Source organism: Pseudarthrobacter sp. PH31-O2, from assembly GCF_030063265.1.
Classification (GTDB): Bacteria; Actinomycetota; Actinomycetes; order Actinomycetales; family Micrococcaceae; genus Arthrobacter.
In genome coordinates this window covers 172,254-223,948 of record NZ_JASIST010000007.1, presented here as the reverse complement: position 1 = coordinate 223,948, position 51,695 = coordinate 172,254, and the positions used below count along the sequence as shown (strand labels likewise).

Annotated in this window: 48 protein-coding genes, 7 tRNA genes, 1 pseudogene and 1 riboswitch (1 of these 57 only partly in view); of the genes and pseudogenes, 22 read left to right on the top strand and 34 right to left on the bottom strand. The window is 64.7% G+C overall.

From position 1 onward, the window contains the following. A pseudogene (locus QMG72_RS17855) lies at positions 1–108 on the top strand (IS30 family transposase); the annotation flags it as partial. 113 nt (positions 109–221) lie between these two features. On the opposite strand, the gene QMG72_RS12770 reads toward QMG72_RS17855, so the two are convergent. Next, positions 222–683, bottom strand: a complete 462-nt coding sequence (locus QMG72_RS12770) for a hypothetical protein (protein ID WP_283480700.1) — start codon at positions 681–683, stop codon at positions 222–224. Positions 684–1,612: 929 nt separating this feature from the next. Between QMG72_RS12770 and QMG72_RS12765 the strand changes: the two genes are divergently transcribed. The 6 genes from QMG72_RS12765 to QMG72_RS12740 all read left to right on the top strand — a co-directional run bounded on the left by QMG72_RS12765 (position 1,613) and on the right by QMG72_RS12740 (position 8,830). Beyond that, positions 1,613–3,046, top strand: a complete 1,434-nt coding sequence (locus QMG72_RS12765; protein WP_283480699.1) for an MFS transporter — start codon at positions 1,613–1,615, stop codon at positions 3,044–3,046. 17 nt (positions 3,047–3,063) lie between these two features. Continuing rightward, positions 3,064–4,569 carry an FGGY family carbohydrate kinase gene (locus tag QMG72_RS12760; protein WP_283480698.1) on the top strand — a complete coding sequence of 502 codons (1,506 nt, stop codon included), beginning with the start codon at positions 3,064–3,066 and terminating at the stop codon, positions 4,567–4,569. A gap of 93 nt (positions 4,570–4,662) precedes the next feature. After that, positions 4,663–6,324 carry a glycerol-3-phosphate dehydrogenase/oxidase gene (locus QMG72_RS12755; RefSeq protein ID WP_283480697.1) on the top strand — a complete coding sequence of 554 codons (1,662 nt, stop codon included), beginning with the start codon at positions 4,663–4,665 and terminating at the stop codon, positions 6,322–6,324. Positions 6,325–6,326: 2 nt separating this feature from the next. Then, positions 6,327–7,850, top strand: a complete 1,524-nt coding sequence (locus QMG72_RS12750; protein ID WP_283480696.1) for an FAD-binding oxidoreductase — start codon at positions 6,327–6,329, stop codon at positions 7,848–7,850. Between the two features lie 87 nt (positions 7,851–7,937). After that, positions 7,938–8,501 (top strand): glycerol-3-phosphate responsive antiterminator, encoded by a 564-nt coding sequence (locus tag QMG72_RS12745; RefSeq protein WP_283480695.1) that lies wholly within the window; start codon positions 7,938–7,940, stop codon positions 8,499–8,501. Next, positions 8,471–8,830 (top strand): putative quinol monooxygenase, encoded by a 360-nt coding sequence (locus QMG72_RS12740; RefSeq protein ID WP_349359456.1) that lies wholly within the window; start codon positions 8,471–8,473, stop codon positions 8,828–8,830. Before QMG72_RS12745 ends, QMG72_RS12740 begins: the two co-directional genes overlap by 31 nt. A gap of 431 nt (positions 8,831–9,261) precedes the next feature. Here QMG72_RS12740 and QMG72_RS12735 read toward each other — a convergent pair whose 3' ends face one another. The 3 genes from QMG72_RS12735 to QMG72_RS12725 are packed head-to-tail and all read right to left on the bottom strand — an operon-like array spanning position 9,262 to position 12,069. After that, positions 9,262–10,377, bottom strand: a complete 1,116-nt coding sequence (locus QMG72_RS12735) for a C40 family peptidase (protein WP_283480692.1) — start codon at positions 10,375–10,377, stop codon at positions 9,262–9,264. Beyond that, a complete protein-coding gene (locus QMG72_RS12730) occupies positions 10,377–11,102 on the bottom strand; it encodes a hypothetical protein (RefSeq protein ID WP_283480691.1) in 726 nt (241 codons plus the stop codon). Before QMG72_RS12730 ends, QMG72_RS12735 begins: the two co-directional genes overlap by 1 nt. Positions 11,103–11,154: 52 nt before the next feature. Continuing rightward, positions 11,155–12,069 carry an RNA polymerase sigma factor gene (locus QMG72_RS12725; RefSeq protein WP_283480690.1) on the bottom strand — a complete coding sequence of 305 codons (915 nt, stop codon included), beginning with the start codon at positions 12,067–12,069 and terminating at the stop codon, positions 11,155–11,157. 182 nt (positions 12,070–12,251) lie between these two features. Between QMG72_RS12725 and QMG72_RS12720 the strand changes: the two genes are divergently transcribed. Beyond that, positions 12,252–12,575: an ArsR/SmtB family transcription factor gene (locus tag QMG72_RS12720; protein WP_283480689.1), complete on the top strand. Its 324-nt coding sequence runs from the start codon at positions 12,252–12,254 to the stop codon at positions 12,573–12,575. Here QMG72_RS12720 and QMG72_RS12715 read toward each other — a convergent pair. Next, on the bottom strand, positions 12,529–13,026 hold the full coding sequence (locus QMG72_RS12715) for a hypothetical protein (protein WP_283480688.1): 498 nt from the start codon (positions 13,024–13,026) through the stop codon (positions 12,529–12,531). The genes QMG72_RS12720 and QMG72_RS12715 overlap by 47 nt on opposite strands. A 247-nt stretch (positions 13,027–13,273) precedes the next feature. On the opposite strand from QMG72_RS12715, the gene QMG72_RS12710 reads away from it, so the two are divergent. Both QMG72_RS12710 and QMG72_RS12705 read left to right on the top strand, forming a co-directional pair. Further along, the gene (locus QMG72_RS12710; RefSeq protein ID WP_283480687.1) at positions 13,274–13,513 is read left to right on the top strand and encodes a winged helix-turn-helix domain-containing protein; all 240 of its coding nucleotides are present in this window, start codon (positions 13,274–13,276) and stop codon (positions 13,511–13,513) included. Positions 13,514–13,591: 78 nt separating this feature from the next. Then, positions 13,592–13,837: a hypothetical protein gene (locus QMG72_RS12705; RefSeq protein WP_283480685.1), complete on the top strand. Its 246-nt coding sequence runs from the start codon at positions 13,592–13,594 to the stop codon at positions 13,835–13,837. A 21-nt stretch (positions 13,838–13,858) separates the two neighbouring features. Here QMG72_RS12705 and QMG72_RS12700 read toward each other — a convergent pair whose 3' ends face one another. Both QMG72_RS12700 and QMG72_RS12695 read right to left on the bottom strand, forming a co-directional pair. Continuing rightward, positions 13,859–14,989, bottom strand: a complete 1,131-nt coding sequence (locus tag QMG72_RS12700) for a tyrosine-type recombinase/integrase (protein WP_283480684.1) — start codon at positions 14,987–14,989, stop codon at positions 13,859–13,861. 87 nt (positions 14,990–15,076) lie between these two features. Beyond that, positions 15,077–15,158 (bottom strand) — tRNA-Leu (locus QMG72_RS12695). A 204-nt stretch (positions 15,159–15,362) separates the two neighbouring features. Here QMG72_RS12695 and QMG72_RS12690 point away from each other — a divergent pair. Next, positions 15,363–15,968, top strand: a complete 606-nt coding sequence (locus QMG72_RS12690; RefSeq protein ID WP_253033071.1) for an ANTAR domain-containing response regulator — start codon at positions 15,363–15,365, stop codon at positions 15,966–15,968. Between the two features lie 92 nt (positions 15,969–16,060). Here QMG72_RS12690 and pyk read toward each other — a convergent pair whose 3' ends face one another. The 11 genes from pyk to hisI all read right to left on the bottom strand — a co-directional run bounded on the left by pyk (position 16,061) and on the right by hisI (position 31,450). Next, positions 16,061–17,560: a pyruvate kinase gene (gene pyk / locus QMG72_RS12685; protein WP_283480682.1), complete on the bottom strand. Its 1,500-nt coding sequence runs from the start codon at positions 17,558–17,560 to the stop codon at positions 16,061–16,063. Between the two features lie 86 nt (positions 17,561–17,646). Continuing rightward, on the bottom strand, positions 17,647–19,104 hold the full coding sequence (locus QMG72_RS12680; protein ID WP_253033072.1) for a glutamate synthase subunit beta: 1,458 nt from the start codon (positions 19,102–19,104) through the stop codon (positions 17,647–17,649). After that, on the bottom strand, positions 19,097–23,707 hold the full coding sequence (gltB, locus tag QMG72_RS12675; protein ID WP_283480681.1) for a glutamate synthase large subunit: 4,611 nt from the start codon (positions 23,705–23,707) through the stop codon (positions 19,097–19,099). Before gltB ends, QMG72_RS12680 begins: the two co-directional genes overlap by 8 nt. 261 nt (positions 23,708–23,968) lie before the next feature. Continuing rightward, positions 23,969–25,249, bottom strand: coding sequence for a prolipoprotein diacylglyceryl transferase (gene lgt / locus QMG72_RS12670; RefSeq protein WP_283480680.1), 1,281 nt, complete (start codon positions 25,247–25,249; stop codon positions 23,969–23,971). A gap of 4 nt (positions 25,250–25,253) precedes the next feature. Then, positions 25,254–26,081, bottom strand: a complete 828-nt coding sequence (gene trpA, locus QMG72_RS12665; protein ID WP_283480679.1) for a tryptophan synthase subunit alpha — start codon at positions 26,079–26,081, stop codon at positions 25,254–25,256. Further along, entirely contained in the window at positions 26,078–27,403 is a 1,326-nt protein-coding gene (gene trpB, locus QMG72_RS12660; RefSeq protein WP_283480677.1) for a tryptophan synthase subunit beta, read from the bottom strand. Before trpB ends, trpA begins: the two co-directional genes overlap by 4 nt. A gap of 95 nt (positions 27,404–27,498) precedes the next feature. Beyond that, positions 27,499–28,317: an indole-3-glycerol phosphate synthase TrpC gene (gene trpC, locus QMG72_RS12655; protein WP_253033077.1), complete on the bottom strand. Its 819-nt coding sequence runs from the start codon at positions 28,315–28,317 to the stop codon at positions 27,499–27,501. Positions 28,318–28,319: 2 nt separating this feature from the next. Continuing rightward, complete coding sequence (locus QMG72_RS12650) at positions 28,320–28,610, bottom strand: HGxxPAAW family protein (RefSeq protein ID WP_226774835.1); 291 nt, start codon at positions 28,608–28,610, stop codon at positions 28,320–28,322. Between the two features lie 78 nt (positions 28,611–28,688). After that, positions 28,689–29,321 (bottom strand): Trp biosynthesis-associated membrane protein, encoded by a 633-nt coding sequence (locus QMG72_RS12645; RefSeq protein ID WP_226774834.1) that lies wholly within the window; start codon positions 29,319–29,321, stop codon positions 28,689–28,691. Beyond that, on the bottom strand, positions 29,318–30,883 hold the full coding sequence (locus QMG72_RS12640; RefSeq protein WP_283480676.1) for an anthranilate synthase component I: 1,566 nt from the start codon (positions 30,881–30,883) through the stop codon (positions 29,318–29,320). Before QMG72_RS12640 ends, QMG72_RS12645 begins: the two co-directional genes overlap by 4 nt. Positions 30,884–30,991: 108 nt before the next feature. Beyond that, positions 30,992–31,450, bottom strand: coding sequence for a phosphoribosyl-AMP cyclohydrolase (hisI, locus tag QMG72_RS12635; protein WP_226774832.1), 459 nt, complete (start codon positions 31,448–31,450; stop codon positions 30,992–30,994). A 171-nt stretch (positions 31,451–31,621) separates the two neighbouring features. Here hisI and QMG72_RS12630 point away from each other — a divergent pair, with 171 nt between their 5' ends. Continuing rightward, positions 31,622–32,266 carry a TIGR03085 family metal-binding protein gene (locus QMG72_RS12630; RefSeq protein ID WP_283480703.1) on the top strand — a complete coding sequence of 215 codons (645 nt, stop codon included), beginning with the start codon at positions 31,622–31,624 and terminating at the stop codon, positions 32,264–32,266. Between the two features lie 91 nt (positions 32,267–32,357). On the opposite strand, the gene hisF is transcribed toward QMG72_RS12630, so the two are convergent. From hisF to def, 12 genes are all read right to left on the bottom strand, one after another. After that, positions 32,358–33,134: an imidazole glycerol phosphate synthase subunit HisF gene (hisF, locus tag QMG72_RS12625; RefSeq protein WP_253033081.1), complete on the bottom strand. Its 777-nt coding sequence runs from the start codon at positions 33,132–33,134 to the stop codon at positions 32,358–32,360. Positions 33,135–33,177: 43 nt separating this feature from the next. Next, positions 33,178–34,020, bottom strand: coding sequence for an ATP phosphoribosyltransferase (gene hisG, locus QMG72_RS12620; protein ID WP_226773562.1), 843 nt, complete (start codon positions 34,018–34,020; stop codon positions 33,178–33,180). 134 nt (positions 34,021–34,154) lie between these two features. Beyond that, the gene (locus QMG72_RS12615; RefSeq protein WP_024367461.1) at positions 34,155–34,418 is read right to left on the bottom strand and encodes a phosphoribosyl-ATP diphosphatase; all 264 of its coding nucleotides are present in this window, start codon (positions 34,416–34,418) and stop codon (positions 34,155–34,157) included. Between the two features lie 157 nt (positions 34,419–34,575). Continuing rightward, the gene (gene ribH, locus QMG72_RS12610) at positions 34,576–35,061 is read right to left on the bottom strand and encodes a 6,7-dimethyl-8-ribityllumazine synthase (protein WP_226773561.1); all 486 of its coding nucleotides are present in this window, start codon (positions 35,059–35,061) and stop codon (positions 34,576–34,578) included. Positions 35,062–35,140: 79 nt separating this feature from the next. Continuing rightward, entirely contained in the window at positions 35,141–35,839 is a 699-nt protein-coding gene (ribA, locus tag QMG72_RS12605) for a GTP cyclohydrolase II (RefSeq protein ID WP_226773560.1), read from the bottom strand. Between the two features lie 13 nt (positions 35,840–35,852). Further along, positions 35,853–36,542, bottom strand: a complete 690-nt coding sequence (ribB, locus tag QMG72_RS12600) for a 3,4-dihydroxy-2-butanone-4-phosphate synthase (RefSeq protein ID WP_283480702.1) — start codon at positions 36,540–36,542, stop codon at positions 35,853–35,855. A gap of 32 nt (positions 36,543–36,574) precedes the next feature. After that, positions 36,575–37,231, bottom strand: a complete 657-nt coding sequence (locus tag QMG72_RS12595) for a riboflavin synthase (RefSeq protein ID WP_282359827.1) — start codon at positions 37,229–37,231, stop codon at positions 36,575–36,577. Further along, positions 37,231–38,523 carry a bifunctional diaminohydroxyphosphoribosylaminopyrimidine deaminase/5-amino-6-(5-phosphoribosylamino)uracil reductase RibD gene (gene ribD, locus QMG72_RS12590; protein WP_283480674.1) on the bottom strand — a complete coding sequence of 431 codons (1,293 nt, stop codon included), beginning with the start codon at positions 38,521–38,523 and terminating at the stop codon, positions 37,231–37,233. The genes QMG72_RS12595 and ribD overlap by 1 nt, the downstream gene beginning before the upstream one ends. Before the next feature lie 155 nt (positions 38,524–38,678). Then, a riboswitch (FMN riboswitch) is annotated at positions 38,679–38,829 on the bottom strand. A gap of 100 nt (positions 38,830–38,929) precedes the next feature. Next, positions 38,930–39,586: a ribulose-phosphate 3-epimerase gene (gene rpe, locus QMG72_RS12585; protein ID WP_226773557.1), complete on the bottom strand. Its 657-nt coding sequence runs from the start codon at positions 39,584–39,586 to the stop codon at positions 38,930–38,932. 76 nt (positions 39,587–39,662) lie between these two features. Then, positions 39,663–41,288 (bottom strand): RsmB/NOP family class I SAM-dependent RNA methyltransferase, encoded by a 1,626-nt coding sequence (locus QMG72_RS12580; protein ID WP_226773556.1) that lies wholly within the window; start codon positions 41,286–41,288, stop codon positions 39,663–39,665. Next, positions 41,285–42,205: a methionyl-tRNA formyltransferase gene (fmt, locus tag QMG72_RS12575; RefSeq protein WP_283480673.1), complete on the bottom strand. Its 921-nt coding sequence runs from the start codon at positions 42,203–42,205 to the stop codon at positions 41,285–41,287. Before fmt ends, QMG72_RS12580 begins: the two co-directional genes overlap by 4 nt. Then, a complete protein-coding gene (def, locus tag QMG72_RS12570) occupies positions 42,202–42,783 on the bottom strand; it encodes a peptide deformylase (RefSeq protein WP_283480672.1) in 582 nt (193 codons plus the stop codon). Before def ends, fmt begins: the two co-directional genes overlap by 4 nt. 281 nt (positions 42,784–43,064) lie before the next feature. Between def and QMG72_RS12565 the strand changes: the two genes are divergently transcribed. Further along, a complete protein-coding gene (locus tag QMG72_RS12565; RefSeq protein ID WP_226773553.1) occupies positions 43,065–44,822 on the top strand; it encodes an HNH endonuclease signature motif containing protein in 1,758 nt (585 codons plus the stop codon). Positions 44,823–45,409: 587 nt separating this feature from the next. On the opposite strand, the gene QMG72_RS12560 is transcribed toward QMG72_RS12565, so the two are convergent. Together QMG72_RS12560 and QMG72_RS12555 are read right to left on the bottom strand one after the other, a co-directional pair. Then, complete coding sequence (locus QMG72_RS12560) at positions 45,410–46,255, bottom strand: cytochrome (protein WP_226773552.1); 846 nt, start codon at positions 46,253–46,255, stop codon at positions 45,410–45,412. Positions 46,256–46,430: 175 nt separating this feature from the next. Next, positions 46,431–46,502, bottom strand: a tRNA-Val gene (locus QMG72_RS12555). Positions 46,503–46,819: 317 nt separating this feature from the next. On the opposite strand from QMG72_RS12555, the gene QMG72_RS12550 reads away from it, so the two are divergent. The 6 genes from QMG72_RS12550 (at position 46,820) to QMG72_RS12525 (ending at position 47,946) form a co-directional block, all read left to right on the top strand. Continuing rightward, positions 46,820–46,892: transfer RNA gene (locus QMG72_RS12550), tRNA-Gly, on the top strand. Positions 46,893–46,937: 45 nt separating this feature from the next. Next, a tRNA-Cys gene (locus QMG72_RS12545) sits at positions 46,938–47,008 on the top strand. A gap of 39 nt (positions 47,009–47,047) precedes the next feature. After that, a tRNA-Val gene (locus tag QMG72_RS12540) sits at positions 47,048–47,122 on the top strand. Between the two features lie 56 nt (positions 47,123–47,178). Then, positions 47,179–47,251, top strand: a tRNA-Gly gene (locus QMG72_RS12535). 38 nt (positions 47,252–47,289) lie between these two features. Then, positions 47,290–47,364: transfer RNA gene (locus tag QMG72_RS12530), tRNA-Val, on the top strand. Positions 47,365–47,676: 312 nt separating this feature from the next. Next, positions 47,677–47,946, top strand: a complete 270-nt coding sequence (locus QMG72_RS12525; RefSeq protein WP_282359829.1) for an antitoxin — start codon at positions 47,677–47,679, stop codon at positions 47,944–47,946. 204 nt (positions 47,947–48,150) lie between these two features. Here the strand turns inward: QMG72_RS12525 and zapE are convergent, their stop codons facing one another. Next, positions 48,151–49,188 (bottom strand): cell division protein ZapE, encoded by a 1,038-nt coding sequence (gene zapE / locus QMG72_RS12520; RefSeq protein WP_226773564.1) that lies wholly within the window; start codon positions 49,186–49,188, stop codon positions 48,151–48,153. Between the two features lie 229 nt (positions 49,189–49,417). Between zapE and QMG72_RS12515 the strand changes: the two genes are divergently transcribed. The 3 genes from QMG72_RS12515 (at position 49,418) to ybaK (ending at position 51,384) form a co-directional block, all read left to right on the top strand. Then, entirely contained in the window at positions 49,418–50,335 is a 918-nt protein-coding gene (locus tag QMG72_RS12515) for a sulfurtransferase (RefSeq protein ID WP_226773550.1), read from the top strand. A gap of 76 nt (positions 50,336–50,411) precedes the next feature. Next, positions 50,412–50,870, top strand: a complete 459-nt coding sequence (locus tag QMG72_RS12510) for a SufE family protein (protein ID WP_226773549.1) — start codon at positions 50,412–50,414, stop codon at positions 50,868–50,870. Positions 50,871–50,886: 16 nt separating this feature from the next. Beyond that, positions 50,887–51,384: a Cys-tRNA(Pro) deacylase gene (ybaK, locus tag QMG72_RS12505; protein ID WP_226773548.1), complete on the top strand. Its 498-nt coding sequence runs from the start codon at positions 50,887–50,889 to the stop codon at positions 51,382–51,384. A gap of 57 nt (positions 51,385–51,441) precedes the next feature. On the opposite strand, the gene QMG72_RS12500 is transcribed toward ybaK, so the two are convergent. Then, positions 51,442–51,695, bottom strand: the 3' portion of a protein-coding gene (locus tag QMG72_RS12500; RefSeq protein ID WP_226773547.1) for an alpha/beta hydrolase family protein. Its footprint extends 1,078 nt past the window's final position; only the last 254 of its 1,332 coding nucleotides appear in the window; the start codon falls outside the window, past its right edge; it ends in the stop codon at positions 51,442–51,444.

Here is a 51,695-nt window from a genome sequence, read left to right as displayed (position 1 = left end):
AGCCCCGCAGACCTCGACTGGGTTGCCCAGGAACTCAACGACCGACCGCGCAAAAGACTAGAGTTCAAGAAACCGATCGAACTGATCGAAAACCTCCTGTTGCAATGACCGCCTGAATCCGCCGATCCCTCACCGGACATCTCTCACTCGTCCTTCTCAGCTTCAGCATGACTGTGCAATGAGGGGGTCGGCCCGCCCGTCTGCTCCGGCACGTCGAGGGGCTAGGAGGGGACGATCGAGGCCTCTTCCACGGATAGGAGTCGGGCGTAGTTCAAGCACATGCTGAGGCTTTCGTTTGCAGGGACACGGGCACCGTTCAGGGAAACCGACACACCCTCGGACAGAGGCGAACTATCGGGAAGAACCAGCGACTCACCATCGAATTTTGTGCCTTCTGGAAAAACCAATGTGTAGTCATCACCGTCTTCGGCGCGGACGATAAAGCAACCAGCTCCGTCATTGCCGAGGCGTCCGGTGAGCTGTGCTTTTTCTCTCGGAGCGGACGACGGGCCAGAATGAACCACGGCCTTTTTGCCGCCATCACTGAGAAGTAACTCGGTTGGCAACTCCTGCTTCACCGAAGGAGAGACGCTGACAGTGGGAGATTCTTGGGCTGCCGCGGCGCAGGAGGCCAAGGAGAGAGCAATGACGCTCAAAGCGCCGAAGGAAAGTGCGTTCTTCATTTCTGTCCCCAATCAGAATTGTTGTGTTGCCTTAGCCTAAAGCTGTGGCGGAAACCGGGCATCAACTCGACTCTTACTGAAACGAAATTGGTAACAGGTTGTCTGTTGGAACATCTCTTCCGGTGTGATGCTGGGACGAGCAGCCAGTTGGAGCTTGAGGTCAGACGGTCAGCTTCTGCCTAGCGGACGCGAGCCTGGGCAGCGACGACGACCTCTAGCCACAGCCGCCCTGTAGAGGATCCCCTTACGGACATGCAGTGGCTGTGCAGACGGCTTTGGAAATTTTGTGCAGACGACTTCGGAAAATCACAGCGGCAACCGGATCCGCATCAATACGGGAATGCACGTTTACCCCGCACGGTAAGCATGCACGCTGAACGGGGGTCAACTGCAACTACCTGACTCCTACCGCTTGACAAGACATAGAAGCATCTACTTCACCCTCTGGATGGTCGCCCCCTCCGGGGAACTTGCCGGGACCCGCCCCGTCGACCGCCTGAAAGGCGGCCCCGCTCCCCTGCTCCGCGCGCTGGAATCCTTCCGCTGTCATTAGATTTGGCCCTTGGCCTCACCCGTAGGGTGCGTACCGTTGGCCCATGGGACTCATCTACGGCCCCGACCTGGCAGCCCTCACGCTGGCTCGCGGCGGAAGAATCCCAAGGACACGGCGCCCTGGAGGTAAACATGCGCGACTATCTAATCGGCCCGAGACGACGCAACGGCGTCGCATACCTGCAAATGGTGGCCATCACTTGCTCGACCAGCAGCTCATGAGCAATCGCGGTATTGCATTCATCCTCGAATGTGACTAGAGTCACCGGAGTCAGGGTAAGAATTGGAGACCTCCTGTTGGAGGTTCTAATCTGCCCTTTTTTTGTACCCAGAAACGGCCTCTAACATAAGGGTTTCCCGACAGAGAGGTCGGCCAATTGAGTAATTTTGTACTTCGCGGCGTGCAGGACGTTGTTTCCTATATCGATGAACGCCCCAAGATCTCCGGCCGCGCCGGATTGATCTGGTGGCTGGCTCTTGGAGGCTTGTTTCTCGACGCATTTTCCAACTCGGCATTGAGCGCTGGACTTGGACCGATGACAAAGGACCTTCAGTTGAGCGCCACCCAAGTGGCTGTCCTCACATCACTGGCGTCCTGGGTGGCGATTGCGTTCAATCCGATCGGCGGCTGGATGGCAGACAGATGGGGCCGCATCCCACCGCTCATTTTTGCCAAGGTTCTGGCGCTCGTTGGTGCCGGTCTGGCCGCGTTTGCCCCCAGCTTTGAGATGGTACTGGCGGGCCGGTTCTTCGTCGGCGCCGCCTACGGAATCGACTTCGCTATCGCCATGGCTCTGCTGGCCGAATTCACTCCGGCTAAGTTCAGAAGCCGCCTTAACACCTGGCAGGGGATCTGGTACACGGCAGTCTGCTCCAACCTGCTGCTCGCGATCCTCTTCTACAACATGGGCACCGGGGCCTCCATCTGGCGCTACGCAGTAGGTTCCGCGGGAGTCGTGGCCCTAATCATGTTTGTCGCCCAGTTTCGCTACCTAGTGGAAAGCCCCACGTGGGCGGCCCGTAAAGGGCTTCTGGAACGCGCCGCCGCGTCCATGACAAAGATCTACGGCCATCCCTTCACGGCCGCTGCGGAAGAGGACCGCACACCCATCCTGAACCAGGCCACCCGCGGCATAGCGAACGTCGCATTGATCTTCAGAGGCAGCTATCGACAGCGCACCATTCTGGCCGGAACGGTCCAGATGGCCCAATCCATCCAGTACTTCGCAGTCGGCTGGTACCTGCCAATCATCAGCTTGACACTGTTCGGGCAGGATTTCGTCGTGGCAACACTCGGCGCCCTGGTCTTCAACCTCTTCGGCATCGTGGGAGGCTTCCTCTCACCGAAAATCGGGAAATACTTTGGCCTCCGCAAAGCCTCAGCCCTCGGGTTCGGCGCAGTGTTTGTCATGCTGGTGATCATGGGCCTGTTCTATCAGAGCATGCCGATATACCTCGCCTTCCTCGTGCCCTCACTGTTCATCCTGTTCCATTCCGGAGGGCCCGGGGCCAACGGCAAGAGTCTGTCGACGCTCTCCTTCCGCAGCGAGCTGCGTGCTGGCGCCAACGGCGTCATTGGGGCGATTGGAAGCATGGGCGCCGCCCTGGGCCTGTTGGTTTTTCCCCTGTTGAAGGAGGGCTTGGGCCTAGGCCCGACCTTCTTGATTCTCTCTGCCGTTCCGCTGACCGCCTGCATCGTCTGCTCCGTAATTAAGTGGGATCCGACCCGGGCTCTCCTGAGCCCCGACGAAGAGCTGGACGCCCCGCAATTCAAGAGCGACGTCGCCCGCGTCGCGGTCCCCACGCCCTAACCCGAGGGAGCGAGCTCATGACCATTCCGGCCATCCTGGCAATAGATGAAGGAACAACGGGCACACGTGCGGCATGGGTCACGGCCGACGGGGGCGTGCACTCCCTCGAGTACCGCCACCTCACCGTTTCCAGCCCACGGGCAGGTGTTGTGGAGCAGGACGCAAATGAAATCCTGGCGAAGACCCTGGATGCCTGCCGCGCCGTGGTCGCCCGCGCCGAAAAGGCGGGCGTCCAGATCCAGGCTGTAGCCATAGCCACCCAGCGCTCGACGGCGGTGCTGTGGGACAGGCGCAGCGGCCGCGCGCTGGTGCCCGCCATGGTCTGGCAGGACAGCCGCTATGCCGAAGAGCTCGCCGCGCTGGGTAGCCTCTGGAACGAACGGCTCGTGGCTGCGGTGGGGCGGCCCACAGGCGTGCGCTCACCGTACCTTTGGGCCGCGCACCACCTCCGGGAAACCCCGGAGGTGGCCGCGGCCCACAGGGAAGGGCGGCTTGGCTTCGGAACGGTCGAAACCTGGCTCCTATGGAACATCACCATCGAGCACAGCTACTTGGCGACGGCCACCAACGTCACATCGGCGGGCGCCTACGTGCTGGCCGAACATGCCTACGAAACGGCGTGGATTCAGGCGCTGGGCTTCCCACTGGATCTGCTACCGGAACTTCGACAGGACGTTGACGCGCTGGGCCACACCGATGCGGCGAAGCTCGGCATCTCGGTGCCGATATTGGCCGCCATGGGGGACCAACATGCCGGCACCGTCGGACTCGGATGCATCAACTCTGGCCAGGCAATGTGCGTTCACGGTACCGGCAGCTTCGTTGACCTCGTCACCGGAGACATCCCGCCCCAAAAGCCTGGCCTGTACCCCGGGACTCTGACCTTAACGGGCTGGCGCCGGCAGCATCGGACTGTGTATGCGGTGGAAACCTTCACGGCCACCACCGGATCTGCGCTCGATTGGGTCTGCGAAACGCTGGGCTGGTTCAGCTCCGCCAAGAAGGTCAGCGAGCTTGCCGGCACTGTGGATGGCTCCGGCGGCATCATGTTTGTTCCTGCCTTGACCGGAATCAGGACGCCCGTCGTGGAGCCCAAGGCACGCGCTTCTCTGACCGGGTTTTCGCTGTCGAGCACCAGGGCCGAAGTGGCCTATGCCGTACTGGAAGGCATCGCTCAATCCGTAGCCAGCAGCACGGAAGCCAACGCGGAAGTCGCAGGGATAGAAGTCAGTGAGATCGTTGTCGGCGGGGGCATGTCCGGCAGCGACCCGCTCATTCAGATGCAGGCCGACCTGACAGGGATCCCGATGCGCCGCCTGCCAGGGTCGGAGGCGGCAAGCCTGCGCGGAGCCGCTTTCATGGCGGGCGCCGACGGTCTGCTGTGGGACTCGCTGCCCGGGGCCGTCTCAGTGCTGGGCCAAGGCGAGATCTTTCACCCCCGCCTCTCCGAGGACCGCAGGATGGATCGTCGCGCCGAGTGGGCCGCCCGCATTTCCGCCGAACTTGAAATGGTGCGGAACTAGGCGACCACAGCCTCAATCCGCTTCACAGACCGCACCGCCGAGCGATCGCACGGATCACCTGGCGCACCTAGAGAGACACGAATAATGATTTCCATGCCTTCACGCAAGCCCCGGGCGGAACGCGCCCACATGGTCTCCGACACGCCGCTGAGAATGGAACGGGCCGAACAAATAGACAGCCTTGACGGCGGACGCTTTGACATCATCGTAGTTGGCGGCGGCGTCACCGGCGCCTACACCGCGATGGACGCGGCCCAACGCGGGTACCGAGTGGCCCTGCTGGAGAAAGACGACTTCGCCTCCGGGACCTCTTCCAAGTCCTCCAAGATGATCCATGGGGGTCTGCGCTATATCGAACAAGGTAACCTGCCCCTTGTTCGCCACTCATTGTTGGAGCGTCAGCGCCTCCGCAAAAACGCCCAGCACCTGGTCCAGCGCCTGCCCTTCCTCTTTCCGATCCTCTCCCAGAACGGGGTCCTTGACCGCCGTCTGGCGGCCGGATTCGAAAGCCTGCTGTGGACGTACGACCTGGCCGGCGGGTGGCGCGAAGGTGTGCTCCACCAGAAGCTGACCAAGAACGAGGTTCTCTCCCATTGCCCCACCTTCAAGGCGGAGCATCTGGAGTCGGGTCTCATGTACTACGATGCACGGGCCGACGACGCCCGGCTCACCTTAGCCCTCGCCCGAACTGCAGCTTTCCACGGCGCCACCGTTCTCAACGGCGCCAAGGTCAGCGAGGTGACTCGGAACGGAGACAAGGTCAGCGGCGTCATCGTCGAAGTCGGTGGCCGGGAAATCCGTGCCGAGGCAGGCGTCGTCGTCGTTGCCACCGGGGTGTGGCTTCGTGACTGGACCGGCGCCGGCCGCGGCGCCGACGCGCCAAGCATCCGTCCCGCCAAGGGTGTACACATAGCCGTCCCCTGGACCAAAATCCGCAACGACTGCACGGTCACCATCCCAGTTCCCGGACGCAACCGTCGAGCCACCATCACTCGTTGGGGGGATACCGCCTACCTCGGCACCACGGACGAGGATTACGACGGCGACCTCGATGATGTGAACTGCACCCGCGAGGAAATGGACTTCCTGCTCGACGGCGCGCGCACCGCCCTGAACATCGACATCGAAGCGGAGGACGTCCTGGGCAGCATCGGAGGCTGCAGACCCCTGGTCGCTCCCCCGGGCGGCAAAACTATCGAGGTCAAACGTAATCACGAGATCCGCACTGACCCGGACGGGCTCGTCACGGTGGTCGGCGGCAAACTGACCACCTCCCGTCACATGGCGGAACAAACCGTGGACGCTGCCCAAAAGGTCCTGGGTAAGCATCGTCGCTGCCGGACCAAGAACGCACACCTGCTGGGGGCGGCCGGGTACGATGCCGAGGCGATCACCGCCTCTGGCGGCTTGGCCTCCCATTTGGGAGAGCGCTACGGCACGGAAGCACGCTTCGTCACGGACATTCTGGCGGAGGACCCATCGCTGAACACTCCAATTGTCGAAGGCCTGCCTTATCTTGAGGCCGAAGTCGTGTATTCCGCCCGGCACGAGATGGCCCGCAGCGTCGATGACATTCTGTCGCGACGGACCCGGTCCCGCATCATGGCCAGGGACGCCTCCTCCGCCGCCGCCGCCCGTGTGGGCGAATTGCTGATGAAAGAACTTGATCTGTCGGCAACCGAAATTGAGCGTCAAGTGGCCACGTATCGAAACCAAACTGCGCACGAACGCGCCATCCTGATGGGAGTTAAGTAGAAATGATTAGCAAGGAAGCAGTAAAACGCGGCTACAACCGGGGCAACTACACCGTCGGTGCACCCACCCAGCCCCGGTTCGCTCGGAGCCTTGGAGCCGTCTCCGGCGAGCCGACCTTCTCCGCCAACCCTGTAACCGTCCCGGCGGAAACTATCAGACGGCTGGAGGCCCTGGCGGACCGAGTGGTCGTCGATCCCACGCTCGTTCGGGACGGTACCCGCGACTGGTGGGCCGGGACCATGATCTCCGAGACCGGAGGACGGCCGGTCACGCCCGGCGCCGTAATTGTGCATATCTCCAGCACGGAACAGGTGCAGCAGGTAATGCGGGTCGCCCACGCGGCGAACATCCCGGTCACCGTCTCAGCCGGGCGCAGCAACGTCACGGGATCTGCGCTTCCCATCAGCGGGGGTATCGTGCTGGACGTCTGCGGCCTTGATAAGTTCACCTCATACGACGAGGAAAGCCAGCTCGTGGAAGTGGAAGCTGGCGTTTTTGGTGACATCTTCGAGGAGCGAATCCAGGCCGACTACGGCATGACACTTGGGCACTGGCCCTCCTCCTATGCCATCAGTACAGTGGGCGGCTGGGTGGCGTGCCGAGGCGCCGGCCAGCTCTCGACCCGCTACGGCAAGATCGAGGACATGGTCCATGGGCTAGATGTCGTTCTGGCCAACGGCGACCTCGTGACCGTCGGCAACGGCACCCGTGCCGCGGTCGGCCCCGACCTTCTCCAACTCTTTATTGGTTCCGAGGGCACCCTCGGGGTCATTACGAAGGTCCGCTTCAAATTGCACCGACTACCGGACCACGGCCGCGCCATCGCCTACGGGTTCGCTACTTTTGCGGAAGGCCTCAAAGCCTGCCGGCAGATCATGCAGCAGGGTGCCACCCCCGCGGCTCTGCGCCTGTATGACGAGCTTGAAAGCGGCCTGCAGTTTGGTCTGCCGAAAACCAACGTTCTGCTCGTCGCCGATGAGGGCCCGAAGGAGATAGTGGAGGCAGGGCTAACCATCAGCGAAGGAGTATGCGCGGCTAGTGCTGTGAAGCTTGACGGCGACGCCATCTTCGAAAGATGGCTGGACACGCGATACCTGACAGGCAAGAGCGCTGAAGGGTTCACGCCCAGCCCCGGTCTCGTGGCGGACACTTTGGAAATGATCGGAGCCTGGAAAGACTTGCCTGCCATCTATGACGAGGTGGTCGCGGCAATTAACGCCGTACCCGGTACCTTGGCTGGTTCCGCTCACCAGTCGCATGCTTACCTGGACGGCGCTTGCCTTTACTTCTCGTTGCGCGGAGATGTGGCTGTAGACGAGAGAGCGCGATGGTACCGGGCTGCCTGGGATGCGGCCAACGAGGTTATACTCCGGCACGGGGCCACCCTCAGCCACCACCATGGCGTTGGACTCCTGCGTGCGCCGTACATGGCAGAGTCTTTGGGTAACGGATTTGATGTACTCCGCACAATCAAGGCTGCGCTTGATCCCAAGAATCTACTTAACCCGGGCAAGATGGGACTGTAGTTCTCCACTACGGCAGCCCCGCTATCCACTATCCCTTGACGACGACACGAGTTCTCTAAAATGATTGATTTTCCTCATGATCTGGACATGAAACTCACCAGAAATCCGGTGATCGCCTCAGTCTTCGGCGCGGGATCTGTGGCCGGGTTCCTAGACTCCGGCTGCCAGCTCTGCATCCTGGCCCACGTGTCACTGCATGAGCTGGAGGGTCTGCTTCATCAATTAGACCGAGTGGGAAAATTCACCTTCGTCAACATGGATGCCTGTTCCGGGCTAGGCCAGGACCGGGGTGCGGTGGAATACCTGAAAAAGATAGGCATCCAGGGCGTTGTCAGCACCAAGACAGCCATGATCCAGCGCGCCAACAGCCTGAACATGGTGACCATGCAAAAAGTCTTCGTGACGGATCGATCCAATCTTCCCCGCAGCGCAGCCGCGCTGGAACAGAGTAGACCCCATCTCGTGCAGGTGATGCCCTGGCCCGTGATCGCCCACCTGACAGAGGGCGAGAAGCGCAGCCTTTCGCCCTTCATCGCCGCCGGTTTCATCCGTACCGAGTCAGACGTAGCCACGGCGCTGAGGGCAGGCGCCAAAGGCGTCTCCACCAGCGCCAATGAACTATGGGATCAAGCCGGCCATCAGCCAAGCTAACCAGTCCACTCAGAAAGAGGACCATGGCCAAGAGATACCTACAGGTAATTGCCCACTATCGCGCTAAGCCAGAAGAAGTGGAAACAGTTTCAGGACTGCTCCACGAACTTTCCACGGCCAGCCGAACGGAGGCGGCCAACATTTCCTACGAGTACTTTCAGGGGGTCCAAGACAAGGCGCACTTCGTCATCCTCGAACGCTACCGTGACGCAGATGGCTTCGCCGCACATCGCGCTCAGGACCACTTCAAGGCCATCGGCCTCGGACAGATCATCCCCAGACTCGAAAGCCGGCAGATTGAGAGCTACGAGGGCCCCCTCGACGATTGAACGGCCGCAGTTTCCCCAGGACTCCGGAAGTTCTCGGTGCGCTCCCGATCCGGGAAAGATAAGGCCGGTGGGCAGGTTCACGTGGTGATCGACTCGTTTAGCCGCGGCACCGGTCGAGTCACGGATCTGATTCCTGGCCGATCCGGACGGCCGGATGACGCCATCGGTGGAAGAGGTGATCGACGGGCTGATTCGCAAACGCTATCAGGAGCAGCAGCAGCTTTGCCTGGCGGCGGTTCACGGCGACATAGTCCGCGCGGGTTCGGAGGAGGGAGTGCTTGCCCCGGCGCCTTCGTTGAAGGAGGCCTGCCAAAATCAATCAGAGGACGCCCCGTAGACGTGGCCGCAACCCGGGATCTTCCACCACTCCGTTTCATTCCGCTCTTGCCCGGCCCGCGGGAGCGGGATTACATGTTCGAAGTAACTTCACATCACCTCAAAAGATCGAAATAGGCCGTATCTGTATTCCAAGCTATTGGATGCAGTAGCGTGCCAACTGCGGGATTTAGCGCACTGTACATCATGCCGTCCCCCGCATAAATGCCAACGTGTCCCCAATCGGCTGGCCCTTGTGCGTTCTGGACCACCAGGTCCCCCGGCTGCGGATTGTCGGTCCGAGTACCGGCCCTCCATTGATCCACTCGCGGCAGATTGACCCCGGCCTGGCTGTAGATCCACTGGACGTAACCGGAACAGTCCCAGGCTTTGAAAGCCGTCCCGCCCCACACGTAGGCACCGCCGACTCCTTCCTGGGTAAACCGCAGGATGTCTTTGCGGATTTCGCTCAAATTTGTGGGAACAACCGGGTCCGTCGGGGAATGCAGCGCATCGGAGCACCTGGCCGGTGTTATCCCGCCGTCGAGCGCCTCAACGATGGCCGTCGCGTCAGCCTCCCACCGCGCGTACAACTCCGGGAACGCCGACACCTGGACGGCTTGCGCAGCTTCGCCTTTGTTCATGGATTGCCAACCGCGAATATCTAATAGCCCGGGTGGGCTGCCATGGTTGGGGCCGGCAGGTCCGCCGTAAAAGGCTCGCACGTTGTACTTGGGATCCATCAACTGTTCAACGGTCCCCCAGCCGGCCGCCGGGCGCTGTTGGGCGGTGCCGAGGGAATCGTGGTCGCTGCCGAGGCCGTCATGCGGGTACTGGAGCGAGGCTGGTACGTTCACGTTGGCGAGGACTCTGAGGCTGGATTCCTGCAGAGCCATCATGATTGCGATGATCTGGCCGTCCCGGGGGACCCCCAATTGCTGGCCGATCGAAACGTAGTCCGCCGCGACGGTCATTTGCCTGGCGGTCACACTGACCGGGGCCAGGCTGCTCACGCGGATTCTCAAGGCGCCAGTTTCGATGGCGCCGGGCTGGCCAGCAGTGCCACTCTGCGAGCAGACGGGCGGGGTGTCGGCCGCGCTCGCGCCGAGCACCGCCACGGCTGCGCTAAACGCAATGGAACCCACCAAGATCAAGATTGAGGCCGCGGCCAGCGAAAGCCGCAAAATGGCCCGGCGCTTGACCAGCCCAGCAAACACGATGGCGGCCGGCATCAATAGACGATCCTGCTCGGTGTGGCGTAAAAACCGACCATGACGCAATGATCCGTCGGGGCCGTAACAGCCGGCGGGCAGTTCACCATGACGCTGACAGGTGCCGTGTAGGTATTGCGAACAGAAATTGATTGATCCAGGACGTCGACCGAGACTGTGCACACATGCAGTCCCTCCCATGGCGCCGGCCGCTCCCGAACCCTGGCCAGCTCGCTGTCGCAGTGCAGGGATTCGACCGCGGCCGAACGGTGCGCCTGCTGATCAGCCAAAGTCGCATAGCTTCCCGCGTTGACCCCGGTCGCTTCGAACTCCTGCACCAACACTGCCAAGGGATTGGACCCGTCCGGCAGCACGTCCCACCAGCCGCGGAGCCGTGAGTAGACCTCCGAGTAGGACGACGTTCGCGTGTCCCAGGTGTAGATCGCCGTCGCCGCCGCGGCGGCGAGCTGGCGGAAGTCAGCAGTCAGGGGTGCGCCCTCCGGATCGGCAATCACAACGTCGGGAGCCACCGTGGGAGTTTGTGCCTTCGTCCCGGGGGAAGCGTTCGCCGGGCTCTGAGGGATCGGCGTCGTCGACGGCCCTGCAACCGGAGCCTCTGCGGGCGTGCGCGACGGCCGCGTGAGAGCGATGAGCGCCGTGACCACAACCAAGAGGGCGATTGCGACGATCCACCATCGACGCCGGCTGCTTGGGCCGGGTAGCGCGTTTTTCGGAAAGACGTACATTCGGGCCTCCTTCTCGCCTGTTCATGGCGAGAGGACAGGTCCACAACATGACTCAGTAGGCAGTCCGCGTCCCGGCCTGGAGAATCCTCCATGCGGTTTGATACAGCCGGCGTGCGAAGCCGATCTGGACAGCCAGATAGCGTTCGGTGACTCCCAACTGGGCCGCCAAAGCTTCCAGCGCCCTCTTCCGTTCGGGTCCTCGTAGTCCGGGGCGAACGATACTTTCAGCTGTTCTGCGGAGTACCGGCGTGGGCAGGCACTCTGCTGCGCGCTGGCATACGTCTCCGATATTGCTAATGGCCGCCTGCTCAACGTCCAGGGCATTTCGAACAGTTTTCGCCGTCTGGCGAACCACGGTCACCGCGTGCCAGCGCCGGCGGTCCTGTGGCGACGGCGGACCATAGTGTCGCCGCCCGGTGAGACTGTCCACGGCAAGATCCCAAACTCCTGGCGGCACGCTGGCCCGGGTCAACTCAATGACCATTCGCGCCCATTGTTGGTCAATAATCTGCTCGGCACTTTGACCTCCACCCCGGTCCATGCCCAGCAACACCAGAGGAGCAAATGCCGCCGGCCCGTCGGCATTCCCTGGTTCCATGATCAGCGGGAGTGTCTGATGGCTCAGCTCCCGACGGGTGTGCGCGGCGCACACGTTCGCGCACACGCCCTGAACCCACGCACCAAAGGGAATACCGGGGAGCTGGCGGTAATGCCCCCGGGTCACCCCATCCCACACCGCGACCCGGATGTCCTGCATAACGTCGTCCACATCGCAGGCCCGGCCGATCCGCGAGAGATGCGAAACCACGTACCGCTGAACGCCGTCGACGGCGATCATGATTTGATCTACCGGAATGGCAACCGCGGCGGACTCCGGCGCACCGCGCAGGGAGATGTCGATACTTCCTACACTTGGCTGATCTTGTGGGGCCTGATTCAACCTGGCTTCGACTCGCATGGTCTTCACCGCTTCGACTAAACGATTCCAATAAGTCCGGCACCGGCACGACCGGCGCCCTAAGAGTGGCAGCGAAAGCCAAGGCCGACCACTACGACAGGAAAGCTATACAAACTATTCTCAAAGATAATTAAAGTATCGTCAAGACTGCGGGTCTTACTTTTCGGGGATCGTTCGGTGAGAATGGTTCCATGCCCAGGATCACGCAGCCTCGCGACGAAGCCTGGTCGAACGACGTCGAGGCCGCTGTCGCGACATTTGGCAACAGATCACGGAACGAGATCCTCCGCTACCTTTCCGCGCACGGTCCGGCGACCCGCGGTGACATCGTGGCAGCAGTGAGCGCCGGCGAGCCGAGCGTAGCCAAGCACCTGCTTGCACTTGAGGAGACCGGCGCTATCGCGGTGGACCTTGAGCCGGGCCGGCGGCATGGCCGCTCGCCGCGGTATTCAGCCAACCCTGCACGGATCAAGGAGTTGCTGGCGGCTCATCTTCAGTATCTTCTGGAGGATTAGCGGCTGCCTCTTCCGCCCCAGGATGGCGATCAATGTCCTTGTTGAGGTATTCAGAGATAGCCCTTAGCGTCTCCGGAGAAACATCACCCAGCGTCCGCGCCGCAAAGGTCTTCACCCTGGCCGCGCGGAGCGACTTCACAAACTCGAGTTGCGAATCGATCCGCTCGGGCAAGTCGGCGCTGTCGCCGATCAGGTACGACGGGTCAACGTTAAAGATGTTGCACAGCTCGGCCAATAGCGCCGAATCGCTGACCAGACGACCAGTCCCCTCTTTCATGTAGAACCAGCGCGCGCGGGACAATTTGATGCCCCTGGCCTCGAGTTCGGCCTGGACCTCGCGAAACGTTACGGGCTTCCCACGTTCGGCAACCACGACGTCGAGCAACAGATTCAGACGACGAGCCAGCTGGGCCTGGGGAGACAACATGTCACCGCGGCCTGCCTCGTCCATCCGTACTGCCCACCCCTCGATCTGATGCGGGGCCGGCAACCCGGTCAGGCGCTACGACTCCCTTTCGCCCCAGTATTGCCTGAGTCGTCCGGCGCGGCAATCAACCGCTTCAACCAGTTGAGGATTCATTTGCTCACTCTGGTCTATCCAACATGACCTCAACCGGAGTAGCCTGCTGCTGTAGACCCGTCTACAGCAGCAGTCCTTCACCATTCCCCGGGTTGTGGTCCCCATGTCGAGCATTTTGATGAACCGAACACGAAGCCGAATTATCCGGTTCCTACTCAGGAACGGGCCCTCAACCTGCGGCCAGATCGGCATGGGAATCGGCGCCTCGCCCTCGGCCATTCGCAGGCAACTCGGCTTGCTCACCGATGCCGGGCTGGTACAGCGCTCATCGGCTCAGTTCAGTGCCTCAGCCGAGCAGGTGCAGCTCCACGCCGCGGCCTTCGAAGCGAGTTTCCAGGTCACCGTCATGCCGCCGTGATTTCCGGCGTACATGGACGGGGACAGGACTCGCGCCAGCGGTCCTCGCCGCATATCCACGAAGGGATCGGACAGGGGCATGAAACTTGAATTCTTCGAACCAGCCGAGGCTGCCACCGTCCTCAAATGTTCAGAGGCCTGGCTTAGGGACGGAGCTGCCAAGGGTGAGTTCCCGCACGCCGTCTGGGGCAAGGGGAAGATAGTCTTCACGTCGGTTCATCTCCGGGAGATTGCAGAGCTACGTGAAGTCCGAACCAGTGGACCTGCGCCGCAGTCCGTCCGCATGATCGGGACGCGGGCACAGGCCCGCCAGAAGTACTCCTAGGTAAACCAACCGCCACAGACGCTATCCGCGCCACACCACCGCGGAACGCTCGACGGCGTCGGCGGCATCCTGGAGCGCCTGCGGCATCAAGTGGCCATACACCTCCTCGGTGGTTCGCGTGGATGCGTGCCCCAGGCGGCGGGAGACGGTGAAAAGCGAGACGCCGTCCTGAATCAGCCAGGACGCATGGGTGTGGCGCAGGTCGTGGATCCGGGGTGACTTCTTCAGTCCACGCGCTTGGGCCGCTTTCACAGCGGGAGTCCAGTAATGGTGCCAGTACAGCTTGTGGACAATGCGCTCACCCTTGGGTGTGGTGAACAGAAGATCCGCGCCTGGCCGGCTGGCCACCAGCGGAATCAGGACTTCCACCAAATGGGGATTCAAGGAAACCGTCCTCTTCCCGGCCCCCGTCTTGGTGGCACCAATGTAGTACTCGGACTCGGACCCGCGTTTCCAGGCCTTATTGATCCGCATGGTTGCCGGCCTGGACATCAGGTCCACATCCGCCACCGTCACGGCCGTGGCCTCGCCAAAACGGGTACCGGTCATGACCAGAAACTCCGTAAAGGCCTTGTACCGCTCCCCCATGCACTCCAGGATCAGCCCGAACTCCGCATGCGTCAGGAACCTGGTCTCATCCTCTGCCTTTTCGCCGGACGGCAACTGGACGCCCCGGCACGGATTATCCTTCCGGTAGCCGAGACGGACCGCCGTCTCCATCGCCGAGAAAATCAAGCCATGGTTGTTCTTAATGGTTTTCGCCGACCGGCCTTTGGTCTGCATCGTCTTCATCCAGTAGGTCAAATGCCGGTAGTCCAGCTTGTCCACCGGAATATGGCCAATCACGTCCGCGATGTGCAGCTTCAGCATGGTCTGATACGTGTGGACGGTACCAACGGAGGGCCGGACCAGAAGATCGATGTGCTCTTGGATCACGGCGGCGACGGTGGGCGCTTTGGTCTGGTTCGCGAGCATCGCATGCTGGGCGATCTCAAACGATTGGTTGTTGGCGTCAAGGAGGCGCTTCAGGGTGATCGCTTCGGATTCCGTGGGAAGCGTGATGCCTTGTTCCTGGCGGTTGGCCGGGTCCCGCCAGCAGACCATAAAGGACGTCGTACCGTCCTTTTTTGTGCGTTTTCTAATGCTGGCCATAGGAAAAATGCTACGCCGCTGTCCACACTTTAAGTACTTTTGTCCACACTCAGCACCTCAAAAAGCCACTGACCTGCGGAAACACTGTGCCCGAGGTGGGACTCGAACCCACACACCTTTCGATACCGCATTTTGAGTGCGGCGCGTCTGCCAATTCCGCCACTCGGGCGCGGAGTACACCAGGAAATAATCGCAGAGACACAGTGCTGTGAGCAACGCGATCGCTTCCAGTGCGCGAAATTACTCTACATGCAGATAGGCTGAATTCCAGAATCGCGCCAGTGACGCCGCATCGAACATATCCGGTCCCAGCAGCGCAGCGGTGACAACCTAAGATGGTCTAGTTCCCGCCGCACCTTTCCAAGGAGTTCCCGTGTCAGAACAGACGGAGTCAAACATCACGTCCAAGCCGGCGCGCCGCGTGGTTGTCGCCGAGGACGAGACCCTCATCCGGCTCGACATCATCGAGATCCTGCGGGGTGAAGGCTACGACGTCGTCGGTGAAGCGGACAATGGCGAAAAGGCCGTCCAGCTCGCCGAGGAACTTAAGCCGGACCTCGTCCTGATGGACGTCAAGATGCCCATCATGGATGGCATCACCGCTGCTGAGAAAATCGTCAAGGCCCGGATCGCCCCCGTGGTCCTGCTCACCGCATTCAGCCAGAAGGAACTCGTCGAGCGCGCCCGCGACGCCGGCGCCATGGCCTACGTGGTCAAGCCCTTCACTCCGGCGGACCTCATCCCGGCCCTGGAGATCGCACTCTCCCGCCACGAGGAGATCAAGGCCCTCGAAAGCGAAGTGACCGACCTCCAGGAACAGTTCGCCACCCGCAAGCTTGTGGAGCGCGCCAAGAGCCTCCTGACCACCAAGATGGGACTGACGGAGCCGGAGGCGTTCCGTTGGATCCAGAAAACCTCGATGGACCGCCGCCTGAGCATGCGTGAGGTGGCCGAGACCATTATCAACCAGGTCAACTAGCCGGGCCGGCAACACCAGAGCCTGATTCGCACGACAAAAGGGAGGGTCCCCGCCAGTGGCGGGGACCCTCCCTTTTGTCGGCAGTGACGGAACTAGATTTTACTGTTCCGCTTCTTCCGTTCCGGCCACGGGCCCACCTTGTCCTTGGTGACCTCGGTGTTGCCGTGGCTTCCGGCGTCCGCGAGGTCGCCGACACGGTGTACCTTCAGCATATTCGTGGAACCGGCCTTTCCGGGAGGCGAACCGGCGGCAATAACCACCATGTCACCGTCGTCAACGAGGTCCATGTCCAGCAAGCTGCGGTCAACCTGGGCAGTCATCTCATCCGTGTGGCCCACCATCGGGACCAGCACCGGCTGGATGCCCCACGTGAGCGCCAGCTGGTTCCAGACGTGCTCCACCGGGGTGAAGGCGAACACCGGACGGATCGGACGCAGGCGCGACAAACGCCGTGCCGAGTCGCCGGACTGGGTGAAGGTACAGATGTACTTCGCATCCAGCTGATCGGCGATTTCGACGGCGGCACGGGTGATGGCGCCGCCCCGGGTCTTGGGCTTGGTGCCCAGCGGGGGTACGCGTTCCAGGCCGTGGACCTCGGTTGATTCGATGATCCGGGCCATCACCTTGACGGTCTCGATCGGGAACTTGCCCACGCTGGTCTCGCCCGAGAGCATCACCGCGTCGGCGCCGTCGAGCACGGCGTTGGCGCAGTCAGAAGCCTCAGCGCGGGTCGGGCGCGGGTTGTCGATCATGGATTCGAGCACTTGGGTTGCCACGATGACCGGCTTGGCCCAGCGGCGTGCAAGTTCGACGGCGCGCTTCTGGACGATCGGCACTTCCTCCAGGGGAAGTTCCACACCAAGGTCCCCACGGGCCACCATAATGGCGTCGAACGCGTCAATGATCTCCGGGAGCTGCTCAACGGCCTGCGGCTTCTCGATCTTGGCGATCACCGGTACGCGGCGGCCTTCTTCGTCCATGATCTCGTGGACGCGGGTGATGTCCGAGGCATCGCGGACGAAGGAGAGGGCCACCATGTCCACGCCGCGGCGCATGGCCCAGCGCAGGTCGTCCTCGTCCTTTTCGCTCAGAGCCGGGACGTTCACGGCAACGCCGGGCAGGTTGATGCCCTTGTTGTTCGAGACGTACCCGCCAACGATCACCTGGGCAACCACCTTGACGGCGTCGACGTCGATCGCCCGAAGGGCAACCTTGCCGTCGTCGATCAGCAGCGCATCTCCGGGGTTGACGTCCTCGGTGAGGGTCTTGAGGGTCGTGGAGCAAATGTCCTTGGTGCCCGGGACATCCTCGGTGGTGATGGTGAAGGTGTCGCCTACAGCCAGCAGGTGCGGCCCGTCCACAAACCTGCCGAGGCGGATTTTCGGCCCCTGCAGGTCGGCCATGATGGCAACTGCCTTGCCCAGCTGACCGGCCGCCTTGCGGACGTTCTCGTATGTGTTGTCGTGCACGGCGTAGTCTCCGTGGCTCATGTTCATCCGGGCCACGTCGACCCCGGCTTCCAGTACGGCGAGCGTGTTGTCAAAGCTCGCGATCGCCGGTCCGAAGGTGGCCACAATTTTTGCGCGTCTCATATACCTACCCTAGTTGTCTCTTGGTTGTTTTAAGTTGTCGCGGGGACGAACGGCTGGCGTCCGTCCCGGCACCGGGAGGGGCCGGACTACAGGACGGCCATGGCCCGGTCGCTCGGGGATACTGGTGCCGGAAGGATGGTGCTGCCCATCAGGAACTTATCCACCGCTGCGGCGCAGGCGCGTCCCTCCGCGATGGCCCAGACGATGAGTGACTGGCCGCGGCCAGCGTCTCCGGCGACGAAGATTCCCTCCGTGTTGGTCATGTAGTAGCCGTCGCGGGCCACGTTGCCGCGGCCGTCGAACTCGGCGCTGACCTGCTCGGTGATCCCTGCCGGTTCCGGACCGGTAAAGCCGAGCGACAGCAGGACCAGATCGGCCGGAATGATCCGCTCGGTGCCGGCCTTCGGGAGCCGCTTGCCGTCGACGAATTCGGTTTCGGCGACCTTAACTCCGGTCACTACGCCGTTCTCGCCAACGAACTCCACCGTGGAGGCGAGATAGGTGCGCTCGCCACCTTCCTCGTGCGCGCTGGCCACTTCGAACAGGGTCGGGAACGTCGGCCAGGGCTGGTGGCCGGCCCGCTCCGCCGGCGGCTGCTTACCGATCGCCAAGGTGGTCACCGACGCAGCCTGGTGCCGGTGCGCGGTCCCGAGGCAGTCCGCGCCGGTGTCGCCGCCGCCGAGGATCACCACGTGCTTGCCGGCCGCGTTGATCTGGTTCTCCACGCTCTCCCCCGCCACCACACGGTTGGCCGGGACAAGGTAGTCCATCGCGAAATGCACTCCCTCGAACTCGCGGCCCGGGATCGGCAGGTCACGCGGTACGGTGGCGCCGGTGGCGACGACAACTGCGTCGTACCGGCGCCGGAGCTGCTCCCAGGTCACGTCGCTGCCGACGGCGACGCCGGTCCGGAAGCGGGTGCCTTCGGCCTTCATCTGCTCCAGGCGGCGGTCAACGTGCTCTTTCTCCATCTTGAAATCAGGGATTCCGTACCGCAGGAGGCCGCCGATCTTGTCATCGCGCTCGTAGACGGCGACAGTATGGCCTACCCGGGTCAGCTGCTGGGCGACGGCGAGTCCGGCGGGACCGGAACCGACGACGGCGACCGTCTTGCCGGACAGGCGGGCCGGCGGCAGCGGGTTGACCCAACCGTTCTCGAACGCCTGGTCAACGATCGAGACCTCCACCTGTTTGATGGTGACTGCCGGCTGGTTGATCCCCAGCACGCAGGACGCCTCGCAGGGCGCCGGGCAAAGCCGGCCGGTGAACTCGGGGAAGTTGTTGGTGGCGTGCAGCCGTTCCATGGCTTCCTCGCCCTTATCCCGCCAGATGAGGTCGTTCCACTCCGGAATGAGGTTGCCCAGCGGGCAGCCCTGGTGGCAGAACGGCACACCGCAGTCCATGCAGCGGCCGGCCTGAGCCTTCAGGACACCGTTTTCCTGCGCCTCATAGACCTCTTTCCAATCCATGATGCGGACCGGGACGGGGCGGCGCGGCTGTGTTTCGCGCTGACGTACTTTCAAAAATCCGCGTGGATCAGCCACCGGTCACCTCCAGGATTCGAGACCAAACTTCTTCACCGTCGGGGTCCAGCCCCTCTTCGATGGCATCAAGACGGGTTTGCAGGACTGCCGCATAGTCGCGCGGCAGCACCTTGGTGATACGGGCCGCGGTGTCATCGAAGTTCTCCAGCAGCCGTGCCCCCAGCAACGACTCTGTCTCCTCGGTGTGCTTGAGCAGCAGTCCGTGGACTATATCCCGGTCCTCGGCATCCAGCTCGTGCAGCTGCAGTTCGCCGGATTCCAGGGCCTGCTTGTTCACGCGTTCGGTCTTCAGGTCCAGCACGTAGGCCGTCCCGCCGGACATGCCGGCACCGAAGTTTCGGCCGGTACGCCCGAGGACGAGCGTCTGGCCGCCGGTCATGTACTCGCAGCCATGGTCGCCGATTCCTTCAGCCACCGCCGTAGCGCCTGAGTTGCGGACCATAAACCGTTCGCCGACCTGGCCCCGCAAATACATCTCGCCGCTCGTGGCACCGTAGCCGATCACGTTGCCGGCGATCACATTGCGTTCCGCCGGGAAGACATTTGTGCGGTCCGGCCGGACGATGATGCGGCCTCCGGAAAGCCCCTTGCCGACATAGTCGTTGGAGTCGCCGAACATCCGCAGCGTAATACCGGCCGGCAGGAAGGCTCCAAGTGACTGCCCAGCCGTGCCCGTCAGGGTGATGTCGATGGTGTCCGTCGCCAGCACGTCGGTGCTGAAGGTCTTGGTGACCACATGACCGAGCATCGTGCCGACAGAGCGGTCGGTGTTGATAACATCCACGGCGATCCGAACCGGGGTCCGGTCACTTAGGGCTTCCGCAGCCATCGCAATCAGGCGCTGGTCGAAGTGCTTGTCCAGCTCATGGTTCTGTCCGGTGAGGTTGCGCAGCGGGGCCTCGTCGTCGAACTCGAGCCCATGCAGAATCGGGTCCAGGTCCAGCCCGTCGGCCTTCCAGTGATTGATCGCTTCGCGGGTGTCGAGCATCTCGGCGTGGCCAATCGCTTCCTGAATGCTCCGGAAGCCAAGCTCGGCCAGGATCTCCCGGACCTCCTCGGCGAGGAATTCGAAGAAGTTCACCACAAATTCCGGTTTACCGCTGAAACGGGAACGCAGCTCCGGGTTCTGCGTTGCGACGCCCACCGGACAGGTGTCCAGGTGGCAGACACGCATCATAATGCAGCCGGACACCACCAGCGGGGCAGTGGCAAAACCGAACTCCTCACCACCGAGCAGCGCGGCGATCACAACGTCCCGGCCGGTCTTGAGCTGCCCGTCCACCTGCACCACCACGCGGTCGCGCAGCCCGTTGAGCATCAGGGTCTGCTGGGTTTCGGCGAGTCCGAGTTCCCACGGCACACCGGCGTGCTTCAGCGAGTTCAGCGGCGAGGCGCCGGTTCCGCCGTCGTGCCCGGAGACCAGCACAACGTCGGCCTTGGCCTTCGTCACGCCGGCGGCTACCGTGCCGATTCCAACCTCGGAGACCAACTTGACGTGCACCCGCGCGGAGGGGTTGGCCCGCTTCGCATCGTAAATCAGCTGGGCGAGGTCCTCGATCGAGTAGATGTCGTGGTGCGGGGGCGGGGAGATGAGCCCGACGCCGGGCGTCGAGTGCCGTGTCCGGGCCACCCAGGGGTAAACCTTCTGTGCCATCAGCTGACCGCCTTCGCCGGGCTTGGCACCCTGCGCCATCTTGATCTGGATGTCATCGGCGTTGGTCAGGTAGAGGCTGGTCACGCCGAAACGCCCGGAGGCAATCTGTTTGACCGCCGAGCGCCGCGTCGGGTCGAGCAGCCGGTCCACGTCCTCGCCGCCTTCACCGGTGTTGGACTTTCCGCCCAGCCGGTTCATGGCGATCGCGAGGGTTTCGTGGGCCTCCTGGGAGATCGAGCCGTAGCTCATCGCGCCGGTGGAGAATCGCTTGACGATGCTGGAAACAGATTCCACTTCCTCCAGCGGGACCGCGGGACGCAGCCCGGCCTTGAACTTCAGGAGCCCGCGAAGGGTCATGAGGTTCTCGGACTGGTCGTCAACGCCGCGGGTATAGGCCTTGAAGATGTCATAGCGGCGCTCACGGGTGGCGTGCTGCAGCCGGAACACGGTCTCCGGGTTGAACAGGTGCGGCTCGCCATCGCGGCGCCACTGGTACTCACCGCCGCCGAGCAGCGGCTGGTGGGGCTGCTCAATGCCGTTTTCGGGGTATGCCATCCGGTGGCGGGCGGCGACCTCCGCGGCAATGACGTCCAGGCCGATCCCGCCGAGCTGGGAGTGGGTGCCGGAGAAATACTCGTCCACCAGGTCCTGGCCCAGGCCAAGGGCTTCGAAGGTCTGGGCCCCCGTATAGGAGGCCACTGTGGAGATGCCCATCTTTGACATGATCTTCAGGACACCCTTGCCGAGGCCCTTGATCAGGTTGTAGACACCGTCATGCTGGGTGACCCCAACAACGTCGCCCGCGGAGATCAGCTGTTCCACTGATTCCATCGCCAGGTACGGGTTCACGGCGGAGGCACCGTAACCGATCAGCACGGCGACGTGGTGCGTTTCCCGGACGTCGCCGGCCTCGACCACAAGGGCAGTCTTGGTGCGGTTGGCGCTGCGCAGCAGGTGGTGGTGCACGGCGCTGACAAGCAGCAGCGAAGGGATCGGCGCCCACTGGGCGTTGGAGTCGCGGTCCGAGAGTACAACGTACTGCACTCCGCGGTTGATGGCACCGGACACCTGCTCGCAGATTTCAGTCAACCGAGCGCGCAGCGCGTTCTCGCCACCCTCGGGGCGGTACAGGCCGCGGACCTTCATGGCGACCCTGTCCCCGTCGGGGCTCTCGATGTTCGCGATCTTGGCGAGCTGGTCATTGTTGATCACGGGGAACGGCAGCGAAACCTGCGGCTGGCGGACCTGCTTGGTGTCCAGCAGGTTACCGTTTGGGCCGATGGCACAGGTCAGCGACGTGACCAGTTCCTCGCGGATGGCGTCCAGCGGCGGGTTGGTGACCTGTGCGAAGGACTGCACAAAATAGTCGAACAACAGCCGGGGCCGCTTGGAGAGCACAGCCACGGGAGTGTCCGATCCCATGGCTCCGAGCGGCTCCGCGCCGGTCCGGGCCATCGGGCCGAGCAGAATCTTCAGTTCCTCGGTGGTGTAGCCAAAGGTGCGCTGGCGGATATTGACCGAGGCCGCCGTATGGACCACGTGCTCGCGTTCGGGCAGGTCCTTCAGGTCGATCAGGTTTTCCTTGACCCAGTCCGCCCAGGGGTTGGCCGCCGCCACCTCGGCCTTGACCTCGGCGTCGCTGATGATCCGGCCGGCGTCGGTGTCCACCAGGAACATCTTCCCGGGTGAGACGCGCCCCTTTTTCACCACCTTGGAGGGTTCGACGTCGATCACACCGACCTCGGAGGCGAAAATGATCAGGCCGTCTTCGGTGATCCAGAACCGGCCCGGACGGAGCCCGTTGCGGTCCAGGGTGGCGCCGACGAGGTTGCCGTCGGTGAAGGAGACGGCGGCGGGACCGTCCCACGGTTCCATCAGCATGGAGTGGTATTCGTAGAAGGCACGGCGGGCCGGGTCCATCGTGGCGTGGTTTTCCCAGGCCTCGGGGATCATCATCATGATCGAGTGCGTGATCGGCCGGCCCGAAAGCCAGAGCAGCTCCGCTACCTCGTCGAAGGAGGCCGAGTCGGAAGCGCCCGGGGTGCAGATCGGGTACAGCTCCTCCGGCGAATCCCCCAGCAGCGGGTTGGCCAGCTGGGACTGGCGGGCACGCATCCAGTTGCGGTTTCCCTTGACCGTATTGATTTCGCCGTTGTGGGCGATGGTCCTGAAGGGCTGGGCCAGCGGCCAGGACGGGAAGGTGTTGGTGGAGAAGCGGGAGTGGACGATCGCGAGCTTGGTCTTAAAGCGTTTGTCCGAGAGGTCCGGATAAAACGGCTCGAGCTGGGCCGTTGTGAGCATGCCCTTGTAGACGATGGTCCGGGAGGACAACGACGGGAAGTACACGCCGTATTTGTTCTGCGCCCGCTTCCGGATCCGCCAGGCCCGCGAGTCGAGTTCGTTGCGCTCCAGCACTTCCCCGTTGCTGGAGGCAAAGAAGGGCTGGGAGAAATACGGCATGCAGGCCCGGGCCATCGCCCCGACCAGGTCAGCGACGATCGGCACCTCACGCCAGCCGAGGACCGTCATGCCCTCGTCCGCGGCAAGGCTTTCGATGCCCGCCTTTGCGGCGTCGGATTCGCGCTGCTCGGCCGGGAGGAAAGCCGTCCCCACCACAAACTGGCCGGGGGCGGGAAGCTCGAAGTCGGTAACTGCGCGGAAGAATTCGTCCGGGACCTGCATCAGCAGTCCGGCGCCGTCGCCGGTTCCCTCGTCGGCGCCCACGGCACCGCGGTGCTCGAGGTTGCGCAGGGCTGTCAGGGCCGCGTCAACAATGTCGTAGCCCGGCTCGCCCCGCAGCGTGGCGATAATGGCGAGGCCGCAGGCGTCCTTCTCCTGCTCCGGGTTGTAGAGTCCGGCCGCTTCGGGAAGCGCCGCGAACCGCTTGAAAGGTGACATGGCGGCCTGGTTCGGCTCGGACCAACTGGGGCTGTGCAGGGTTTGGGTCATGGGAGACGTCCTTCCTCCTGATCGTGCGTATGGGAGGGACAACATTGGCCCGAATCGGTGCGCCGGTGTGACGGGTGCAACAGAGTATGTTCTTACTCGAATTGTAGGCCAGCGCCGCTTCCTGCACTAACAGTTACGCGGCCCCGGCCCGGGCTTGCTCGAAACACCAACTGTTTAATGTCCGTTGCTTCCCTGCCGCCACGACGCTGTGGAACGGGCCTTGCGGGGGGTGACCCCGCAGCCCGGCTTTCGGGGACTGAGCTACTTGGTGCCCTCAGCCTCCGGCGCGGTCCCGGTGCTCTGGCGTCCGGGTGTTCCGGCTGCCGGTGCTCCCGCGGCGGGCTTGGTGCCGCCGCCGGGTTCCTGTGACGTCCCAGCTGGGGCGGAAACGTGACCTGGACCGCTTTGGTTCTCAGGGAGAGTATCACGCAATTCACTATCTGAGACAGCAGAATCCGAATGGTGGACGTCGCCAGAGGACGCCGGAACGGTCGCCGGCACCTTGTTTTCCGCGCCGTTTCCGGCCTTAGTACCCTCCGCGGTGGGGGCGTCATCTGCGGCATGGGCCGCGTCATGGTCGTCCGGAACCGTGATTTCCTCCGCATCCGCGTCGGCGTCCGTATCCGCGTCGGCGTCCGACGGCGCACGGCCCGCCAGGTACACGGTGTCGGGCTCGGTGCGCTTGCGCAGGCCCAGGATGACGAAGATGGCCAGCGCGCCCAGCAACACGACGATGCTGGTCCACACGTTCAGCCGGGTGGTAATGCCGAAGAAGGTGATCTGCTCGGCGTCATCGATCCGCATCGCCTCGATCCAGACCCGGCCCAGCGTGTAGTAGACCGCATACAGGGCGAACAGCCGGCCGCGGCGGAAACGGAACTTGCGGTCCAGCAGCAGCAGGATGCCCACCCCGGCCAGGCTCCACAGGGATTCGTAGAGGAAGGTCGGGTGGAAGAGTGTGCCAGCGGCCATACCCGGCGGGAAGTTCGGATTGTCCGCGTCGATCTGCAGCCCCCACGGGAGCGTGGTGGGCCCGCCAAAGAGTTCCTGGTTGAAGTAGTTTCCCCAGCGGCCGACCGCCTGGGCCAGCAGCAGCCCGGGTGCGGCGGCGTCGAGGAACCCGCTCAGTTTGACACCTGCCCTGCGGCAGCCGATCCACGCGCCCACGGTGCCGAGCAGCACGGCGCCCCAGATCCCCAGACCGCCGCGTTGGAGCTGCGGGATCAGGGACAAGTCGCCGGTGCCGTCGAAGCCGGGGCCGAAATAGGCATCCGGCGAGGACACCACGTGGTAAAGCCGGCCTCCGATGATGCCAAACGGGATGGCCCAAATGGCGATGTCCCAGACGCTGCCCTCCGGGGCGCCGCGCTTGGCCCAGCGGACGGACGTGAGCCACAGCCCGACGACGATGCCGAGCAGGATGCACAGGGCGTAGGCATGAATGCGCAGTGACCCCCATGGCAGCGGGATGTCGAAGCCGGACCATTCCGGGCTCGGAATACTCGCGGGGATCATCGCTGCCGCGTGGAGGACTGACTGCATGTGTTTAAACTTCTTCCCTGGTGAGGCCGGTACTGAGGTCTTTCGTCAAGGACGCTACCGCATCGACGCCGCCGTCGCCGATGGCCACGACCAGCGCGGTGCCAACAATCACGCCGTCCGCGTAGGCGGCAATCTCGCGGACCTGGTCCGCGTTGGAGACGCCCAGTCCCACGCAAACCCGTGCAGCGCCGGCAGCGCGCGCGGCCGCGACGACGTCCTTGGCCGCCGAGCTGACCGACGTCCGGGCCCCGGTGACGCCCATGATCGAGACGGCGTAGACAAAGCCGCGGCTCGCGTCAACGGTGCGCTTCATCCGCGCCGGTGAGGAGGACGGCGCCACCAGGAACACCCGGTCCAGGCCGTATTTGTCCGAAGCGGCCATCCATTCGGCGGCTTCGTCCGGGATCAGGTCCGGGGTGATGAGACCGGCACCCCCGGCTTCGGCGAGCTGGCGGGAAAAGTCCTCCACACCCATCCGGACAACGGGATTCCAGTAGGTCATGACCAGCACCGCAGCGTCAGTCTTGCTGGTAATGCCGCGGACGACGTCGAAGACATCCTTAACGTGGAAGCCCTTGGCGAGGGCCTGCGTCGTCGCTGCCTGGATGACGGGGCCATCCATCACCGGGTCCGAATACGGGATGCCGATTTCGATCAGGTCCGCGCCGTTCTCCGCAAGGGCGATGCCGGCTGCTATGGTTTCTTCCACGCTGGGGAAACCGGCCGGGAGGTAGCCGATCAGAGCTGCACGGCCCTCGGCCTTGGCGCGGTCAATGGCCGCAGCGGACTTGCTGGCGGTCCGGGCTGCCCCGGCGTCGGTCAGGTCATTCACAGCTGTTCCCCTTCGGCGGCGATCTCGTGTTCGGGTGAATCCTTATCCAGCAGGTCGAACCATTCGGCGGCGGTAGCCACGTCCTTATCGCCGCGGCCGGAGAGATTAACGATCATGATCTTCTCGGCCGCCCTTCCGGGCCCGGCTTCGGCAGCGAGCCGCTGGCCCACCTTGATGGCACCGGCCAGCGCATGCGCGGACTCGATCGCCGGGATAATCCCCTCGGTGCGGCAGAGCAAGCGGAAGGCGTCCATGGCTTCACTGTCCGTGATCGGTTCGTAGCTCACCCGTCCAATGTCCGCGAGGTAAGAGTGCTCCGGTCCGACGCCGGGATAGTCCAGGCCTGCCGAAATAGAGTGCGATTCGATGGTCTGGCCGTCGTCGTCCTGCATCAGGTAGGAGCGTGCGCCGTGCAGCACTCCGGGCTTGCCGAGCGTGATGGTGGCGGCATGGCGGCCGGTTTCGACGCCGTCGCCGCCAGCCTCGAATCCGTAGATCTTCACCGAAGGATCATCCAGGAAGCCGTGGAAGAGGCCAATGGCATTGGAGCCGCCGCCGATGCAGGCGCACACCGCGTCGGGCAGGCGGCCGGTCTGCGCCAGGATCTGGGCGCGGGCTTCCTCGCCGATGACCTCGTGGAAGTACCGGACCATGGCCGGGAACGGGTGCGCCCCGGCAACTGTGCCCAGCAGGTAATGCGTATTGTCCACATTGGCCACCCAGTCGCGCAGCGCCTCGTTGATGGCATCCTTGAGGGTCTGGGAGCCGTTGGTCACCGGAATGACAGTGGCCCCGAGCAGCTCCATCCGGGCCACGTTCAGGGCCTGCCGGCGGCAGTCTTCGGCGCCCATGTAAACAACGCATTCCAGGCCCATCAGGGCGGCGGCAGTGGCGCTGGCGACGCCGTGCTGCCCGGCGCCGGTCTCGGCGATGAGTCGGGTCTTGCCCATCCGCTTGGCAAGGAGTGCCTGGCCCAGGACGTTGTTGATCTTGTGCGACCCGGTGTGGTTCAAGTCCTCGCGCTTGAGGAAAAGCCGGATCCCGCCGGCGTGCTCGGCGAAGCGCTTGGCTTCGGTCAGCAGCGAAGGCCTGCCGGAGTAGTTCTTGTTCAGCTCCGCAATTTCTGCGGTGAACTCGGGATCGGCTTTGGCCTTCTCGAAGGTGTCTTCCAGCTCATCCAGGGCCGCGATGAGTGATTCCGGCATCCATCGGCCGCCGTAGGAGCCGAAGTAGGGTCCGGGGGCATGCCGCAGGGATTCTCCACCCTGCAGGAACGCGTCCACGGTGCTTTCGCCTGAGTTGGCTGCTGGCGCATCGACCATCAGTCTCACCATCCTGTTCCACTGCTTATTTGATCTGGGGGCCGCACGGAAGCCCTGACCGCCTCCGGACGGGCATTGCCCGGCCGGACCACGGATCAGGAACGTGCGGCGATTTCTTCTGCTCCTGCGGCCATAAATTCGGCGATCCGCTCCCGCGGGGTCGCGTCGCTGACCAGCGTTTCGCCCACGAGGACGGCATTGGCGCCGTTGGCGGCATAGTGCCGGACGTCGTCGACGCCGCGAACACCCGATTCCGCGATGACCAGCGCACCGGCGGGGATGTTTCCGGCGAGTTCGGCGAAGACGGCACGGTCGACGTCGAGTGTCTTGAGGTTGCGTACATTAACCCCGATGATCCGGGCATCGGCAGCAACCGCCCGTTCGACTTCTCCGGCGGTGTGCGTCTCGACGAGTACGTTCATCCCGAGTTCGCGGCTGAGGGCCGTGAACTCGCGCAGTTGCGCGTCGGACAGGGACGCAACGATCAACAGGATCAGGTCGGCCCCGTGTGCCCGGGCCTCCCAGATCTGGTATTCGTCGATCATAAAGTCCTTGCGCAGCAGCGGAATGTCCACGGCTGCCCGAACGGCGTCGAAGTCGGCCAGCGAGCCGTTGAAGCGGCGCTGTTCGGTCAGGACGCTGATCGCGGCGGCACCGCCGTCGGCGTACTGCACCGCCAACGATGCGGGGTCAGCGATGCTGGCGAGGTCGCCTTTGGAGGGACTCCGGCGCTTGATTTCGGCGATGACCTTCAGCTGCTCCCGGCTTGCCGAAGCGCCGCCAAGGGCGGTCCAGGCGTCGCGAGCAGGCGGGGCTGCAGCCGCGCGCTCCTTCAGTTCTGCGAGCGTCACAAGGCGCTGGCGGCCAGCCATATCCTCCCTGACACCGGCATTGATGTCATCGAGAACGCTCACCCTTAGTGGCCGGCGTTCTTCAGCTTGCTGCCGCCAACACCGTATCCGGCTTTGCGCATGGCGAAACCAATGACCAGGCCGATCGCCATCACCACACCACCCGCGATGAAGATCGGGGTGTTGGCGATAACAAAGGCGATCGACATAATGAGCGCGCCGACCAGCATCACCAGGACGGTGGTCCAGGCGGCCGGGCTGTTGCCGTGGCCCGTCGGTTCGCTGTGGTCCACGTCGTCGTAGGAGTAGCCGGTTCCGGCAGCCGGCTTGGGGGCGGAAACAGGGGCATTGCTCATGGGAATCTCCTCAGGGTAAATACTGCTTACATTCTGCCATTTATTGTCCGTGTAATTGGCCGCGCCCGCGGCATCGGCTCAAGTGGGGTCGTCACCGCGGGACAACCGGTCCCAGCTGTCGATCTCGTCAGTTGGGCCGGCCGGCGCCGCAGCCCCGCCGGCGGCGGCAGTTGCCGCGGTGTCATATTTTGTGCGCGAGCGCCAAAAGCGGCCTGCGGGGATGATCAGCAACGCGCTGAGCCCCAGCAGGACGCCGGCGACGACGGCGAGGACCGGGAACACCGTCACGTCCACCTGGACGTCGCTGCCGGAGATTCCGGTGGCGGCGGCGATGGAGCCCTGGGCTGCGGCCGCCGGGTCCGCGAGGACGAGCACGGCGGCGCCGACGATGCCGGCGGCGGCGAGCAGGATCAGCGCGGTGATGATCCAGCGGGCGATCCGGCCGGCAATCGACGCGGCCAGGCCGCCGGCGAGTGCCACCAGGGCCAGTGCCGTGACTGTGGTGGCGGCTTTGCTGCCTTGCACGTGCAGGCCGTCCTGGCTGCTGACGGCCGCCCCGAGCTGGGCCGGATCGAGGTGGACGGTTAGCCAGCCCTGCGTTGTGGTGCCAAAGACGGCAAGTGCCAGCGCCGTAATGGCCAGGACCAGGGTGGACTTACGTGCCCAGCGCGGAACCACCGGGCTGGTGCTCTTCACGACGGTGCCGCTCATGGCTGCGTCCCGGGAATGGAAATCGAGTCCGCCGTGATGTTGCGCAGCGACCGGGCAGAGTGGACGGCCCGCATCGGGGCGGCGGCCTTGTTGACCGTCTCCAGCGCCTCGGCGGCGTTGACGGAGTCGGCCACAATGCCGCCACCGGCCTGCACGTAGGCGCGTCCTTCCCGCAGCAGGGCAGAGCGGATGGCAATCGCCATGTCCATGTCGCCGGCGAAGTCAAGGTAGCCCACCACTCCCCCGTAGATCCCGCGGCGGTGCGGCTCAAGTTCGTCAAGCAAGCGCAACGCCCGCGGTTTAGGAGCGCCCGAGAGCGTTCCGGCGGGAAATGTCGCCTTCAGCACTTCGTAGGCGGTGGCGTTGGGGGCCAGTTTGCCCACCACTGTGGAAACCAGATGCATGATGTGGCTGAACCGCTCGACTTCCATAAACTGGGTCACGTCAACGGATCCGGCGACGCAGACCTTGGACAGGTCGTTGCGGGAGAGATCCACAAGCATCAAATGCTCGGCGCGTTCCTTTTCGTCGGCGAGGAGTTCTTCAGCCAGCGCCGTGTCCGCCTCAACGGTTTTGCCCCGCGGTCTGGACCCGGCGATGGGATGGGTGATGACGTCCTCGCCGGTCACGGTCACGAGTGCTTCCGGGGAGGACCCGACGATGGAGTACTGCCTGCCGGCAGTATCCTCGAGGCTGAAGATGTACATGTACGGGCTGGGGTTGGTATTCCGCAGAACCCGGTAGACGTCCAGCGGATCCGCGCCGCATTCCATTTCGAAACGCCGGGAGATGACCACCTGGAACACTTCGCCGTCGACGATCGCTTCCTTGCCGCGGTCCAGGGCGGCGAGGTAGTCCGCTTCCTCCCAGCGTTCCTGCACGCTCGAGGCGAAGTCGAGTGCGGCGGCGTCGAGCACGGAGACCGGCTGCCGGACGGGGGCGCTGACCTTGGCCAGCAGGGCCTTGACCCGGGCGACGGCGTCGTGCCACGCCTCGTCGACGCGCTCGGTGCTGTTGTCGAAGTTGATGGCGTTGGCAATCAGCAGCACGGTGCCGTCCATGTTGTCGTGCACGGCCATGTCAGTGACGAGGTTCAGCGCCATGTCGGGCAGCTGAAGGTCGTCCTCGGGCGGGCTGGTCAGCTTTTCCCAGTGCCGGACGGTTTCCCAGCCGAGGAATCCGACCAGGCCGGAGGTGAACGGGGGCAGGCCTTCGAACCGGTCGGTGCGGAGGGCCTCGACGGTGTCGCGGACCGCGTCCACCGGGCTGCCGCCGAGCGGGACGCCGACCGGCGGTTCGCCGAGCCAGTGCGCCTGACCGTCCTTGGTGGTTAGGGTGGCCCGGGACCGGGCACCGATGAAGGAGTAGCGGGACCAGGCGCCGCCGACAGCCGCGGATTCCATCAGGAACGTTCCGGGCTGGCCCTGGGCGAGTTTGCGGTACAGCCCGATCGGGGTCTCGGCGTCAGCCAGCACCTTGAGCCGGACGGGGATAACACGGCTGTGGCCTGCGAGTTCACGGAACTCCGCCAGGCTTGGGCTAATGATTCCAAGGTCCTGCATGGCTGTGATTTCCGCCTGTTCTTTCAGTGGTGGTCCTGATGGTTGCTTGGCTGTGGCCGGATAGCGGCGCCGCCCCGGTGCGGTTGTCCGCCGCGGTCAACTGCCGGGTCAGTCGGCGGGGCCGGTGACAGCGTCGAGATCGCGGCCCGCAAAACAGGTCCGGGTCCCGGTGTGGCAGGCGGCACCGACCTGGTCCACCCGGACCAGCAGCGCATCGCCGTCGCAATCCATGGCGAGCGACTTGACCCACTGCACGTGACCGGAAGTGTCGCCCTTGCGCCAATACTCCTGGCGGGAGCGGGAGAAGAACGTCACCCGCCCGCTGGTCATGGTGCGGCTAAGTGCCTCGTCGTCCATCCAGCCCAGCATCAGCACTTCATGGGTGTCAAACTGCTGCACAATCGCTGCGACCAGCCCGGCGCTGTCGCGTTTTAACGCTTCGGCGAGCCCTGCGGGGAGCGGGCCCGCCGGCGCGGCAGGAACAGTCGCGGCGACGGCGTCCCCGTTATCCGGAGATCCATCAAGCGGGTGGGCACTACCAAGGGCGGGGGCGGGCTGCTCAGACATCAGCTCAAGTCTAGTGCCTTCACTCGGGCCGGCGCCCAGTTGGCCCGCGGTCCGCTTGCAGCGCGGTCCGCCGAGGATCGGCGCCACCGCGATAAGATCGGGGCCGCTAATGCCAAAACTACGGCAATTCAAGTGCACACGAGCCGCTGTCTCGTGCTAGTTTCACAAGTGATGCATTTCGTCGATCCCTCCCGAGAATTCTTGGCCGAAACCCTGCTCGCGGCCGGCCCTGACTCCCCCACGCTCTGTGCCGGGTGGCAAACCCGGGACCTTGCCGCGCACTTGTACCTGCGCGAGCGGAAGGCCGCTGTTGGTCTGGGGCTGCTGGTGAAGCGGCTGGCCAAGGCATCGGACCAGGCCACGGCCGCACTGGCAGCGAAGCTCACGGCGCCGGAGGAGTACACCAAGCTGGTGAGGTTATTCCGTACCGGTCCCTCCGCGTTCTCGCCAATGAAGATCAAGGCCCTGGACGAAAGCGCCAACCTGATCGAATACTTCGTCCACACGGAAGACGTCCGCCGTGCCGTCGACCGCTGGGCGCCCCGTGCCCTGGACGAGGACTACTCCGACGCCCTCTGGGACGATCTGATCAAGCGCGCCGCCATCTTGTACCGCGGCGTGGACCTGGGCATCGTGCTGGTGCGCCCTTCTGGCCCCCGGCACGTCGCCAAGCGCGCACCGGTATCCGTGGCGATCGTTGGCGAGCCGGGCGAGCTCCTGATGCACGCCCACGGCCGGACCCGACATTCGCTCGTAACCTTCGAAGGCCAGCCGGACGCCGTCGCGCTCCTGCAGTCAGCCGAAGTCGGGCTCTAGGCCCCGCAAACGCCCTCACCCCGCAAGCTCGGCCAGCGGACCCTGCGGGCGTGGCCCAGGCGCGACCAACCTTCTTTTTGCGTAATTGCGCTTAGCGGACGTCGAACCCTGCTGCCCGGATGGCTGCCTTGACCTGGGCGATCATGTCCAGCGGTCCGAAGTGGAAGACCGACGCGGCGAGGACAGCGTCCGCGCCGGCCGCCACCGCCGGCGGGAAGTGCTCAGGTTTCCCGGCTCCGCCGGAGGCAATGAGCGGAACCTTGACTGCTGCCCGCGCCAAGCGGATGAGCTCCAGGTCGAAGCCGTCCTTGGTGCCGTCGGCGTCGATCGAGTTCAGCAGGATTTCGCCGACCCCGCGGTCGGCAGCTTCACGGGCCCATGCGATTGCGTCGATCCCGGTGCCTTGCCGGCCGCCGTGTGTGGTCACCTCGAAGCCGGAGGGGGTGGGCTGCGAGCCGGGGCGGGTGCGCCGGGCGTCGAGGGACAGGACGAGGACCTGGGAGCCGAAGTGCCGGGTAATCTCATCGATCACCCCGGGACGCGCGACGGCAGCGGTGTTTATGGCGGCCTTGTCCGCGCCGCAGCGCAGGAGCCTGTCCACTTCTGCAACACCACGGACGCCGCCGCCGACGGTCAGTGGAATAAAGACTTCCTCCGCGGTCCGCCTGACGACGTCGAACGTGGTCTCCCGGTTACCCGATGAGGCCGTGACGTCCAGGAAGGTCAGCTCGTCCGCGCTGCCGTTGTCATACCGGTGCGCGAGTTCGACAGGGTCGCCGGCGTCGCGAAGCCCTTCAAAGTTGATGCCCTTGACGACGCGGCCGGCATCGACGTCAAGGCACGGGATAACGCGGACAGCTACAGCCATGACTTCTCCTGGTATTGGCTCACGAAAAAATTTCCGACGCCGCTCAGATGCGGCAGGCGTGGATGGTGCTCACCAGAATGGCGCGGGCACCCAGGTCGTATAGTTCGTCCATGATCGCGTTTGTCTGTTTCTTCGGCACCATCGAGCGGACGGCAACCCAGTCCGAATCGCGCAGCGGCGACACTGTGGGCGATTCCAGGCCAGGGGTCAGGGCTGCTGCTGCTTCCACCAGCTCCTTGCGGATGTCGTAGTCCATCAAAACGTACTGCCGCGCCACGAGAACACCCTGCAGGCGCCGGATCAGTACCTCGGCGGCGGCGTTCCGCTCGCCGGCGCGGCCGATCAGCACGGCTTCGGAGCGCAGGATCGGCTGGCCGAAAATCTCCATGCCTGCTGCTTTGAGGGTGTTGCCGGTTTCAACGACGTCGGCGATCGCGTCCGCGACGCCGAGCCGGACGGAGGACTCAACGGCGCCGTCAAGGCGGACCACCCGGGCGTTGATGCCGCGCTCGGCAAGGTAGCCGCGGAGCAGTCCGTCGTAGCTGGTGGCGAGGCGTTTGCCTTCAAGCTCTTCGACGGCGGTGAAGTCGCCGACCGGGCCGGCGAAGCGGAAGGTGGAGGCGGCGAAGCCGAGCGGAAGCAGTTCCGCGGCTTCAACTTCGGCGTCCAGGAGCAGGTCTCGGCCGGTGATGCCGACGTCGAGCGTTCCCTGGCCGACGTAGACGGCAATGTCACGCGGACGGAGGAAGAAGAATTCAATGTCGTTGTCCGGGTCAACCATGACCAGTTCGCGGGTGTCGCGGCGCTGGCGGTAGCCGGCCTCGGCGAGCATGGCGGAGGCAGCTTCGGACAGGGATCCCTTGTTCGGGACGGCAACTCTGAGCATGGGGAAGGTCTCTCTTGGTTGGGACGAAGTCCGTTCAGAAACAGTCCGTCCGGGAATTGTCGGTTCAGGCACAGCGGGCCACGCAGTACACCGGGTTCGCAGGCACGGCCTGCCGGTTTCCGGAGCGGACGTGGCTAGAGATGCTTGTAGACGTCTTCCAGGCTGAGTCCCTTGGCCAGCATCAGAACCTGCAGGTGATAGAGCAGCTGGGAGATTTCTTCAGCGGCGGCTTCATCGGATTCGTACTCGGCAGCCATCCAGACCTCGGCTGCTTCCTCCACGACCTTTTTTCCAATGCCGTGGACTCCGGAATCCAGTTCGGCGACGGTGCGGGAACCCTCCGGACGGACGGCTGCCTTTTCACTCAGTTCTGCGAACAGCGATTCGAAATTCTTCACACCCGCAAGCCTACTTCCTCGAGGGGGGCGGGTGCCTGCCGGGCCGTTCCGTGACGGGCGGGATGTGGGCGATGACACAGTCCGCAAGGTCCGGCAGGGGCTGCCCAGGGTCCGGCCTGCGCTGCCCGGGGTACGGCCGGACCCCAACCGCCGCGGCTTAGCTGAATTGTTTGAGCGTCACCGCTGTCGCCAGTGCGGCGGTGACGGCCTCGTGGCCCTTGTCCTCGGTTGAGCCGGGCAGCCCCGCCCGGTCAATACCCTGCTGTTCCGTGTCACAGGTCAGCACACCGAAGCCGACCGGAACGCCGGTGCGCACGGAGACTTCCGTCAGTCCGAGCGTGGCTGCTTCGCAGACGTACTCGAAGTGCGGGGTGCCGCCGCGGATTACGACGCCGAGCGCGGCCACCGCGTCGAAGTGCGGTGCCAGCCGGGCGGCGGCGACGGGGAGTTCGAAGGTGCCGGGGACCCGAAGCACTGTCGGCTCGTCGATGCCGGCGTCTTTCGCTGCGCGCAGGGCGCCCTCCAGAAGCCCGTCCATGATCCGGGTGTGCCAGCTCGCTGCCACAATGGCCAGTTTCAGCCGGGAGGTCTCCTCCGGCTGAAAGGTGCTGAGGTCAATCTGTGGTGCGCCGTGTCCGCTCATCTGGGAATCCTTGTTCTGCTCAGTTGTGGTGTGCGTGTCAAAACGTGGGAGCGGCCCGTGGCGGGCTGCTGCCGGTTAGTCAGTCGTGGCTGTTCTCGAAGCCGCCCGGACCCGATGCCGGCGCCACCGGCTGCACGTCCAGGACCAGCCGGTGGTCCATCCGGTCCTTTTTCGTCTGCAGGTACCGGATGTTCTGCTCGCGGGATGGAACTTCGGTGGGCACCATCTCCACAACACGGACCCCGGCCTGCGCCAGCCGGTCCTGTTTGTCCGGGTTGTTGCTCAGCAGGCGGACCTCGTGGAGGCCCATGTCCGCGAGGATCTGTGCCGCGGCCTGGTAGCTGCGGGCATCCACGGGCAGTCCGAGCTGTTCGTTGGCCTCGACCGTGTCGAAGCCTGCCTCCTGCAGGGCGTAGGCCTTCATTTTGTTCGCCAAGCCGATTCCCCGGCCCTCCTGGCCGCGAAGGTACAGCAGGGTTCCGCCGAACTCGTTGATCATCTCGAGGGCATACGCGAGTTGCTCGCCGCAGTCGCAGCGGTACGAGCCGAAGACATCTCCGGTGAGGCACTCAGAGTGCAAGCGGACCAGCGGAGCCTGCCCGTCGACCGGTGGCAGCGGGGAGCTGACGGCCAGGTGCTCGGCGCCGGTGGCCTGATCGGTCCAGGCTTGCGCCACAAAGTTGCCGAAGGCCGTGGGCAGCTGGACGATCGGGCCTGCGCTGACCGGATGCGGCAGGTGTTCGGCCGCCAGCTGTTCTTGTGCTTCAGACGTCGTCATCGTTTCTCCTCCATTAAACGGGGTCCGTTGGATGACCGGCGGGCTGCGCCGCCTCGAGGTAGGCCACCAGATCCGCAATCGAGATCAGCGGGCAGCCGTGCTCAAGGGCGAAGCCGCGAAGTCCGTCCAGCCGCATCATCTCTCCGTTGTCATACACCACTTCTGCAATCACACCCACGGGCTCGAGTCCGGCCAGCTTGCACAGTTCTACAGCCGCTTCGGTGTGCCCGGCGCGTTCCCGCACTCCCCCGTTAACGGCCCGGAGCGGAAAAACATGCCCGGGGCGGGTCAGAGCCGCCGGCTGGCTCCCGGGATCGGCAAGGATCCGGGCTGTCAGGGCGCGGTCCGTGGCGGAGATCCCGGTGCTCACGCCCAGCGCGGCGTCGCAGGACACTGTGTAGGCGGTGCCCTTGGCATCCTCGTTGATGTCAACCATCGGAGGCAGCGCGAGGGCCTCGGCCCGGCCGCCCTCGAGCGGCACGCAGATCACACCGGAGCTGTACCTGATGGTCCACCCCATCAGCGACGGCGTGGCATGCTGCGCGGCGAAGATGATGTCGCCTTCGTTTTCGCGGTCCTCGTTGTCCACCACCAGGACGGGACGGCCGGCGGCAATTGCGCGGACGGCGTCTTCAATCAGGTCGAGCCCGGCCGGCGCGGTAACGGGTGCGGGCCCGGCCGCGTCGCCGGCTTGGCTAAGGATGCCTTGACGGGCAGGAATGTCCTTGACGGTGTTCACGCTGTTGCCCCCTCCGCGCGTACTGCTGCTCCCCCGGCTGCAGCGCCGGAAAAGGCGAGCAGGCGCTCAGTGTACTTCGCCAGCACGTCAACTTCGAGGTTCACGCGCCCGCCAAGTGCTTTGGCGCCCAGTCCGGTGTCGGAGAGTGTGGTGGGGATCAGCCCCACTTCGAACCACGGGGCCGGTTCGGCGGCCGGGCTCACCGCCGTCACGGTTAGCGACACGCCGTCGACGGCAATCGAGCCCTTCTCCGCGATATAGCGGGCCAACCCCACCGGAACACCGAAGCGCAGCCGGTCCCAATTGCCCAGCGACTCGCGTTCGAGCAGTTGCCCGACGCCGTCGACGTGGCCCTGGACAACATGCCCGTCGAGCCGGCCGCCGGCCGGCACGCAGCGCTCGAGATTAACGGGGTCCCCGGGGGCAAGCTCGCCTACTGTGCTGCGGGTGAGCGTCTCGCCCATCACGTCTACGCTGAAGTCCCGGCCGTCGATCGCCGTGGCCGTGAGGCAGACGCCGTTGACGGCGATGGATCCGCCTAGGGCCAGCCCCTCGGTGCTGGCGGGAGCGTGCAGCCGGACGGTGGCGCTGATGTCACCATTGCGTTCAACGGACAACACCTTCCCCTGCTCGGCAATAATTCCGGTGAACATCAGTTGCCTCCTGCGGCGGTGTCCGCGCCTGCGCGGGACGGGGTTGAATCGGCTGAAGAGTTGTGGGCAGCCGGCGCGTTGCCGGTCCCCGCCGGGGTGGTTGGCGTGGGGCCGGTTGGCGTGGGGCCGGTTGGCGTGGGGCCGGTTGGCGTGGGGCCGGTTGGCGTGGGGCCGGTTGGCGTGGGGCCGGTTGGCGTGGGGCTGGTTGGCGTGGGGCTCAAGTGCAGCCGCAGGTCTCTGCCAAGCAGCTGAACCGCGCCGCCGGACGCCGGATCCCAGTCCCACCTCTGGGCGTTCGCCAAAGTGGAGATGCCCAGGTCGTCCAGGGCCGGAGTTCCGGAACCGAGCAGGGTTGGGGCCAGGTAGACGATCAGTTCATCCACGAGCCCGGCGGCCAGGAAAGCACTTAGGATCCGGGAGCCGCCTTCGACCATAAGGTGGCGGACACCGGTGGAAAACAACGCCTCCAGGGCCTCCAACGGCTCACGGGTGGGCAAGTGCAGCACCTTGCCGTCGGAGCCGTGAACGGCGGCGTCTTCGGGGATCCCCCGCAAACCCATCACAGCGCGCAACGGTTGCCGGCCGGCGGGTTTCCCGTCCGGTCCCCGGGCAGTGAGCCGCGGGTTGTCGACCAGGACCGTTTGTGTGCCGACCAGGATTGCGTCGATCCGGCCACGGAGGGCATGGTTGTCCGCCAGCGATTCGGGGCTCGAAATCCATTGGCTGGTGCCGTCGCTGGCGGCGATCCGGCTGTCGAGGGTCTGGGCGATGTGCAGGGTGACAAAGGGCCGGGCGGCAGCAACGGCGTCGAACCAGCGCCGGTTCATGTCCAGCGAGGCCTCGGCGCAGAGCCCGGAGCGGACGCGGACGTCCGCTCCGCGTAGCGTGGCCGCACCACCGGCCGCCGGGTCGTGTGGGTCATCTACCGCGTAGACGACGTCGGTAATACCGGCTTCAATGATCGCCTGGGTGCACGGCCCGGTGCGCCCGCGGTGGTCACACGGTTCCAGTGTGACCACCATCGTGGTGCCACTGAGGTCGATGCCGGCGGCTTTGGCTTGGTCAATGGCGTCCGCTTCGGCGTGCGCGGTGCCCGCCCCGCGGTGGTAGCCGGTGACGATGGGGGTTCCCGCGGCGGAAATCACGACCGCGCCAACCAGCGGGTTCGCGCCGCGCGGCCCCTGCAGCGCCGCAGCCAGGGCGGCGTCCATGGCGGCAAGCTCGGCGGTACTGAAGCCTGCAGCGGCCAGCGCCTCGACCGTCGTATCGGGCGTGGTATTCAGGACGCTCATCAACACCTCACCGGGCTTTCGCAAACCGTGGTGGTGGTCAAGAGCCATCGCAGAGAGTACATCTGGTTGCCGTTCCTTCCCTCAAAAGCGCGATGGCTCCGGGGGCATACGACAGCAACATTCCGCGGCGCCGGCAGGGCTCCGCAGTAACAGCTGTACGTGCTTCTCTCATCCAGACTTTAACTGTCGGTACCGGAGTTCCACCGGTTCAACCGTTTGCCGGCTATCTTCCCGAGGGAGGCGCCGGCGCGCGGGTCGCGGACTATAACCGCCGGTTCGGACTTACACCGACCCCGGAGCACGTATGTGTGTAGCTATTCTGGCACAACCGCCGGGCAGCCGCGGGTATTCCCCCGACCGGATGTTACGGCGTTGGTCCTTGGCGCCCGCGTTGCCGGCCTCAGCGTTAGCGTTGCCCGGCGGCCCGAAGCCGTTCGATGGCCTCTCCCGGATCCTCGGCACCGTAGACGGCGGAGCCGGCGACGAACACGTTGGCACCGGCGTCCGCGGCGCGGCGGATGGTGTCCTCGGTGATTCCGCCGTCGACCTGCAACGCCACCTGGAGGCCGGACGCGTCGATCGCCGCGCGGGCCCGGCGGATCTTGGGGAGCGTGAGGTCCAGGAAGGCCTGGCCACCGAAGCCCGGCTCCACAGTCATGATCAGCAGCATGTCCAGTTCCCCGAGCATGTCAAGGTATGGTTCGACGGCGCTGCCCGGCCGAAGGGCCATCCCGGCCTTCGCGCCGCGGGCCCGGAGCTCACGCGCGAGCTTGATCGGCGCGATGGAGGCTTCGGCGTGGAAAGTCACCGACGCGACCCCGGCCTCCGCGTACGCCGGAGCCCAGCGGTCCGCATCGTTAATCATCAGGTGGGCATCCAACGGCACCGGGCTGACCTCCTGCAGCCGTGCAACGACAGGTAAGCCCAGCGTGAGGTTGGGCACAAAGTGGTTGTCCATCACATCGACATGGACCGCATCCGCGTTGCCGATCCGGCGCAGTTCTCCTTCGAGGTTCGCGAAGTCGGCGGAAAGAATGCTCGGGTTGATGCAGCACGTGGCCATGTGGAATTCCTTGTCATTCTGCTCGGATGTCCCGGTGCGGGTCGCTGCTCTTTAGTGCTTCAGTATTTCGTGTTGCTCAGGCTAATTTGTGGATTAGCGCCAGGAACATGGCGTCGGTCCGGTGCACGTGGGGCCACAGCTGGGCAGTGAGCTCGTGTCCGGCGTCGAGGTGGCCGGTGAGGCTGACGCTGTCCAGCACCGCACCGGCGTCGAGCAGTTCAAGGTCGTCGCGTTTGCGCAGCACATCGCTCACAACTGCGGTCGTTTCCGCCGGGTGCGGCGAACACGTCACGTAGGCCACCACGCCGCCGGGCTTCACGGCGTCCACTGCGGACTTGAGCAGTTCCCGTTGCAGCGGGCCGAGGTCCGTCAGGTCCTTGGGGGTCCGGCGCCAGCGTGATTCCGGCCGGCGGCGCAGGGCGCCCAGGCCGGTGCAGGGCGCATCAACCAGGACACGGTCGAAGCTTTCCGGCATCTCGGTGCCCACCTCGCGGCCGTCCCCGGTGCGCACATGCCAGACTTCGTGCGGGACCGCGGCGAGGGCCTGCCGGACGAGCTTCGCGCGGTGCGCGGCGGGCTCGTTGGCCAGCAGGGTGGCCCCGTGTTCGCGGGCCAGTGCGCCGAGCAGGGCTGCCTTGCCTCCGGGTCCGGCGCACATGTCCAGCCATCGTTCAGCCGGACTTTCCGACCCGGCGGTGCTGTCGCCGGTTCCTCCCTCGCCGGTCCTCGTTGTGCTGCCGCCAAGGTCGACGGCGGCCAGGGCCCGGGCCACGAGCTGGGAGCCAACGTCCTGAACACGGGTGGTGCCTTCCCGCACGGACGCGAGCCGGCCGAGGTCTCCGCCGCTGGAGAGCGCCGAGCCTTCGACGAGTTCCCCGGGTGTGGCGCCGCCTTCGAGCGCCTCGTCCAGGCTGCCGAGCCCGGGCAGCGCCACAAGGTTGACCACGGGAGCGGCATTGTCCGCTTCAAGCAGGTCACCGATTTCGCTGACGGGACGCCCGTGGGCCACCAGGGACTGCCGGAGCGCCCGGACAATCCATTCGGGGTGTGCGTAGCGGATGGCTGCCTTTTTGGTCTCATCCGTCTCATCGCTGAGCAGCAATTCCAGCCACTCCTCAAAGTTTCGGGCTGACACCTTGCGCAACACGGCGTTAATCAGGGTCGATGGCCCGGCGCCGATCACCGCGCGGGCCAGGCCCACTGTCTGGTCCAGCGCCGCGTGGGCGGGGACCCGCATGGCCAGCAACTGGTGCGCCCCGATCCGCAGCGCATCAAGGATCGCCGGGTCCAGCTGGTCCAGAGGCCGGTCCACGCAGCGGGCCAGGATGGCGTCATAGGTTCCCTGGCCACGCAGGGCCCCGTAGCTCAGTTCCGTGGCAAACCCGGCGTCGCGCTTGTCCAGGCCGTGGTGCCGGATCCGGGCGGGGAGGACGAGGTTCGCGTAGGCGTCCTCGGCTGCGACCGCGCGCAGCACTTCGAAGGCCACAAGCCGGGCCGGGTCCGCCCGGCGGGTTCGCTGGGACGGCGCGTTCTCGGTGAAACCGCGCTGCGGACCACGGTTCCGTTCCCGGCCCTGAGCATTCCGATGGCTGCCGTCGCGGCCGCGGCCGCCCTGGCCACCGCTTTGTCCGGCGCCGCGCTGGCCGCCTGAACCGCCGCGCTGGGGGCCGTTGCCCCGGCCGCTCGTCCCGGACTCACTCATTCGAATACCACGCTTTCCAGTGTTGCCTGTCCGCGCGCCCAATCAGCGGCGGTCATCATTTTTTTGCCTGACGGCTGGATCCGGGTGAGTTCCACCGGGTGCGAACCGGTGCCCACCAGCACTCCTTGACCCGCCAGTGCCAGCTGACCCGGTTCCAGGTCGCGGCCCGCTGGCCGCAGCAATACCGGTTCCAGCTTGATCCGCTGGCCGCCGAGGGTAGTCCACGCACCGGGTTCAGGGGTGACCCCGCGCGCCCGTCGTCCGATGGCCAGGGCCGGTTGCTGCCAATCGAGCCGGCCGTCGTCGAGGGTCAGTTTGGGGGCTGCGCTGATGTCGCCCTGCTGCGGCACCGCGGCGGCTTGGCCTGCGTCCACCGCGGACAGGGTCTGGGTCAGCAGCACGGCCCCGCTGTGGGACAGCCGCTCGAGGAGGGCACCGGCGGTGTCCTCCGGCAGGACTGCTTCGGTCAGGGTACCGAACACCGGGCCGGTGTCCAGGCCTTCCTCCAGCAGGAAGGTGACCGCGCCGGTGACGTCGTCGCCGGCGATCAGGGACCGCTGCACGGGAGCCGCGCCGCGCCAGGCCGGCAGCAGAGAGAAATGCAGGTTGATCCAGCCATGGCGGGGAATGTCCAAGGCCACCCGCGGGATGAGCCCGCCGTAGGCCACAATTGCTGCGACGTCCGGGGCGGCAGCCGCTATTTCTGCGGTCACGGCGTCGTCGACTTTCGAGGCATGGATGATCTTGATGCCCAGTTCCGCGGCGCGGGAAGCCACTGGCGACGGCGTCAGCACGCGTTTGCGCCCGAGCGGCGCGTCCGGCCGGGTCAGGACGGCGACAACGTCAAAACCCGCCGCCACCAGCGCATCCAGGGAGGGCACAGCCACGGCCGGTGTTCCGGCAAAAAGGACCCTCACTGGGAGTTGCCGAAAGAGCCGAAACTGCCGGAACCGAAGCTGGTGCCGACTGTCCTGGCCCGTTTCGCCATGGTCTGCTCCGTAATGGAGTCGTAGTTGGCGTTCCGGATCGCGCGCAGTGCGCTCTTGCGGTCTTCGCCCTCCAGCCGGTCGGTGAAGAGGATTCCGTCCAGGTGGTCCGTTTCGTGCTGGAAGGCCCGCGCCAGCATTCCTTCGCCCTCCACCGTGACCGGGTTTCCGTGCAGGTCCACGCCGGTGACACGGGTGTGGCGCCGGCGGCGGACCGGAAAACCAAGACCCGGGATGGAGAGGCACCCCTCAACTTCGTCGGGTTGGAAGTCTGCACTGTTCTCCAGCACAGGGTTGATGATGTGTCCCTCGACGCCGCCGATCCGGTAGGTGAAGACCCGCTGGCTGACGCCGACCTGGGGTGCGGCCAGGCCCGCACCTTCGACGTCTTCCATGGTTTCGGTCATGTCGGCAACAAGCTTCGCCAGCTCAGGCCCGAACTCCGTCACGGGATCGGCAACTGTGCGCAGCACAGGATCCCCGATGATGCGGATATTCAAAATGGCCATGTGCAGTCTGTCCTTACAGTGGGCGGCGATGGGATCCAGTCCAGTTTAGTTGCACATCAGCCCTTGACCCGGACGCGGCCAGCAAATCCGTCCGGGTGGATCGATGGTCTGCTCGCGCGGTGTAGGTGTCCGGTTTGACTGGCTGTGGCTTCCGGATGCCGGGGCTGGTCCGTTCTGAGGGCAGGGAAGCGGGCCGGGATTAGGGCGGGGATCTGCGGTCCGCACGGAGTCGCCAAGGCTGTGTCGCGCAAAATGTCAGACCCCCCGAGCAGAATGTTTATATGGAAGCCAGCAGGGATTTCATCACCGTCCGGGACACGGACCGGCGCGTAACTCCGGCCGGGCAGTCCGGAGTGGATGATGCCCTTGCCACACTCCGCGCAGTGGGCTCGACGGCAGTCGAAGCTGCTGCGGGGCTCGGGTTCGCGTCAGCGTCGGATTTCGCCGGCACCGTAGAGGAGCTCTCGCGGGTCGTGGAGTATTTGCAGGTTGTGGCAACCGGCGCGGTGGAACGGACCCGGAAGCAGGCGGCGGCCACAACAGCAGGCATTGTCGCTGGCAACTCGTGGACCACGGGCTGGCGGGAGGACCCCGGCACCGGGGCCGGCTGCGGCACGGGTGCGGGTGCGGGTGCAGAACCCGAGGTTCGTGCTGCCGGCCGGGAGGTCGCGGCCGGGTTGGAGCGCGCGGCTTGGGGCGAACCGGCACGGCGATCCTTGGACGCTGCGCCGGCCCCGGCTGTTGCGGTGGACGACGGGTACCGGAACGTCACGGAGTTCCTAAGGGCGCGGTTGCGGATCAGCTCCGCGGAGGCCCGGCGCCGGCTCTGCCTCGCCGGAACCCTGTTGCCCCGGCAGGGATTCACCGGGCAGGACCTGCCTGCGCTGCGCGCCGAGCTTGGTGCCACGGTGGCAGCCGGAGAGGTCCCGTCCCGGTCCGCGACCATCATCACCCTGGCCCTGGACCGGGTGCGGCACGTCTGCGACGAGGCAACCGCCGCCCGGATGGAGCACGCGCTGACCCGCACCGCCGCGGACAACGACCCGGACTTCCTCGCCCGCGTGGCCCGAAGCTGGACCGATGCGATTGATCAGGACGGCGCCGAACCCTCCGAAGAACTGCTCCGCCAACTCCAGGGCGCCTTCATCCGCAAACCCCGCCAAGGCCTCGCGCACCTGGAAATCTTCGCGACCACCGAACAGTTCGAGCACCTCCTCACCGTCATGAACACTGCCACCAACCCGCGGACCAGCGCTGCAGTGTACGCCGAAGCGTCAGGTGCATCGGATGCGTCAGGATCGTCGGGTGCGTCAGGAACGTCGGGTGATCCGGGTCTCGGAGGGGCCGCGGCAGCACAGTTGGACCTTCGTTCGCGCCCACAGAGGCTGCTGGACGGCCTGGTCGGAGCCTGCAAGGTCGCCCTCGCCACGGGATCCCTGCCGGCCGCGGGTGGACTCAGGCCGCAGGTTATGGTCACCATCGATTACCGCGGGCTACTGGCCCTGCTCCGAACCAGCCAGGACAGCCGTTCAAACCAGACCAGCCGTGCAAACCGGCAGGCCGGCACCAGTGATTCCGCCGGCCGGACGATGGCCCATACCGGGTCCCTGCTCTTCTCCGGGCCTGTCAACGCCGCCACGGCACGGAAGATCGCCTGCGACGCGGACATCATCCCGGTGCTGCTCGGCAGCGAAGGCAGGGTCCTCGACATCGGCAGGGCCACACGGGTATTCCCGCCGCACATCCGCAAAGCCCTCATCGCCCGCGACCAGGGCTGCGCGTTCCCCGGCTGCACAATCCCGGCGTCCTGGTGCGAGGCCCACCATGTCGACTACTGGTCACGCGGCGGCACTACCGGAACTGACAACGGAACCCTGCTGTGTTCGCACCATCACCATGTAATCCACAAGGAGCAATGGACCATCCAGGTCCGCACCGGGGTTCCCTGGTTCATCCCGCCACCGCACGTCGACCCACGCCAGCAACCCCGGCGCAACACCTACTTCCACCTTGCAAGCACAGAATTCACCGCCAGTTAGCTCTGCCAGGCAGATACACGGCATAGCCACAAGCACGGTGTCGGCTGGCCCATGCACGGCGCATGCGGATTGGTGCCCCGCGTTCCTGCCACCGGGGACCGAATGTTTTAGGGTAGGCCGATGCCTGGCATCCAGGGGTACTGGCTGCCACGTTTGTCACTGGCACGCACCTTCTAGACCCCATCGACTACCGGGAAGTCAAGGCTCGGCTCGAGTCAGCTGGCGGTGGTTGGGTTCGGCCCCCAACTAAAGTTCCTCTTTGGCAGATCCTGAACCGCCTAGCCGACGACGCGGCATATCCTTTGCACGGCTCCGCCGATCCGGGAATTAACGTTTTTGAAACGCCGACCCCTGTTGACTACTCGCCTGATGACTTAAGCGAGCAGAAAGCGGTCTTCGCTCCCAGTGACGTACGGATACCCCTGGCTGGCCTAGATCCAGAGTCCGAGCAGGGTATTCCGAGGCGGCGCCGCGAAATGCCACGCTTGGCTGCGTCCGAACCGCTGTTTCTGCTGACATCCAGGTGGCGGAGTTCCGCAGCGACGCCTGGAAACGATGACGCTGACGTGACGGCGCCCGGAGCCACCTCAGCGGGCTACCGGCGGCGCGATCGGCAGGAGGGCAGTTCCGGCCGCTGTGGTGTCGGCGGACATTTCCCAGACGCGCCGCAGGGCGCAGAACTTCCACCAATGGTGCTTGAGGACGTCAGGGTTGGCGCGCAGCGGACGGACTTCAGTCTGCCCAATCGCCACCGCTAACAGGATCGGGGATTCACCGTGCTGCCAGGCTTCCCACTCCCCTGCCACGGGATCCACCAGGCTTTCCTCGGCCTTCATGCCGGCCACGAGCTGCATCACCACTTTGTCATCGAGTGGTTTGACTGTGCCATCTCGGCTGGTGCCCTTGGTTTTGTAGTCGATGAGGCAGGTGCGGCCGTTAATCCTGGCGACAAGGTCCAAGGTCCCGGCATAGCCTACGGTCTTGTTCCAGACCGTGATTTCCGGGGCAACGGGTTCCACTTGGAAGAGTTCCCACCACTCGTCGAACCTGGCCGCGAAAGCTTCCTCACCGTTCTCGGAGAGGGCCTCGCGGGTTTCCTTCATCTGGTGCGGCCGGCCCAAGGCACGCAAAGCCACTTGCTCACAATAGTTGTGCACCCGGTCTCCGCGTTTCGCGGCATCGTCGCGGTAGGTTCCGGCCGCTTTGGCGGCACGGCTCACCGCCTGGCGAAGCTTGGCCGGACTGCCGAGAATACCGGGCAACCCGGGGTCCTGGGCGAGGCTGTTGGCGCCCATGTAGCCAAACCAGCCGTCCAGGCCATGGGGCTGCTGGCCGATCACTGTGGTAATCGAGGGCACGGAAAACTGCTCCGACGTGGACCGGGCATACATCCGGCCGTGATCCGTGGCGTGGGCAAGAAGTGGGGCGGTCATAACAAGACTCTTTCACGGGGGTAAGACAGTGCAGAACACCGCGATCCGCTCAACCGAGGCTCACACCATGCGGCTCACCAGAACGATCGCCGGTGGCAGGAACTCAGGACGAAGCCCGCAGCATTTAACTGAATGGTCCGCCCCGCTCACTGAGCGGGGCGGACCATTTAGTGCGTGGGCGATACTGGGTTCGAACCAGTGACCTCTTCGGTGTGAACGAAGCGCGCTACCACTGCGCCAATCGCCCCAATGCCATTGAATGCTAGCCCACCCTGAGCAAATTTAGAAATCGGGGCGGCACGCTACCGTGATGGCGCCGTATGCGTCCTTCAACACTGCCCTGCTGAACTGCGGCCCGCTGGGAGGGCCACCGGGCTGCGACCGGAAAAGCCTTCCCTAATTACATGGCTGTAATTCGAAAAAAACCCTAGAATTCAGGGATACAGCGGTCTTGAAGTCAGTCATCGTCGGCTCGATTTGTAAGTTCCCTGAACCTCCTATAGAGTTCTTACTCGTTGGAACGCGAGGAATTGCCGATTGCGGCGGGGATTTGCTGACAATAATGCGGACGTAGCTCAGCTGGTAGAGCACCACCTTGCCAAGGTGGATGTCGCGAGTTCGAATCTCGTCGTCCGCTCGCAGGACACTGTCACGGTAAGGTTCTTTGGAATCGTATCTACACGGTGGGTTGGCCGAGAGGCGAGGCAGCGGCCTGCAAAGCCGTATACACGGGTTCGAATCCCGTACCCACCTCGGTGAAAACCCTGGTTTCCGGTGCAGATCGGATGCAAGGGGCGATTGGCGCAGCGGTAGCGCGCTTCCCTGACACGGAAGAGGTCACTGGTTCGATCCCAGTATCGCCCACCAGAGCAAGGCAACTTGCTTGATGCAGTACCACCGGCCAAGCCGGCATGGACTAAAATGCGGACGTAGCTCAGCTGGTAGAGCACCACCTTGCCAAGGTGGATGTCGCGAGTTCGAATCTCGTCGTCCGCTCTCTTCATTGCAATTCCACTCCGGATACTTCCGGTTGCGGGCGATTGGCGCAGCGGTAGCGCGCTTCCCTGACACGGAAGAGGTCACTGGTTCGATCCCAGTATCGCCCACCACAAGAGCAGCTCCCCCGGAGCTGCTCTTTTTTGTGCCCGGCCCCTTGTCCAGGGTTATAGGGTTAGCGGCCAAAATGCGGGTTATAGGACAAAATGTGTGTCAATGCCGGGCGCGTCAGGTGCGTCCTGCCCATCCTCTTCTGGCCCACAGCCCTTCGTCAGCTCTGAGTCCGGCCCCTCCGGTCTGCTGGCCTGAACGCTGGGAGGAATCGCCTCTTACCCTGTGAGCGGACACCCTTGGCACCCCCGCCAGCTCCGGTTAGGGTAGAAAATGCAGGAGCGATCTGGCTCCACGACCGAAGGGAGGTGCCCGTGGGATTACTTGACGATCTAAAGGGCAAGGCTCAGCAAGTTATTGGTGGCAACGAACGAGCCATCAAGGACGGCATCGAAAAGGCCGGCGACTTCGTCGACTCTAAGACCGGCGGAAAGCACGCCGACAAGATCGATGCCATGCAGCGCGGCGCTTCCGGCTTCGTGGACAAGGCGAACGAGAAGCCCAATACGGCTCCTGTCGCCGATCGAACTCCCGTGGCCGATGAGCCGCCCGCCGCCGGCGAAGACCGCCGGCCAGGCCTCTGACCCAGATACGTCAGCGAGGTGCCGGTCCCGCCGAGAGGCGGTGCCGGCACCTCCGGCGTTTAACGGCTCCGGCGTTTAACGGCTCCGGCGTTTAACGGCTCCGGCGTTTAACGGCGCCTCGACTACACGGACCAACCACTGGCCAAGGCGAGCCCCCTACGGCACGCCAGCGAATGACTCGCCGCAGCTGCGGAGCAGGATTCGCTACGAGGGCTCGCGGTTCTGGCCTTCCCTGGCCAGTGCGGTAAGGCGTGAGACGGCCCGGAAGTACTTCTTTGTATACCCGCCGGTCATCATTTCTTCGGTGAAAAGCTGGTCGAACGGCACACCGCTGGCAAGGATGGGCACGTCTTTGTCGTAGAGCCGGTCCGCGAGTACCACGAACCGCAGCGCCACTGCCTGCTCGGTGATGGTGTGGACGTTTTTCCAGACCACGCCTTCGATCCCGTCGAGCAATTGACGGTAACGGCTCGGGTGGACACCGGCCAGATGGTCGATCAGGGTGCTGAACTCATCGCGCGCCACTGTCTTTCCATGGAACTCCGCCTGCATGCGGTGCGTCAGCTGTTCGTTGGGCAGCGGCTGCGGCGCGGCGGGCAGACCTCGGTGGCGGAAGTCCTCACCATCAATCCGGACCACGTCGAACTGGTCCGCCAGGACCTGGATTTCCCGGGCGAAATCGACGGCGGCAAACCGGCCGTCGCCGAGTGAACCGGGCAGGGTGTTTGAGGTGGCCGCGAGCTTGACCCCGGCGTCGGCCAGTTCGCGCATCAGCCGGGACATCAGCACGGTGTCGCCCGGATCATCGAGCTCAAATTCATCGATGCAGACCAGCTTGTAGTGGCTCAGCGCCTCCACGGTTTTGCGGAAGGAAAGCGCCCCGACCAGGTTTGTGTATTCCACAAAGGTGCCAAACGCCTTGGGCCCCGGGGCGGCGTGCCACAGCGAGGCGAGCAGGTGGGTCTTGCCGACGCCGAAGCCGCCGTCGAGGTAGATCCCCGCCCGGGAGATGTCCTTTTTGCCGAAGAATCGTTTGAAGAGGCCCTCCCCATCGCGCGACCCCACGTTGGCCGCAAAAGCTTCCAGCGCGCCGACGGCGGCACTTTGGCTGGGTTGGGCCGGGTCCGGCCGGTAGCTGGAAAACGACACCTCACCAAAGCGCGGCGACGGATAAAACCCGTTAAGGAGTTCGTCCACTGAAACGGCCGGGGTGCGGGCGGTGAGCTGTTCGATCTGTACCAAGGTGGTCCGTTCTGCTGGTCTCTTGTCCCCAAAAAGAATACCGGCAAAGCGCGCGCCGACTGTCGGCCCGAGGAGTGTAGCCGGACGGCGCGTGACGAAGGCCATATTTCCGTCCGTGAACCAGGGGAGGAAATCCCGGCGGGCCGTGGTTAGTGTTGGAGAAGGCCCGGCGCCGTGCTCGATCCTGCAACGGCCCGGCCTCCTGACCGTTTCAGTGAAAGGCCACCAAATGCCCTACCCCGTTGAGCAGAATGAGAAGTTCGCCGGCTACGCCCACCCCGAGCGCCTAGTGTCCACCGAATGGCTGGCCGCCGCGATCGAATCCGGCGACCTCAACGACGGCCGGCTGGTGGTGGTGGAATCCGACGAGGACGTCCTGCTCTACGAGGTCGGCCACATTTCGGGAGCCGTGAAAATCGACTGGCACACGGACTTGAACGACGAGGTTACCCGCGACTACGTCGACGGCGCGGCGTTTGCTGCCCTCGCGGCGGCGAAGGGAATCTCCCGCGACAGCACAGTTGTCATCTACGGCGACAAATCAAACTGGTGGGCCGCCTACGCCCTCTGGGTCTTCGAGCTCTTTGGCCACAAGGACGTCCGGCTGCTCGACGGAGGCCGGGACAAATGGGTCGCCGAAGGTCGGCACCTCACCACGGACAAGCCTGCCGTCGCCCCGGGCGAGTACCCCGTCGTCGAGCGGAACGACGCTCCGATCCGTGCCTTCAAGGAAGACGTCATGGCACACTTCGGCAAGCCCCTGATCGACGTCCGCTCCACCGAGGAGTACACCGGCCAGCGCACGCATATGCCCGCCTACCCCGAGGAAGGCGCCCTGCGTGGCGGACACATCCCCACTGCGGCGTCCATTCCCTGGGCCCGGGCAGCCGCCGAGGACGGCACCTACCGGACCCGCGCCGAACTTGAGTCGTTGTACCTTGGCGAGGCCGGGCTGAAGGCGGGAGACGATGTTGTGGCGTACTGCCGCATCGGCGAGCGTTCCAGCCACACGTGGTTTGCACTCAAGTACCTGCTGGGCTTTGAGTCAGTGCGCAACTACGACGGCTCCTGGACCGAATGGGGCAACGCGGTCCGCGCCCCGATCGTCAAGGGCGCTGAACGCGGCAGCGCGCCGGCTGCCGGGTAGCCCGCAGGCTGCTCCGGGCTCCGGGCGGAATGCGGGCGCCGAGCGTGCGGAAGCTGGAAGACGTAAGCTGGACGAGATGAATACTCCTGCCCTCCCCACCGCACTGGCCGAAATCGTTGACGACTTCCAGGCCGTCACGGAACCCGACCGGCTCCAACTGCTCCTCGAGTTCTCCCGCGAACTTCCGGAACTTCCGGACCGGCTCAAGGACCACCCGGAGCTGATGGAGCAGGTGGTGGAATGCCAGTCGCCGCTGTATCTGACCATTGAAACGGAGCAGTCCGACGGCGGCGCGGCAGAACGCGTACAACTCTTTTTCAAGGCTCCCCCCGAAGCCCCAACCACCCGCGGCTTTGCGAGTGTCCTGCATGCGGGTCTTGACGGCCTGAGCCCGGCCGAGATCCTGGCAGTCCCGGACGACATGCCCGAACTGCTGGGCCTCACCCGCGCCATCACGCCGCTTCGGATGCGCGGGATGACCGCTATGCTGGGCCGGATCAAACGCAAAGTTGCTGCCCTTCCGCAGCAGCCCTGACCGACGCACGGATCGTATGGCACGCAAGCAAGCTTCACAGGGAACCCCGGCGACCGCCGCGCTAACGGCTGCCGGGGTTCCTTTCCTCGTCCACCCCTACAGCCATGACCCGGCCGCCGCCAGCTACGGGCTGGAAGCCGCGGAGGTACTCGGCGTCGATCCCGCACGCGTGTTCAAAACCCTGATGGTCGACGTCGACGGCCGGCTAGCCGTCGGTGTTGTGCCGGTGAGCGGCAACCTGGACCTCAAGGCGATGGCGGCCGCCCTCGGCGGCAAGAAGGCGGCGATGGCGGACCCCGCGGCGGCCGAACGCCGCACCGGCTACGTTTTGGGCGGCATCTCGCCGCTGGGACAACGGCAGCCCTCCCCCACCGTGGTCGACGCCAGCGCACTGGCCCTGGAAACGATATTTGTCTCCGGCGGTCGGCGCGGCCTGGACCTTGAGCTAAGCCCGGCCGAATTGATCCGGCTTACCGGCGCCCGCACGGCCCGGATCGGCACCGGCAGGAACTAGCCGGCTTCCGCACGCCGGGGGTGCAGAAAAGAGCAATGTTGTCGGCAAACATTGCCGTCAACTGTCAACCCGGCGGGGCTCCGGCTCCGGATTCGGCTGGCCAGGGTTAGGGCGGGGCGCAATCTGCTGCCCCAGCCAAGCCGTGACCAGCCGCTCCCAGCGCTCCGGATCCACATTCCACTCCTTGGTGTGGCGGGCGCGGTCGAAGGTCTCGAAGGTAACCATCTCCGGGTTCTTCTCCGCCAGGGCCGCGGACGGGCCGTAGGGGACGTATTCGTCGTCGACGCTGTGGATGATCAGCGTCGGCGTCC

What these genes read in the sequence shown, in the direction of transcription:
- QMG72_RS12755 (WP_283480697.1), top strand. Translation starts at nt 4,663, where the DNA reads ATGCCTTCACGCAAGCCCCGGGCGGAACGCGCCCACATGGTCTCCGAC.
- QMG72_RS12745 (WP_283480695.1), top strand. Translation starts at nt 7,938, where the DNA reads ATGAAACTCACCAGAAATCCGGTGATCGCCTCAGTCTTCGGCGCGGGA.
- hisF (WP_253033081.1), bottom strand. Translation starts at nt 33,134, where the DNA reads ATGGCTGTAGCTGTCCGCGTTATCCCGTGCCTTGACGTCGATGCCGGC.
- pyk (WP_283480682.1), bottom strand. Translation starts at nt 17,560, where the DNA reads ATGAGACGCGCAAAAATTGTGGCCACCTTCGGACCGGCGATCGCGAGC.
- ribD (WP_283480674.1), bottom strand. Translation starts at nt 38,523, where the DNA reads ATGAGCGTCCTGAATACCACGCCCGATACGACGGTCGAGGCGCTGGCC.
- QMG72_RS12730 (WP_283480691.1), bottom strand. Translation starts at nt 11,102, where the DNA reads ATGTACGTCTTTCCGAAAAACGCGCTACCCGGCCCAAGCAGCCGGCGT.
- QMG72_RS12580 (WP_226773556.1), bottom strand. Translation starts at nt 41,288, where the DNA reads ATGAGTGAGTCCGGGACGAGCGGCCGGGGCAACGGCCCCCAGCGCGGC.
- lgt (WP_283480680.1), bottom strand. Translation starts at nt 25,249, where the DNA reads ATGCAGTCAGTCCTCCACGCGGCAGCGATGATCCCCGCGAGTATTCCG.
- ybaK (WP_226773548.1), top strand. Translation starts at nt 50,887, where the DNA reads ATGGCACGCAAGCAAGCTTCACAGGGAACCCCGGCGACCGCCGCGCTA.
- QMG72_RS12735 (WP_283480692.1), bottom strand. Translation starts at nt 10,377, where the DNA reads ATGCCGGCCGCCATCGTGTTTGCTGGGCTGGTCAAGCGCCGGGCCATT.
- QMG72_RS12560 (WP_226773552.1), bottom strand. Translation starts at nt 46,255, where the DNA reads ATGACCGCCCCACTTCTTGCCCACGCCACGGATCACGGCCGGATGTAT.
- gltB (WP_283480681.1), bottom strand. Translation starts at nt 23,707, where the DNA reads ATGACCCAAACCCTGCACAGCCCCAGTTGGTCCGAGCCGAACCAGGCC.
- QMG72_RS12645 (WP_226774834.1), bottom strand. Translation starts at nt 29,321, where the DNA reads ATGAGCGGCACCGTCGTGAAGAGCACCAGCCCGGTGGTTCCGCGCTGG.
- QMG72_RS12720 (WP_283480689.1), top strand. Translation starts at nt 12,252, where the DNA reads ATGCCCAGGATCACGCAGCCTCGCGACGAAGCCTGGTCGAACGACGTC.
- QMG72_RS12510 (WP_226773549.1), top strand. Translation starts at nt 50,412, where the DNA reads ATGAATACTCCTGCCCTCCCCACCGCACTGGCCGAAATCGTTGACGAC.
- hisG (WP_226773562.1), bottom strand. Translation starts at nt 34,020, where the DNA reads ATGCTCAGAGTTGCCGTCCCGAACAAGGGATCCCTGTCCGAAGCTGCC.
- ribH (WP_226773561.1), bottom strand. Translation starts at nt 35,061, where the DNA reads ATGAGCGGACACGGCGCACCACAGATTGACCTCAGCACCTTTCAGCCG.
- QMG72_RS12760 (WP_283480698.1), top strand. Translation starts at nt 3,064, where the DNA reads ATGACCATTCCGGCCATCCTGGCAATAGATGAAGGAACAACGGGCACA.
- QMG72_RS12740 (WP_349359456.1), top strand. Translation starts at nt 8,471, where the DNA reads ATGGGATCAAGCCGGCCATCAGCCAAGCTAACCAGTCCACTCAGAAAG.
- QMG72_RS12515 (WP_226773550.1), top strand. Translation starts at nt 49,418, where the DNA reads ATGCCCTACCCCGTTGAGCAGAATGAGAAGTTCGCCGGCTACGCCCAC.
- QMG72_RS12700 (WP_283480684.1), bottom strand. Translation starts at nt 14,989, where the DNA reads ATGGCCAGCATTAGAAAACGCACAAAAAAGGACGGTACGACGTCCTTT.
- QMG72_RS12640 (WP_283480676.1), bottom strand. Translation starts at nt 30,883, where the DNA reads ATGCAGGACCTTGGAATCATTAGCCCAAGCCTGGCGGAGTTCCGTGAA.
- def (WP_283480672.1), bottom strand. Translation starts at nt 42,783, where the DNA reads ATGGCCATTTTGAATATCCGCATCATCGGGGATCCTGTGCTGCGCACA.
- QMG72_RS12715 (WP_283480688.1), bottom strand. Translation starts at nt 13,026, where the DNA reads ATGGACGAGGCAGGCCGCGGTGACATGTTGTCTCCCCAGGCCCAGCTG.
- trpB (WP_283480677.1), bottom strand. Translation starts at nt 27,403, where the DNA reads ATGGTCGATGCGCCAGCAGCCAACTCAGGCGAAAGCACCGTGGACGCG.
- QMG72_RS12650 (WP_226774835.1), bottom strand. Translation starts at nt 28,610, where the DNA reads ATGAGCAATGCCCCTGTTTCCGCCCCCAAGCCGGCTGCCGGAACCGGC.
- QMG72_RS12705 (WP_283480685.1), top strand. Translation starts at nt 13,592, where the DNA reads ATGAAACTTGAATTCTTCGAACCAGCCGAGGCTGCCACCGTCCTCAAA.
- QMG72_RS12630 (WP_283480703.1), top strand. Translation starts at nt 31,622, where the DNA reads ATGCATTTCGTCGATCCCTCCCGAGAATTCTTGGCCGAAACCCTGCTC.
- QMG72_RS12710 (WP_283480687.1), top strand. Translation starts at nt 13,274, where the DNA reads ATGAACCGAACACGAAGCCGAATTATCCGGTTCCTACTCAGGAACGGG.
- QMG72_RS12595 (WP_282359827.1), bottom strand. Translation starts at nt 37,231, where the DNA reads ATGTTCACCGGAATTATTGCCGAGCAGGGGAAGGTGTTGTCCGTTGAA.
- ribA (WP_226773560.1), bottom strand. Translation starts at nt 35,839, where the DNA reads ATGACGACGTCTGAAGCACAAGAACAGCTGGCGGCCGAACACCTGCCG.
- QMG72_RS12770 (WP_283480700.1), bottom strand. Translation starts at nt 683, where the DNA reads ATGAAGAACGCACTTTCCTTCGGCGCTTTGAGCGTCATTGCTCTCTCC.
- rpe (WP_226773557.1), bottom strand. Translation starts at nt 39,586, where the DNA reads ATGGCCACGTGCTGCATCAACCCGAGCATTCTTTCCGCCGACTTCGCG.
- QMG72_RS12565 (WP_226773553.1), top strand. Translation starts at nt 43,065, where the DNA reads ATGGAAGCCAGCAGGGATTTCATCACCGTCCGGGACACGGACCGGCGC.
- hisI (WP_226774832.1), bottom strand. Translation starts at nt 31,450, where the DNA reads ATGTCTGAGCAGCCCGCCCCCGCCCTTGGTAGTGCCCACCCGCTTGAT.
- QMG72_RS12750 (WP_283480696.1), top strand. Translation starts at nt 6,327, where the DNA reads ATGATTAGCAAGGAAGCAGTAAAACGCGGCTACAACCGGGGCAACTAC.